This is a genomic window from Microbacterium sp. Nx66 (genome assembly GCF_904066215.1).
GTDB lineage: Bacteria > Actinomycetota > Actinomycetes > Actinomycetales > Microbacteriaceae > Microbacterium > Microbacterium meiriae.
The window spans coordinates 681,545-736,606 of record NZ_LR880474.1 but is presented as its reverse complement, the minus strand read 5'-3'; the positions used below and the strand labels follow the sequence as shown (position 1 = coordinate 736,606).

The window sequence follows — 55,062 nt, the reverse complement described above, 5'->3', positions numbered from 1 at the left end:
TACCATCTGGCGCACGAGGTCGGACATGCCCTGACGGGGCACCGCACGGATGACGCCGGCATGGTCGAGCTGCTCGCTCCCTGGGCCGGTCACCGGCAGCGCGTCATCCGGCTCATCTTCGCGAGCGGCGTCGCCGAGGCGCGGCGCGGACCCCGGCTCGCCCCGGAAGACCACCGCCGACGCTGACCGGCCCGTTCCCGGAGCGGCCGACGTATGCTGAGCGCATGTCCCGTACCGCCCTGCGCATCTTCGTCACGGTCGGCCTGCTGATCGCCGGTGTCGTCCTCGGCCTCATCTTCCAGAACGTGTGGCTGGGCGTGCTGCTCGCCGCGATCGTGTGGTTCGGCTGGTTCCTCGGCTACGAGTCCCGCCGCGGTCACAACGCGGGCGTGAACGACGAGGACCACGGCGTCGAGCTCTGACGCCATGGAGCGGCAGTCCAGCGCCGGCCGTCGCGCCGTGCTCACGGCCGTGGTGTCGGTGATTCCGCGGCCGGAGGATCTCCGCCGCAACGTGTTCGTCGGCATCGACGGCGTGGACGGCTCGGGGAAGACGGTGTTCGCCGACGAGATCGCCGAACTCCTCGCGCCGCGGCACCCCACGGTGGCCCCGGAGGCGGCGAGCGACCGACGCTACGTCGAGGGTCAGCGGATGTACCTGCGAGAGGACGACCCGGAGCGGCACGCCGCGGTGATCGTGGAGAACGACGACCTCCGGGCCCCTCGGATCGCCGGCCCGCGTCAGTAATAGACGGCGAGGGGGCCCGAGGGTCCGTCCACGACCTGCACGGGGGTGTCGAACACGCGGCTCAGCACGTCGTCCGTCATGATCGCCGCCGGCGGGCCGAACTCCACCACCCGACCGTCCTTCATGGCGCAGATGTGGTCGGCGTAGTGTCCGGCGAAGTTGATGTCGTGCAACACGATGACGATCGTCCGCCCGAGCTCCTCCGCCGCGCGCCGCAGGTGCTTCATCATCTGCACGGCGTGCCGCATGTCGAGGTTGTTGAGGGGCTCGTCGAGCAGCACGAACTCCGTGTCCTGCGCGAGCACCATGGCCACGTAAGCCCGCTGCCGCTGCCCGCCGGAGAGCTCGTCGAGGTAGCGCCCCTCGAGCGCCCCCAGATCGAGGAAGTCGATCGCCTGGCTGATGACCTCCTCGTCGGCTCTCGTCAACCGGCCCTGGGAGTGCGGGAAGCGGCCGAAACCCACGAGCTGCCGCACGGTGAGCCTGGTCACGAAGTGGTTCTCCTGGCGGAGGATCGAGACCACCTTGGCCAGGTCCTTCGACTTCGTGGAGGCGACGTCGAGGCCCGCGATCTCGATGGCCCCGGCGTCCATCCCGTTCAGCCGGCCGATCATGGTCAGGAGCGTCGACTTGCCCGCACCGTTCGGCCCGATGAGGGCGGTGATCCCGCCGGTGGGGATGCGGAGGTCGACGGGGCCGATCGCGACCTCGCTGCTGTAGTCACGGCGGACGCCGTCGAGTGCGATCACAGTCTGCCCTTTCGGAGGATGACGATGAGGAACACGGTGCCGCCCACGATCTCGATGAGGATCGAGACCATGCCCTGCGCGTAGAAGACGTTCTTCATGACGAAGTACGCCCCCGCCAGGATCGAGAACGCGGTGAGGACGGCGACCGGGAAGATCAGCCGATGGTCGTGCGTGTCGGCGAACTGGTACGCGAGCGTCGCCACGAGGAAGCCGAGGAAGGTCATCGGACCCACGAGGGCTGTGGAGGTGGCCATCAGCACGGCGACGAGGGTCAGGACGAGGAACTGCTCCCGCCGGTGGTCGAGGCCGAGCGATCGTGCGGCATCGGGGCCGAGCGCGAGCACGTTCAGACGCCGGGACCGCAGCCACAGGAGGGTCGAGGCCGCGATCACGAGCGGGATCGCGAGCGGGAGATACGAGGGATCGGCGTTGGAGACGTTGCCGAACAGCCGGGCGGCGAGCACATCGAACTCGCTGGGGGTGAGCAGCCGCTGCATGAACGTGGCGATCGCCCCGAGGCCGCCCCCGATCACGATGCCCACGAGCAGCATGATCTGGAGGTTGCCGTAGCGCCCGGACAGGAGCCACCCGTAGAGGAGGACGGCGAGCGCGACCATGATGAGCACCTGGAGGGCGAACTGGCCGACGCCCTGGATCGCCACCAGCCCGGCGACGCCGAAGAGGTACACGGTCGTGGTCTGGACGACACGGTACAGCGACTCGAAGCCCATGATCGAGGGAGTGATGATCCGGTTGTTCGTGACCGTCTGGAAGCTGACCGTGGCGACGGCCTGGGCGACGGCGACGAGCGCCATCACGACCACGGCGGTCGCGCGGTGCTGGGCGATGCGCCAGAACCCGGGCGTGCCGACGGGCAGCGGGTTGTCCCAGGCGAGGAGACCGAACGCGGAACCGAGGGCGAGCACGCCGAGCACCACGAGCACGACGATATAGCGGCGACGCGCCCGCACGGTCGTGAACGCCCCGGCCGAGCGCGTCGTCCGCGGGGCCGTCGTCGCCGTCATCGTCGCCTCAGCCACGACGACGCTGCCGCAGGAGGAGGAGCACGAACACGACGGCGCCGACGACACCGAGGATCAGCGACACCGGCACCTCGAACGGCATGATGATCGTCCGGCCGATGATGTCGCAGACGGTGACGATCGCGATGCCGAGCAGGCACACCCACGGCAGGTTGCTGCGCAGGTCGTCGCCACGGACCATCGAGACGATGTTCGGAACGATCAGCCCCAGGAAGGGAAGGTTGCCGACGACGACGGTGACCACACCGGTCGTCACCGCGATCAGCGCGGTGCCGAGCAGGATCATCCGGTTGTAGTTCACCCCGACGTTGGTGGCGATCTCCTCCCCCAGCCCGGCGATGGTCAGTCGGTCGGCCACGAGGAAGACGATGACGCCGATGATGGCGACGATCCACAGCATCTCGTACTGTCCGCGCATGACCGAGGTGAAGCTGCCCGCGAACCAGACACCGATGATCTGCAGGGAGTTCGTGACGAGGGCGAAGTAGGTCGTGATCGCGCCGACCACGGCGCCCAGCATGATGCCGACGATGGGCACGATGAGCGACGACTTCAACGCCACCCGGCGGAGGAACGCGAAGAACACCATCGTGCCGACGAAGGCGGCGAGCACGGCGCCGGCCATACGCAGCGGAAGGGAGGGCTGCGGCACGAGCACCATGACGGTGAGGAGCCCGAGTCCCGCCCACTCGGTGGTCCCGGTGGTGGTCGGCTCGACGAAGCGGTTCTGGGTGAGAAGCTGCATCACGAGACCGGCCATCGCCATCGCCGCGCCGGCGAGCACGAGCGCGATCGTCCGGGGGACGCGGGTGATCTGGAACATCTGCGCGCCGTCGTCCGCGCCGGCGATGTCGTACACGCCCGTGAAGAGCGAGATCGCCAGGAGCACCGCCACGACGAGGACGCCGATGAGCAGCTTCGGATCGAACAGCCGTGCGGACGATCGCGGTGTCGAGGTGAGGAGAGGAGAGGTCATGGGGGGATGCCGGCGGCGGCGCCCCGGTCGGGACGCCGCCGCCCAGCCCTTACTTGTCGGCGCTCTTCTCGAGCGCGTCGGCGAGGTCGTTGAGGAACGTCGTGTACGTCTGGATGCTCTCGTTGAGGTAGGTGTCCGTGGGCATGTAGACGATCTGGTCGTCCTTCACCGCGGTGACGCCGGTGAGCGCCTCGGAGTTCTCGATGATCTCCGCCGCCTGCACGTAGTCCGGCGTCTCCGCCGCGAACACGGCGTCGCGGTCGAGCACGAGGATCCAGTCGGGGTTCGAGGCGGCGATGGCCTCGACCGAGATCTCGTCGCCCTGGTGGTCGTCGCTCGCGTCGTCGACCTGCAGTGCCGGCGTGAGGCCGAGCATGTCGTAGATCGGACCCAGGGAACGGCCGACCGTCGGAGCGAGGTAGCCGATCTGGCCGCCCGAGGTGTTGACGGCCATGACGGTGTCGGCGTCGTCGTAGGCCGCCTTCGCGCGGTCCACCGCGGCGTCGAACTCCTCGACGAGCTTCTGGGCCTCGTCCTGCGTGCCGAAGATCTCGCCCAGGACGGTCGTCTGCCGCTTGAGCTCCTCATCGAAGGGCTCGCCGTCTCGGGGCTCCAGGTCGATGATCGTCGCGTCCGGGACCAGCTCCGCGATGGCCTCGTTGTGCTGCGTGAAGCGCTGACCGCTGATGATGAGGTCGGGGTCGGCGGCGACGATGGCCTCGAGGTCGGGCTCGGTGTGCAGGCCGATGTCGACGATGTCCTCGTCCTTCGCGTACGAGACGGTCTCCGGCATCAGGGAGACCGCACCGGCGGAGAGCTCGACACCCCAGTCGGACAGGGTCTGGAAGGTCCGGTTGTCCAGAGCGACGACCGAGGTCGGCGGCGTGGTGATCTCATGCGTGCCGGTGTTGTCCTCGATGGTCACGGTCCCCGATCCCGCGGTCGTCGCTTCGGGTTCGGCTTCGCCGCCGGACGCGCAGCCGGAGAGGGCGAGCAGGCCGACGAGAGCGACGCTCGTGGCGGTGAGGGTTCTGGGCACGGACATGGAGAGACTCCTGTTCTGCGGGGATGTGTGCACCCTCGTGGGGCGCCGGTCCGACGGGCGGGCGAGCCGACCGCGTCGGTTTTTAGGTTAGCCTTACTTTATGAGCGATACGAAATCCGGTTTCTCGATCGAGCGTCGCGGCCTCGAGCTGCGCTTCCGCAACGTCACGCTGAGCGCCCGCGAATGGCTCGCTCCGGATTTCGTGCGCGTCCGGCTGTCCGGCCCCGACCTCGCCGACTTCGACTCCCCGGGCTCAGACGACCACATGCGGCTCTTCTTCCCGAGCGGCCCCGTGGGCTCGGTGGAGGAGCTGCGCGCCGCCCCGAGCCGCGAGTACACGCCCCTCGCGTGGGGTGACGACTGGCTCGATGTCGAGTTCGCCGTGCACGGCGATCAGGGCGTGGCCGCACCGTGGGCCGCGAACGCCCCGCTGGGGTCGACCATCGGCGTCGGCGGGCCGCGCGGCGCCGCCGTCCTCACCGGAGAGCCGGGATCGTGGCTCCTCGTCGGTGACGAGACGGCCATCCCCGCGATCCGCCGTTTCGCCGCCCTCGTCCCCGAGGGCACGCCGGCACGCATCGTCATCGAGACCACGTCGGCAGCCGGCGAGGTCGCTCTCGAAGCTCCGGTGGCTGTCGAGTGGCTGCACCGCGGCGCCGCTCCCGCCGGCTCTGCGCTGATCTCCTTCCTCGACGCGCTCACCGAGGACGAGGTCGTCGGACCCGACCCGTTCGTCTTCATCGCCGCCGAGCAGTCCATCGTGAAGCCCGGTCGGGCCCTGCTGGCACGCTGGGGCGTGGACAACGCGAACGCCGTCGTGAAGGGCTACTGGAAGCGCGGCGAGGCCGAATACCACGCTCCCCACTGACACCGGGTCGATGCGCTGACAGACTGGGCGCATGACTCTCCTCGATCACCTGGGCATCACCGTCGCCGACCTCGAACGCGGACGGGCGCAGTTCCATCCCGTGCTCACCGCGCTCGGCTACGAACTCGGCGGCGAGGACGATCACTCGATCTCCTGGCACACCGGCGACGAGACCGAGATCATCCTCTACACCTGGGACGACGACTCCACGCCCCACCGGCACGGCCGCGTGGGCTGGCAGCACATGGCTTTCGCGGTGCCGTCGCGCGCCGAGGTCGACAGGCTCCACGATCTCGCGCTCGAATCCGGCTGGACCGCCGTGCGGGACCCGAAGGAATATCCGCGGTACAGCGACCGGTACTACGCCTCCTTCGTCGAGGACGCCGACGGCATCCGGCTCGAGTTCATGTACAACCCGCCGAGGGACGCTTGACGCCCGGGCGTGTCGCCGCCTAGGGTGGCAAGGCTGTGCCGACCGGCGCCGCACACCAGCCGAGGAGACGACGGATGACCGCCCCGCGCAATCTCCACCCGATCACGGCATTGCCGCTTCCGCAGAAGCGCAATGACCGCGACGAGTCGTACCCTCCGGCGCGCGCCGTGTGACAGCATCCGCTCTCGCAACGCCCCGCACCGTCAGGTCCGGGGCGTTTTCCGTCGGAAGACTCCCCTGACCTGTGGGCTGGACATCACCACAAGGAAAGGAATCATGGAGAGGCTCTCCGCGCGGCTGCTGTCGTGGGCGTCCCTGATCGATGAGAAGACCCTCGATCAGGCGCGCACCACCTCACGCATGCCGTTCATCCACCCGCACCTGGCGCTGATGCCGGATGCGCACCTCGGCAAGGGGGCGACCGTCGGGTCGGTCATCCCGACGCTCGGCGCGATCATCCCCGCCGCCGTCGGGGTCGACATCGGCTGCGGCATGATCGCCGTCCGCACGCCGTTCACGAAGGACGACCTCGACGGGCGCGACCTCGCCGCGCTCCGGGAGCAGATCGAGCGCGCGGTCCCGCTGTCTGCCGGGCGCTACAACAACAAGGTCGTGGGGACGGCCGCTCCTCGCGTGGTCGAGCTGGAGGAGCGGGCCACCGCGGCCGAGTTCGACCCCGAGGGCTACGCGAAGAACTGGCGGCTCCAGCTCGGCACCCTCGGGTCGGGAAACCACTTCATCGAGGTGTCGGCGGATGAACTCGACCGGGTCTGGCTGTTCCTGCATTCCGGTTCCCGCGGCGTGGGCAACAGGATCGCCGGGCACCACATCGCCGTCGCACAGCGTCTGGCGAAGCAATGGTGGATCGACCTCCCCGACCCCGACCTGGCCTACCTCGTCGAGGGCACGCCGGAGTTCACCCGCTACATCCGGGAGCTCAGGTGGGCGCAGCACTTCGCGCTGCTGAACCGCGAGGAGATGATGGACCGCGTCATCCGGCAGCTCTCCGAGTTCCTCGGCACCCCGGTCGAGGAGGAGGAGCGGATCAACTGCCACCACAACTTCACGGAGTCGGAGATGCACTTCGGGAAGCGCGTCTGGGTGTCCCGGAAGGGCGCGATCCAGGCGGATGCGGGTCGGCCCGGACTCATCCCCGGGTCGATGGGCACGGCGTCCTACGTGGTGGAAGGGCTCGGCGACCCGCTGTCGCTGAACTCGTCACCGCACGGCGCCGGGCGCGAGTACTCGCGGTCCGCGGCCCGGAAGACGTTCACGCATGCGCAGCTGCGCGAGGCGATGGCCGGCATCGAGTTCCGCGACACCGACGCCTTCATCGACGAGATCCCGCAGGCGTACAAGCCCATCGATCGCGTGATGGCGGATGCGGCGAGCCTGGTGCGGATCCGGCACACGCTGCGGCAGCTCGTCAACGTGAAGGGCGACTGACCGAGGGCCGGGTGAGAGGGATCCTCGCCCGGCCCTTCCTCCCCAATCCGCGCGATTCCCGGTATCTCCACAGAGCGCGGGTCGCCGAGCGTGGCGTCCGCCAGGATGCTGGCAGGCTGAAGGATCCGGTGCCACGATGAGGGGATGGAAACCATGGACGGTGCACAGGTCTGGACCATGATCGGCGCGTTCACGGCGCTGATGATGGGCATGCTCACGGTCGTCTCGACGCTGTTCATCCGCGTCCTGCGCAGCGAGATCGGCGGCCTGCGCAACGAGATGAACGGTCAGCTCGGCGGCCTGCGCAACGAGATGACCGCGCGCTTCGACGCGGTCAACACCCGGTTCGACGCGGTCGGCACCCGCATCGACGGCGTCAACGCCCGTATCGACGGACTCGATCGTGATGTGCAGGCGCTCGTGAAGCGCACCTTCGGACTGGATCGGGAGTGAGGATCGACGCATGAGGATCGTCGTCGCAGGAGGAACCGGCGTCGTCGGCACGCCCACGGTGGCGGCCGTCCGGAGCGCGGGTCATGAGGCCGTCGTGCTCAGTCGTTCGCACGGCGTCGACCTGGTCAGCGGGCGCGGGCTGGAGGCGGCGCTGACCGGGGCCGACGCCGTGATCGACGTCGTGAGCGTCGAGACGCTGAAGGCGAGCACGGCGATCGAGTTCTTCACGGCCGCCACCGGGAACCTCCTCGCCGCCGCCGCGGACGCCGGCGTGGGACACGTCGTCCTGCTCTCCATCGTCGGCATCGACCGGATCCCCTACGACTACTACGCGGGCAAGGTGGCCCAGGAGAAGCTGGTCTCCGCGTCCGCCGTCCCCTCGACGATCCTCCGAGCCACGCAGTTCCACGAGTTCGCCGCGCAGATGTTCGCGCGCGCGAAGGCGGGTCCGCTGCATCTCGCCCCGCGTGCGCGCACGCAGCCGGTGGCGGCCCGAGAGGTCGCGGAACGGCTCGTCGCGCTCGCGACCGGGGACGCGCGGGGCCGAGTGCCCGACCTCGCCGGCCCCCGCGAAGAGCAGCTCGCCGACATGGTGCGGGCGTACGCGCGACGCATCGGGTACCGCGGCTGGATCCCGGCGCTGAACGTGCCAGGTCCGCAGATGGCGGGGATGCGCGCGGGGAAGGCGCTGCCGGGACCAGACGCGATTCGCGGGACGCAGACGTTCGCGGAATGGCTTGCCGAAGCGGTCCCGGCGCGCGCAGACTGAGGAGGGGCGGGGGTCTTTCCAGCAGTCGAGCGACCAGGAGCAGCACGCATGGCGAACCTCAATCCCTACCTGTCCTTCCGCACCGAGGCCCGCGAGGCCATGGAGTTCTACCGGGGAGTCCTCGGCGGAGACCTCGACATCACGGTCTTCGGCGACTTCCCCGACATGGTGCAGGATCCGAGCCAGAAGGATCTCGTGATGCATGCGCAGCTCACGACCCCCGACGGTCTCGTGCTCATGGCCTCGGATACTCCGGAGGGCATGACCTACGAGAGACCGCAGGGCATCTCCGTCTCGCTGAGCGGCAATACACAGGAGGTCACCCGACAGGTGTGGGACCGGCTCTCCGAGGGCGCCACGATCACGATGCCGCTCGACGTGCCGCCGTGGGGTGGGACGTTCGGCATGCTCGTCGACCGCTTCGGGATCGCCTGGATGCTGCACGGCGACCCGGAGTGACCGCCGGGCTCAGCGCGGCAGCACGGCGCGACACGCGAGGTGCAACGCCAGCCGCGCCTCGGGGTCGCTCATGTCGATCCCGAGGAGCTCCTGCACCCGCCGGATCCGCACGGCGACCGTGTTGCGATGCAGCCCGAGAGCGGCCGCCGTGGCCGCGATGCCTGACTCATGGTCGAGGTACGCCGACAGCGTCGTGAGCAACTCGCCGTTCCCCTCCCCCAGGGGTGCCAGCAGCGACTGCGCGGCCGGGACGAAGGTGTCGTTCCCGGTCCAGGCGAGCAGGAGCTGTTCGAGCCCGAGGCTGTCGACGCGGACGAACCATCCGGTCGCCGACCGGGCGGCGGCGATCCGTGCGGCGTCGCCGGCCTCGTCGAGGGTCGCCGCCAGTCCTTCCGGCCCGGTCTGCGCCGAGCCCACCCCGGTCGCCACCGCGAAGTCGCGCAGGGCCGCGAGGTGGAGGTCGCGCAGCGCCGCCACGGCCCGCTCGATGCGGTCGGGACCGGGGGCTTCGGCGAAGGAGAGCCAACCGCTGAGGCCTCGACCGGCGGTGGTCGCGTGCGCCTCGGCGTCGATCGCGCTGAGCCCCGGCCTGATCGCACGAAGGAGCGCGAGCGGCTCCACCCGGCTGCGCGCCACCATGCGGAACCCGAGGTGATGCCCACCGGTGCGCCACCCCCGCTCCGCCATGCGCCGTTCGACATCGGCATCGGCGGCTCCGCGGAGCTCGACGAAGTCCCGCAGCAGCCCGGACGACGCGGCGACGTCGTTGACGGCCGCGATCTCGTCGATGAGGATGCGGGCGGCCACCGCGGGCATTGCGACCTCCGCGGCCACCAGGAGCGACTGCAGCTGCGCCTCTCCGAAGCCGTCGCCGAACAGGACCAGGCGCAGACCGGACCGGCCGGGGCTGTCCACGCGCACCGAGGCGGCCGCGCCCTCCCCCGCCCTGGCGCCATCGCTCCACGAGTCGAAGCGGATCGCCGCGTGCAGGTCGGCACCCAGATGTCCTCCGGCCTGACGCAGCACTCCCGCGGCGTCGACGAGGGCGACGCCGAGACCGAGGTTCGCCGCGAGGTGTCCGAGCAGGTCGCCGAGGTCGTCGGCGGCGTACTCGAAGGACTGCGCGACCTTCCGCACCCGTGTGAGCGTGAGGGCGTCTCTCGCCTCGATGAGCATCCAGCAGGCGCGGGCGAGCTGGACCGGTCTCTCCACGTCGAGCAGGGCGAGACCGATCCGGTCCGCGAGGCGGAGCGCTCCGGGATCGACGCCTGCGGCACCGGGGAGCGCGAGTCCGGTGAACCCGCGGTCGCGCACCCGGCGCAGCATCGCGTCCTGCTGCCAGGTGGCGAGCGGTGCCCCCGCCGTGAGGATGGCGAGCCGGGCGGCCCCTTCGTCCGGCAGGTCGGACTCCGCAGCCTCCACCACGACCGCGTCCCACCCGACGTCGCGCGGGCCGGCGACATGACGGAGGACGCCGTTCTCCTCCTGCGCCAGAAGGGCCCGCAGGGCGAGCGCGTCGTTCACGCGGCGTCCAGATCGACGAGCCCGTAGGCGGAAGGCACGACCCGGGCCCGCCGCTCAGGGCGGGCGTTCCACCACTCCGGCGCGGGAAGGGCGACGGCCGCCACCGTGCGCCCGGGGGCGAGTTCGGTGACCTCGAGGATCTCCCGGGACACGGCATCCAGGAGCACGATGATCTCGGGGGCCGCGGCGACGAGCAGGCCGTCGGTGAGCACCGCCAACGTCTCGGAACGGGTGACGATCCGGTGCACCGCTCCGCCGAGTCCGGCGATCTCGACCGCGTTCACGTGCGGATCGGTGCCGGAGGACGCACCGGCCACGATGCGACCCTCGGCGAGCAGCGTCCCGCCGAGCACGTCGGCCAGGACCGGCAGCGGCGCCGACCGGTGCGCCAGGAAGCTGCGACCGAGGGCGAGCGCGCGGGCGAGGTGGTCGGCGATGGCGTGCTCCCGCAGGTCGCCGACGGTGAAGCCGGCGAGCACGGCGCAGCCGACACCCCCGGCCTGGATGATGGCCGAACGCACGACACGCTCCGCGTCGATGGCCCTCGTCGCCTCCACCAGCGCCACCCCGTCGGCGCCGGTCTCGCACGCGAAGACCAGTCCCGGCACGCGGTCGACGAATAGCGACATCTGATCGAGTCCCGGCACCGCACGCCCCGTGCAGTCGGCGTCCACCACGGTGTGCGATCCGGCCAGGGTGAGCGGCGCGAGGCCGTTCATGCCGCCGCCCTCGAGGGAGCACACGGCCGGGACGGGATGCCCGAGCCACCGCTCCACCGCCCGCAGCAGCGGGGCGAAGGGCGCGGCGCCGGGCATCCGCTCGCCGAGCAGCATCGTCGACCCGACGAAGGCCACGCCGAGACAGGGCGTGCCGGGATCGAGCGCATCCACGGGCGCGACCTCGAGGGGCCATCCTGCGGTGGTGTCGAGGATGAGTTCGAGCATCGTCGTGGAACCGCCGCCGCCGGAGCCGAGCAGGGCATACCCGCGGGCGAGCGCCTCCAGGTCGTCCCGCTCCAGCCTCATGGGATCCAGCCTAGGACGCGGCCATCCCCTCGACGGGAGCGAACTCCTCGGTCAGGCCGAAGGCCGACGGCCCGAAGGCGGCCAGCGCCTCGGGGGTGCGCATCATCGCCGGCGTCGAGATGCCGAGCACCCGGACGCGCTGACCGTACCGGAGGCCCTCCGTGGTGATGGGCTCGGCCGTCTCGTGGTCGACGACGCAGATGAGATCGGGGACGATCGCGACGAGCCGTCCAGCCCGCCGCGCGGTGAGGTTCTCGTTCTGGAACGCGATCTCGAACGTGTCGTCCTCCGCGGCACCGAGCGGAGCGATGACCGCCCGCCCCTTCGCGAAACCCTCGGTGGTCCGTCGTTCGACGTCCATCACCTTCCCGACGCAGAGCTCGCGCATATGCGGGTAGAGCGTCGTCGACAGCGTCGCGGCGATGGCCTCGAACGGCGAGCGGTGCTCCTCCCGGGCGAGGCGGATCGCCCGACCCAGCGCGAGGGCCATCGAGATGGTCCGCGGCACCGCTGTGCGTCGCACGTCGGCGCCGCTCATGGCGTACTCGGCGATGTGACCGACGCCACCCAGCCGGATGGTGATGCCCCGGGCGAGCCACTCCATCTGGCGGTCGTCCTCCCCGGTGTCGATGACGACCCGCTCCCCGCGCTCTCCGGCGAGGGCGAGCGGCGAGCCGTGGACGCCGTACACCGCGAAGGTCTCCATGGACAGCTCGGGGAAGGCGCGTCCCATGCCGTCCGCGTCGACGACCGGCAGTCCGGTCTCCGCGGCGACGATGAGCGGGATCATCGAGTTGATCCCGCCGCATTCGATGGGCATGGTCGCATCGGCCCGACGTCCGAGGTGGTCCTCCAGGGTGCGCAGCGCGAGGGTGGGCTCGGTGCCGGCGGGGATCTTCTCGACCATCACGGTCGGCGCCCCCATCTGCGCGGTCGGGATCACGAAGAGGTCATCGGCGAGGTCGTCCGGATCGAGGATCGTGATGGTCCCGTCGCCGAGCACCCGCTCCACCAGCATCTTGCCGATGTAGGGGTCGCCCCCGCCGCCGGTGCCGAGCAGCGTCGCACCGCGGGCGAGGTCGGGCAGGTCCGCCGCCGTCAGCTCCCAGCTCATGCGGCGGCCCCTGCCGCGGCGTCTCCGGCGGAGACCGTGCCGTCGAAGCGATGCGCCGGGATGTCGTAGCCGAAGTACCCCGGGCCGACCATCGCGAGAGCCGCATCCGAGTGCCAGCGCTCGTCGGCCGGAGCGGCGATCACGCGGACGCGCTGTCCGTAGCGCAGCCCCTCGGTCGTGACAGGCTCCCCCGACTCGCCGTCGAGGACCATGATGAGGTCCGGAGTGGTCGCCAGCACCCGTCCGTCCGCTTCGGCGACGAGGTGCTCGTTCTGGAACTGCAGCGTCAGCGAGGTGCCGCCGTCTCCATCGATCCGTGCCCTGCCGCGCGCGAAGCCGGTGGTCGTGGCCCGGTTCACGTCGGCGACCTTGCCGCCGAACAGCTCGCGACCGCCGAGAAGCTCGACGACAGCGGCGACCGGGTCGGTCTTCGCCTCGCGGGCCTCCGCGATCCGCTGACCGATGTCGATGCACCGGGACAGCGATCCCGCCACCAGCGACTGACGTGCGGCGGCACCAGACATCGAGAAGCCGGAGATCATGACGGAGCAGCCCATCTCGACGCACGCGACACGGGCGATGCGCTCGGTCCAGGAGTTGTCGGCGGTCTGCAGCACGCCCGTGTTCCCCTTCTCGTCGCTGAAGGCGAGCGGCGAGGCCGTCACGCCGTAGAGCGTCGGGAGCACCATCTGCAGTTCGGGGAACGCGCGCCCCATGCCGTCCGCATCGACGAGCGGAAGCCCGAGCGCGGCGGCGGCGGCGATCGGGATCGTCGAGTTCACCCCGCCGACCTCGGCACAGGCGATGTGCGTGACCGGGCGGCCGAGGTGGACGCCGAGCGCCTTGACCGGCTCGATGACCTCCGCGAGGCTCGGCAGCTTCTCGACCATGACGGTGGGCGCGCCCATCATCGCGACGAACAGCACCAGGGCGTCGTCCGGCACCTCGTCGAGCGCCACGACCGTGACGTCTCCGGAGGCGAGGGCCTGGCGGGCGAGGAGGGCGCCGATGTACGGGTCGCCACCCCCGCCGGTGCCGAGCACGGCCGCGCCGCGGGCGAGGCCGTCGATGTCGGCCGCGGTGATCGTGGTGCTCATGTCAGGCCCCCATGTCGAGGTCGCCGACCGCCTTCACGCGGATGCGCGTGGCGTTGCCGGGAAGATACGGGATGGGGACCTCGTCGAAGTCGATGATCGTCACGGTCGCGGGCTTGGCACCGGCCGCGATGGCCTTGTCGACGGCCTCCGCGCGCACCTCGGCGATGGTCTCATCGCGACGGCCGGGCTCGATCGCGTAGACCTTGTCGATCTCGCCACCCACCTGCGCGATCGAGGCGCCGATGGCGTTGGCGACCGCATAGTTCTCCGGCCGATGCACGGTGCCGAACAGGGGCAGCTCGTCGGGCAGCAGGATGGACCCGCCACCGACCGCCACGACCGCGATGGGCTCGGGCGACGTGCGCATGCGGTCCACCGCCTCCGCCACCCGCTCCGCGATCCGGGCGAGCACCCGCTCCACGAAAGCGGGGTCCAGGTGCGCGACCTTGGCGGGGTCCCCCACCAGCGCGCGACCGGCGGCGACCGCGATGTCGGTGGCCGTGAGGGTCGAGCCGCCGAAGACCAGCGCCTCCGTCGTCAGCGTGTAGCCGACCGAGGCCGGGCCGACTTCGGCGGTCTCCTCGTCGACGATGCTGCCGCCACCGATGCCGAGGGAGAGCACGTCCGGCATCCGGAAGTTCGTGCGGATGCCGGCGACCTTCACCTCGTTCGCCGTCTCCCGCGGGAAGCCGTTGATGAGCAGGCCGATGTCGGCGGTGGTGCCGCCCACGTCGATGACGGCGCAGTCGACGAGTCCGCTCGTGGCCGCGGCTCCACGCATCGAGTTCGTCGGTCCGGACGCGAACGTGGCGACCGGGTACCGGCGCACGTAGTCCTCGTCCATCAGCGTGCCGTCGTTCTGGCTGAGGAAGATCGGCGCCTCGATGCCCTGCGCGCGGACCGCCGAGGTGAGCCCGTCGACGATCTCCGACGCGAGCTCCCGGAGGGCGGCGTTGATGATCGTCGCGTTCTCGCGCTCCAGCAGACCGATGCGGCCGATCTCGTGCGACAACGAGATGGCGGCGTCCTCCCCCAGCACCGAGGCGACGATCTCGGCCGCCTGCACTTCGAGGTCGTGGTTGACCGGGCTGAACACCGACGAGATGGCGACGGACCGGATGCCGTGCGCCTTCATGTCCTCGGCGTGCGCGCGGATCTCATCGGGGTCGAGCGGCGAGATCGGACGGCCGTCGAACTCGTAGCCGCCGTGCGCCAGGTAGCTGCGCGCCCGGGTGGCCGCGACGAGAACCTCCGGCCAGTCGATCAGCGGCGGCAGGGCCCGCGTCGCGGGCAGGCCGAGTCGAAGGGCCGCGACCGGAGCGAGTCGGCTCGCCTGCACGAGCGCATTGATGAAGTGCGTCGTGCCGATCATCACCGCGTCGATGTCGGCCCCCTCGAAGGAGTGCCCCGCACGGAGGTCTTCGATGGCCTGGACGATCCCGCTCGTCACGTCCGGGGTCGTGGAGTGCTTCACCCCGGCCAGGGTGCGGGTGCCGTCCATGAGGACGGCGTCGGTGTTGGTGCCGCCGACGTCGATGCCGATGTGCATGGTGCTCGCTTTCGTGGAGGTGGTTCTTTTCCGGCGCGTCTGCTCAGACCGCGGCGGGGGCGCTGTCGACGGGGCTCGCCTGCCGGGTGGTCGCGACGCCGACGCCGCGCACCCAGCCGAGCTTGCCGGCGACGGTGTAGAGCACCATCGACAGGAAGAGGCTGAGCAGCGACGGGATGCCCCAGGTCACGAAGTAGCCGACCAGCGAGGAGACCAGCCAGACGACGATCGTGGCCGGGACGATCCTCGGGGCGGTGGCGGGCAGGGTCCCCGCGGCACGGGTCGCGTCGAGCTCGGGACGCCAGCGGCGCACCACGTAGTACTCGGCGACCATGATCCCGGCGATCGGCGGGAACGCGACGCTGAGCACGACGAGGAACTCGGTGAACTGACCGAGGATGCCGACGGCGGCCAGCACCGAGCCGACCACTCCGAGGACGATCGTGGTGGTGACACGGTGGAGGTTCTTGCCGAAGGCGGTGGAGATGAAGTTCACCAGGCCGAGAGTGGAGGAGTACAGGTTCCAGTCGTTGATCTTCAGCGTGCCGGTGAGGACGATGAACAGACCGATGAAGCCGACGGACGAGGTCACGATCGCGACGATGTCGCCGGTCGCCGCCGCGTGGGCGAGGAGGACGCCCGCGAGTCCGATCACGAATTCGCCGAGGGAGACGCCGAGCACCGTCTGCTTGACGACGTCGGCCCGCGAGCGGTTGAACCGGGTCATGTCGCCGGTGATGATGGCGCCGACGATGAGGCCCCCGGCGACGATGCCGGTTCCCGCCCAGACGCTCATGGTCGGGCCGGGCGCCGGGCCGGTGAGCAGTTCGCCGATGTCGTGGCGGGTGAGCTCGGAGATGACGGACCAGCCCACGAGGATGAGGAACAGCGGCACCGTGATGTTGGCGAGCCACTGCATGCCGACGAAGCCGAAGGCGACGATCGCGGTGACGGCGAGGCCGAAGATGAGGCTCCAGGCCCAGACGGGCAGCGCGCCGGGCATCAGCGCGTCGAGCGACTGCGCGGAGATCGCGGACTGGATGCCGAACCAGCCGATGAGGCTGATGCCGATCGCGAGGCCGACGAGCGAGGCGCCGATCTCGCCGAAGCCGGTCCAGCGGGCGAGGAGCGCCGTGTTCAAACCCTCGCGCTGGCCGATGAAGCCGACGACGCACATGATCACTTCGAGGATGAGCGAGCCGAAGAGGAAGGCGAGGACGGCCTCGCCGAAGGTCATGCTGTAACCGAGGGTCGCGCCGAGGAGGAACTGCGAGAGGGCCGAGACCTGCCCGAATCGCTGAACGGCGATTCCGAACCAGGGTTTGCGGGCCTCGGGAGTCACTCGGGAGAGCGCGAAGTCGTCTGCGTGCGCCGTGCGTGCCATGGGAGTCCTTCGGGAGGAGGGAACGGGTTGTCCGCCACGGTACTCACGCCGCCACCTTCCCGACATGTGCACTCCGCCCTGATCTCCCTTCCTCCTGTGCATACTGCCCACCCCCTCCTCTTTTCGCCGAGACCCCGGCTTCACGTCGAAACCCCCTGTCTCCGGCGTCGGGGACAGGGGGTTTCGGCGCGAAAGCGGGGTCTTGCGGATCAGTGCAGAGCGTTCGCCTCGATGAAGGCGCGGAGAGAGTCCTCGTCGTCGGGCATCTCGGTCACGTGCTGAGCGGCGTCGAGCATGGCGCGGAGCTCGGGGGCGTACGCCAGCTCGACCCCGATGGCCTCGTGGATGGTCTCGGCGAACTTCTCCGGCTTGGCCGTCTCCAGCACGAGCATCGGCACTCCGGGCTCCACATACTCCCGCGCGACCTTCACCCCGTCGGCGGTGTGCGGGTCGATCACCTCGCCGGAGGTCTCGTAGACGTCCCGGATCGTCGCGAGCCGGTCCTCGTGCGTCGAGGTGCCGCTCACGATGCCGAACTCCTCGGTGAAGCGCGCCTGCTCGGCCGAGAAGTCGAAGAAGCCCTGCGCCTCCAGGTCGTCCCAGGCGCCGACGACGCGCGCGGGGTCGCGGTCCACGAGCTCGAAGATGAACCGCTCGAGGTTCGACGCCTTCGAGATGTCCATCGACGGGCTCGAGGTCGCCAGTGTCTGCGCGGCGCTACGCGGGCGGTACACCCCCGTGCGGAAGAACTCGTCGAGCACGTTGTTCTCGTTCGCGGCCAGGACGAGCCGCCGGATCGGCAGTCCCATCTGCTTCGCGAAGAACCCGGAGAGGATGTTGCCGAAGTTCCCCGAGGGGACGGTGAACGACACCTCGGTCCAGCCGCCGGCGTCGGTCGCGCGCAGCCATGCCCAGAAGTAGTAGACGGTCTGCGCGGTGATGCGGGCGAGGTTGATCGAGTTCACGGCCCCCAGGTGCTGGGCGCGCTTGAAGTCGAGGTCGCCGGCGAGCTTCTTCACGAGGTTCTGGCAGTCGTCGAAGACGCCCTCCACCGCGATGTTGTGCACGTTCGCGTCGTCGAGCGAGAACATCTGCGCCCGCTGGAACGCGCTCATCCGGCCCTGCGGCGAGAGCATGAACACCGCGACGCGCTCCTTGCCGCGCAGCGCGTGCTCCGCAGCCGAGCCGGTGTCGCCCGAGGTCGCGCCGAGGATGTTGAGGACTGCGCCCTGGCGCTCGAGCGTGTACTCCAGCACCTGCCCGAGGAACTGCATGGCCATGTCCTTGAACGCCAGCGTCGGGCCTTCGGAGAGGCCGACCAGCGTGAGGTCGTCGTCCACGCGACGAAGCGGGACCACGCCGTCCGGGAAGTCCGCGTACGCCGCCGCCGTCATCCGCGCGAGGTCCTCTCGCGGGATGTCGGTCGCGAAGAGGCCGAGGACCTCGGTCGCGAGCTGCGGATAGGTCAGCGCCCGCCAGCGCTCGAGCGTCTCGCCGTCGACCTCCGGCATGACATCGGGAACGGCCAGACCGCCGTCGGGCGCCAGGCCCTCCAGCAGCGTCTCGCTGAACGACTGCGGCTGCATGCCGCCGCGGGTGGAGATGAACGGCACGTGTGCTCCTCGGCTCGGGACTCGGCGCCTCCATTCTCGCAGGCCGTGGCCACCGAAACGGACGCGTGACGACGGTCAGATCCAGCCGCGCTCCTCGGCGACGAGCACGGCCTGCTGACGGGTGCTCACCGAGAGCTTCCCGAGGATGACGGAGATGTGGTTGCGCACCGTCCCCGGCGCCAGCGCCAGCGCCCGCGCGATCTGTCCCGTGGTCTCCCCTCGGCGCCCGGCGCGGAGCACGTCCAGTTCGCGGTCCGTGAGCGGCGAGCGCTCGTCGCTCAGCGCATCCGCGGCGATCTCCGGATCGACGTACCGGGCGCCGGCCGCGACGCGGCGGATGATCGCGGCGAGCTCGTCCGCGCCCCGCGACTTGGGCACGAAACCCGAGACGCCGGAGGCGAGCGCCCGCCGGAGCACCCCTGGACGCGCGTGCCGGGTGACGACGATGCAGCGGGTGGGGATCGTGCGGTTGAGTCTCTCGGCGACCTGCACGCCGTCGAGCCCCGGCATCTCCAGATCGAGCAGGCACACGTCAGGTTCGAGCCGGGTGGCGGCGGCGACGGCCTCCTCGCCGTCCGCGCACTCCGCGACGACGTCGATGTCATCCTCGAGGCGCAGCAGAGCGGCGAGCGCGGAGCGGATCATCCCCTCGTCGTCGGCGAGCAGCACCCGGATCATCGGACGATCTCCGCCTGCGCTGGCACGGTGACCGTCACGACGAACTCGTCGGCGTCCCTCCGCTGCTCGTACGTGCCGCCCGCCTCGCCGATCCGCCGGCGGACACCGTCGAGCCCGGAGCCGCCCGCCCCGTCCTCGGACGCGGGGTCAGCGTCGTTGGCGACCTCGTACCGCCAGGCATCCCTCGTCCGTTCGAGGATCAGGCGCGCGTGACCACCGCCTCCGTGCCGCAGGACGTTCGTGGTCGTCTCCCGGATCACGGGGCCGAGGTCGGCCGCGGGCGCCGCGTCCGCATCCGGGTGGATCCGCGCATCCACGATGAGCCCAGCGGCCGTGAGCAGGTCCCTGGCGTTCGCCAGCTCATCGCCGAGCGGTACCGAGCGGAACCGCGTGGCGAGGTCTCTGGTGCCCTGCCGCGCGTCGTCCACGCTCGCCCGGGCCGCACGGAGCTGCTCCATCCCCGCCTGCGGATCGGTGGGCAGCAGACGCTCCGCCAGTTCGAGCTGCAGGGCGATCACCTGAAGATGATGCCCCTGGAGGTCGTGCACGTCGGTCGCCACGCGCAGGCGCTCCTGCGTCGCCGCCAGTCGCGCCTCCGAGGCCCGCGCCCGATCGAGGGCCATGAGCACGTCCCACCACCACAGCGAGCTCACGGTCATCCCGGGGAGCATGACTCCGTAGAGCACCGGCACCCACACCGGGACGCCGGAGCCGAAGGTCGTGGTCGAGTCGAGCAGCGCGAGAGCGACGAGCACGACCGTCGCCGCCACGGCCACCCGCACCCGGATCCCGCGGGGCCAGCTCACCAGCACGAAGACCTGCACCACCGGCATCGCGGCGAGCTGCCAACTGCCGACGAGAGCCCCCGCCGCGCCGCCGTAGATCAGGGCGACGAGGGTCGGCACGGCCAGGCGAGCCCAGCCCACCCCGGGGCCGGATTCGACGCGATGGCGGTAGTCGACCAGCAGCAGGACGGTCGACGCCGCCCAGAGCACGCCCCCGGCTCCCACGACGAGCAGCGCGACGCCCGAGCGATCCAGCGCCACGGCGATGCCGAGCCAGGCCGCCACCAGCATGAGCTCGATGAAGATCACCCCACCCACCGTGTACCACCAGGTGGCGGTGATTCCCCGCGCGAGCTGGCGGGCACCGGGGCCGGGATCGGAGAGGGCGGGGGAAGGACTGCTCACGCTCCCCACGATAGAGGCGTGACACATGTCACGGGATCCGGTGCGAACCGCATGGAGAGCGGTGACGCGGCGGCACTGCCGCGCCGGGGCCGCTTCGACTGGACTGGGGTCATCGCGACGGAGAGACCGTCCGCACCGACACCCGGAGCTTCCCCCATGAACCTCATCGAGACCTTCCAGAACCTCGTCGCCCAGGTCCCCGACCTCGTCCAGCCGCTCATCGTCGCCCTCGCCGGGGCGGTCCCCTTCGTCGAGGGCGAGGGCGCCGCGAGCATCGGCATCCTCGGAGGCATCCCGCCCGTGGTCGCCGCCATCGCCGCGATGGTCGGCAACTTCCTCTGCGTCGCGATCCTGGTGCTCGCCAGCGCGGGCGCCCGCCGGGCCATCGTGGACCGCTCGCGGGCGAAGCAGCCGGTGACGGTGGGCGGCACGAGCCTGGAGGCCGACGGCGTCCCGGCGGAGACCGGACGCGGGTCCGCCCGCCGCGAGAAGTTCCAGCGCGCTTTCGAGCGCTACGGCGTCCCCGGGGTGAGCCTGCTGGGACCGCTGCTGCTGCCGACCCACTTCACCGCCACCATGTTGGCCGCGTCCGGCATCGGCAAGGGGCGCATCCTCGTGTGGCAGGCCGTCGCGATCATCGGCTGGACGACCGTCATCGCGGTGATCGTCGGCAGCGCCGTCTACGCCATCCGCTGAGCGTCGAGATGTCGGACGCCCGGTGCAGGATGAGCGCATGATCACACTGCTGTCGGCCCCCAGCAATCTCGGCCTGCGCCCACCGGAGCCCGGCAGCGTGCCCGGCTCCGCGAAGGCGCCGGAAGCGTTCCGCGAAGCGGGGCTGTTCCGGCGCTTCACCGACCGGGGAGCGACTGACGGCGGCATCGTGCTGGCCGGGCGCTACGTGGACGACGACGCGACCCGGCCCGCCGACCGGGTGCGCAACGAGGCCGCTTTCGTCGACCACTCCCTCCGCCTGGCGTCACGTATCGGCGAGGCCCTCGATGAGGGCCGCGCCCCGCTCGTGATCGGCGGCGACTGCGGCATCCTCGTCGCCGCCGGGATCGCGGTGAAGCGCCGCGGCGGGGCCGGCCTGGTGCACATCGACGGACACACCGACTTCCGCCACCCGGGCAACAGCGACGAGTGCGCGAGCGTGGCGGGCGAAGCGCTGGCGGCCGCCGTCGGCGCGCACTGGCCGGCCATCGCCGACATCGAGGGGCTCGCGCCGTACTTCTCCCCCGCTGGCACGGCCCACATCGGGCACCGTGATGATGACGAGGAGCAGGCGGAGGTCCGCAGTCTCCTCGCACGTGTCACACCTGCGGCCGATGTGCTGGCGCGAGGAGCGGATGCGGTCGCCGCCGAGACCGCGGCGTCCGCGGGCGGCCGCTACTGGCTGCAACTCGACGTCGATGTGCTGGACCCGTCGGTGATGCCTGCTGTCGACAGCCCTGACCCCGGCGGTCTCGACGCGGCGGAGCTCACCGCTCTCCTGCGCGCCCTCGCCCCGCGGGCGATCGGAGCCAGCATCACCGTGTTCGATCCCGACCTCGATCCGGATGGCCGCTACGCGCGGCTCCTCACCGAGGTCCTCCACGACGGACTGCGCGAGCTGGGCAGCGGGGCGCGCGACTGACGCACTCCGCCACCCGGTCGCGCATCAGTCCTCGGCGCCTCGTCCCGCTGCCGGATCGGTCTGCATCGAGACCCGCACCCGCGCGATGCGGCGGCGATCGATCTCGACCACCTGGATCGTCGCACCCGGGACCTCGACGGTGTCGCCGACCACGGCAAGCCGTCCGAGCTGCTCCGTGACGAATCCGGCGATGGTGTCGGAGGAGCCACGGGGCATCGCGAGCCCCGTCGCCTCCTCGAAGTCCTGCAGGTTGAGGCGCCCGTCCAGCCCGTCGTCGGCGGAGAGGAACACCTCGGCGTCGTACTCGTCGAAGATCTCACCGACGACCTCCTCCACGAGGTCCTCCAGCGTGACCAGACCGTCGGTGCCACCGTACTCGTCCACGACGACCGCGATGTGGTGTCCCTCCGCCCGCATGCGGGTCAGAGTCGGCAGCACGCCCGCCGTGGACGGGATGTAGGGGATGTCGCGGACGAGCCCCTGCAGCGGGCGCTCCGGGTCGTCCGCCGCAGCCTCGAAGAGGTCACGTACGTGCACGAAGCCGGTGATGTCGTCGATCGACGTCTGCGACACCGGGTACCGGGAGTAGGGCAGCTCGCGCACCTGCTCCACCGCCGCCCCGACCGTGGCAGCCTCGTCCAGCGCCACGACCTCCGGTCGCGGGCGCATGACCTCGCTCACCTGGCGCCCACGCAGCGAGAGCACGTCGTCGAGGATGCGGCGCTCGTCGTCGGGGAGGCCCTGGTGGGTCGCCACGATATCGCGCACCTCCTCATCGGTGAGCTCGTCGCTCGTCTTGTGCGGGTCGCCGCCGAGCACGCGGACGAGGGCGTTCGTCGAGACCGACAGCAGCCAGATCACCGGACGCATGACGGTCGCGAAGCCGTTCAGCGCCGGCGCCACCGCATACGCGAACTGCGCGTTGCGCTGGATCGCGAGCCGCTTCGGCACGAGCTCGCCGAGCACGAGCGACAGGTAGGCGATGATCAGCGTGAGCACGATCGTGGCGAGGGTCATCGCGAGCGGAGGTGCGACGCCCCAGCTCTCCAGCAGCGGCGCGACGGACGGCGCGATCGAGGTCGCCCCATAGGCGGCGGACGCGAAGCCCGCCACGGTCACGCCGATCTGCACCGCCGAGAGGAAGGTGTTGGGGTTGCGGGCCAAAGCGGCGACCTTCGCCCCGCGACGGCCACGAGCGGCGATCGCGTTGAGCTGGCTCTCACGGAGCGTGACCAGCGCCATCTCCGTCGCAGCGAAGACACCACCGATCAGCACGAAGAGCAGGACGAGGGCGATGTTCCAGAGCAGATCGCCCATCAGCGGGCGACCTCCTCGGTGGCGGGGTGAGCACCCGGGATGAACCGGGTGCTCGTACTGTCAGAGTCCGAAGAGTCAGAACAGCGCTGCGCGCTCAAGAGTGCTCCTTGTCGATGGTGGGGGTGGAATCGGTCGGGGAAGAGAGGGTGTTGTGGTGCCGGCGCGTCTTCATCAGGCTCGCGACGGTGGCGACCGCGATCGTGGCGGCGATGAACAGCAGCGAGAACCAGATCGGGATCTCGGGCGCCCACAGCATCGGCTCGCCGCCGTTGATGAACGGCACCTCGTTGACGTGCAGGGCATGCAGCACGAGCTTCACACCGATGAACGCGAGGATGACGGCGAGGCCCTGAGCCAGGTAGACCAGGCGCTCGAGCAGGCCGCCGATGAGGAAGTACAGCTGACGCAGACCCATCAGAGCGAACGCATTCGCGGTGAACACGATGTACGCCTCGTCCGTGAGGCCGTAGATGGCGGGGATCGAGTCGACGGCGAAGACGAGGTCGATGAAACCGATCGCGATGATCGTCAGCAGCATCGGCGTGACGTAGCGCTTGCCCTTCTGGACGACCGTGAGCTTGTCGCCGTTGTACTCCTCGCTGACGGGGAGGTGGCGGCGGACGAAGGTCATGAAGCGACCGTTCGCAGGGTTGCTCTCGTGGCTGCTGAAGGCCTGGCGGTACGCGAGGAAGAGCAGCAGCGCGCCGAAGACGTAGAAGATCCAGGAGAAGTTCTCGATGAGGGTCGCGCCGACCGCGATGAAGATGCCGCGGAGGATCAGCGCGATCACGATGCCGATCATCAGCACCTTCTGCTGATAGATCTTCGGCACCGCGAAGCCCGTCATCACGATGAGGAACACGAAGAGGTTGTCGATCGACAGCGCCTTCTCGGTGAGGTAGCCGGCGAAGTACTCGCCGCCGTACGTCCAGCCGGACACCATGCCGATGCCCACGCCGAAGAGCAGCGCGAGGCTGATGTAGAAGATCGACCAGCGTGCGGACTCGCCGATGCTCGGCTCGTGCGGCTTGCGGACGTGCGCGAAGAACTCGTACACGAAGAACGCGATGGTGACCGCGATCGTGATGACCCAGATCAAGGGGGTGATTTCCAACGGGTACTCCAGACTCGGGCGTGACGGAACAGCGCCAAAGTCTTCCCCATCCCGCCGAGCGGGACCGGTGGGCCGGGATGCAGACGCATCCGTAATGACGACCCGACCGTGTCGGAGTACTCCCCTTGGATAATCCAGGGTACGAGACGGTGCCCGCGGGATTCTGTGGATCTGCCGAGAGCGCCCCTAGACTGGACGCGGCGACCGCCGGAGCGTGACGACCTCCGGCCTCCGGGCAGGCGGTCCCCGCGCGTCCGGCGTACCGACGAGAGGCCGGCTTCTCACCGGCGAAGGTGTGGTGGCACCGCGATCTGGCCCCCGCCCACACCTCCAGGGCTCCCACAACCTGGAGGAGAAATGAGATCACCCGACCCCGCCCGCACGCTCGCCGCGGAGCTCGCCGAGGCCGCCCCCGACCACCGCGTCACGCTGCTCGGCCATGTCCACCGCCGGAGGGAGCTCGCCACCGTCGCGTTCCTGATCATCCGCGACCGTTCCGGACTCGCACAGGTCGTCGTCCGCCCCGCGCAGGCTCCGGCCGGCGGGCTCCCTCCGGAGGAGACGGTCGTCCGCGTGACGGGGACCGTCGCCGCGAACCCGCAGGCCCCGGGCGGCGTCGAGATCGTCGACCCGCAGATCGAGAGCCTGTCGGAGCCGGCCGCACCGCCGGTCGTGGAACTGTGGCGTCCGACACTCGAAACGAGTCTGCCGACGCTGCTCGACCACGCCGCGGTGACCTGGCGCCATCCGGCACGCCGCGCGACCTGGCAGATCGCCGCGGCGAGCGTGCGCGCGTTCCGCCGGGTGCTCGACGCCGCGGACTTCACCGAGGTGCAGACCCCGAAGATCGTCGACACCGTGACGGAGTCGGGAGCGAACGTGTTCCCGGTCGACTACTTCGGCAGGACCGGATATCTCGCGCAGAGTCCGCAGTTCTACAAGCAGCAGCTGGTGGGGGTGTTCGAGCGCGTCTATGAGGTGGGTCCCGTCTTCCGCGCCGAGCCGCACGACACCGTGCGGCACCTCTCGGAGTACGTGTCGCTGGACGTCGAGTTCGGGTTCATCCGCGACCACCGCGACGTCCTGCGCCTCCTCGGCCACGTGCTGCGTGGCATGCTCGACGGCATCCGTACCGACGCCGCGGAGGAACTCGCGCTGCTCGACGTGACGCTCCCCGTCATCCCCGAGGACATCCCCGTCGTGCACTTCCGGGATGCGCTGCGCCGGGTCGGTGCTCCGGCCGACGAGCCCGACCTCTCCCCCGCACACGAGCGGACGCTCGGGGCGTGGGCGAAGGAGGAGTTCGGCAGCGACGTGCTGGCCGTCGAGGGATACCCGATGCGCAAGCGCCCGTTCTACACGCATCCGCAGCCCGACGACACGGAGGGGAGCAACAGCTTCGACCTCCTGTTCCGCGGTCTGGAACTCGTGACCGGCGGACAGCGGCTGCATCGGCACAGCGAGGTCATCGCGGCGATCGAAGCTCGGGGCGAGTCGCCCTCGGCGTACGCCGGCTACCTCGAGGCGTTCGCGCACGGGATGCCTCCGCACGGCGGCTTCGCGATCGGACTGGAGCGCTGGGTCGGCCGACTGGTCGAGGCTACCAACGTGCGTGAGGTGACGCTGTTCCCGCGCGACGTCCATCGCCTCACGCCGTAGGCCCGGGACGCGACGAGGGCGACCGCGGTGTGCGGTCGCCCTCGTTCGTCAGCGGCGGATCACTCCGTGATCTCGGCCAGCCCCGACTGCTCGGCCCGATCGATGATCGCGGGGAGCGTCTCGTCGAAGAAGCTCACCAGGACGGCCCGGGTCTTGACTGCGTCCCGTTCGGACGTCGCCTCGCGGATCGCGCCGACGAACTCCTCGACGGCGGACCAGTCCACGGCGTCCTTCGCATGCTGGGTGAAACGACGGATCTGCGGCCCGAGGCGCTCGATGGAGTTGGCGCGCGTGGCGTTGCCCTCGATCCGGGCGAAGCCCGTCGCCGCGCTGCGGAGCGCCGCCCCGAACGCGATGATGTCCCGCTCCTGCACCGACGCCGCCATGTCGTCGGCCAGCTCGACGAGGTAGGCCACATCGTCGTCCTGGATGACCGGCATGACGTGACGGACCGAGCCGATCCAGATGTCGCCGAACAGGTCGACCGCGTTCCGCACGCGCTCCAGATCGATCGGGGCCACGCGGGTGTACCGGTTCCGCTGCATCTCGACGAGGCCGTTGTCGGCCAGGCGGTCGAGGGCATGACGGATCGGCGTCTTCGAGGTGCCGAGGCGTTCGGCGAGTTCGTAATCGCGCAGGCGCTCGCCGGGCTGGAGTTCGCCGCTGATGATGGCATCCTGCAGGCGCACGAAAGCCTCGTCGCTCATCGACCGGCGTTCGAGGGGGCCGCCAGAGAGTGTCACACTGCCTCCAGTGGGGGTCATGGAGAGTGAAGTTCTACGTCTCAAGCAATATATCTCAAATGCGCGGGCGGCCCGCTTCGGACGTCAGGCGGAGGGTGCGACCCGCACGAGCATCTTCCCCGTGTTGGCTCCGCGCATCATGTCGAGGAACGCGTCGACCGTGTTCTCGATGCCGTCGACGATGGTCTCGTCGTAGGCGATGCGGCCCTCCGCGAACCAGCGGGTCATCTTCTCGCTGAACTCCGGCGAGAGGTGCAGGTAGTTCGCGAGGGTGAATCCCTGGAGGCGGAGGCCGCGCGTGATGATGTTCGCCATGTTGTCGGGGCCGGGCACGGGCTCGGTGGTGTTGTAGCTCGTGATGGCGCCGCACAGCGCGATCCGACCGCCGTCGTTCATCACGTCGAGCGCGGCTTCGAGGTGGTCGCCGCCGACGTTGTCGAAGAACACGTCCACGCCCTCGGGCGCGAGCCCGGCGAGCTGCTTGCGCACCGGGCCGTCCTTGTAGTTGAACGCCGCGTCGTAGCCGTACTTCTCGGTCAGCAGGGCGACCTTCTCGGCCGATCCCGCCGAACCGATGACACGGCCGGCGCCGAGGAGCTTCGCGATCTGACCGACAGCCGTGCCGACGGCACCGGCGGCGCCGGAGACGAAGACGGTGTCGCCCGGGGCGAGTCCGGCGATCGCGGTGAGCCCGACGTACGCGGTGAGGCCGGTCATGCCGAGGATGTGCAGGCGCAGCGACAGCGGCATGCCGGGCACCTCGGGCACGGCCCGGAAGGTCGACGCGTCCGCCTGCACGACATCGCTCCAGCCGTGCTGGTGCAGCACAACGGTGCCGACGGGGAGGTCGTCCGCCGCAGAGGCGACGACCCGGCCGATGGCGCCACCGGCGATGACTTCGTCGAGGGCGTAGGGGGCGACGTAGCTGCGGACGTCGTTCATCCGCCCGCGCATATAGGGGTCGACGGAGACGAACTCGTTCGCCACGCGCACCTCCCCCGGCGCCGGATCGCTCAGCTCCACCTCGACGGTGCGGAAGTCGTCGTGGGTCGGCCACCCCTCGGGGCGGCGGGCGAGCTGGATCTGCGTGCTGATGGCGTGGGACATTTCTCTCCTTCGTGAGGATCTAGGGGTGCTGCGGCCGGACTCAGACGAGGAGGCCGATGGCGAGCGCGATGACGCCGAGCGCCGGGATGACGCCCTGCTTCAGGGCGGCGGACGCCTTGTCGGGGCTCGACAGCAGCAGCACGAGGCTCGCGGCGACCATCGATCCGGCGCCGGTGAAGACGAGAGTCGCGCCGACGGCCGTCGCTCCCGTGGCGAAGAGGACGATGCCGAGGAGGACGGCGACCGCGAGGAACAGGTTGTAGAAGCCCTGGTTGAACGCGAGCTCCTTCTGTCGCGCGGCCTCCTCCGCCGTGCCCGTGCCGAACGTGCGGCGAGCGCGCGCGCTCGTCCAGGCGAACGACTCGAGCCAGAAGATGTAGACGTGCACGAGTGCTGCGATGCCTGCGAGCACGAGTCCGGCGATGACCATGACAGTCCCCCTTCGACGCGGCGAGGCCGCGCATTCTGTATCGGTCGTTCCAATATATACTGGATCGAGCGATTCACAAAAGGGGCAGGAGCACGGCGAATGGGGCGCACACAGACCTTCGACACCGCGGAAGCGGTCCGCGCGGCACGCGGCGTGTTCTGGGAGCGCGGCTTCGAGAGCGCTCCCTTGCCGGAGCTCGAGCGCGCGACCGGCCTCAGTCGTTCCAGCATCTATCACGCCTTCGGTTCCAAGCGCGGACTCTTCGACGCCGCCGTCGAGAGCTATCTGGACGAGGTGATCCGCCCGCGCCTCGCCCCGTTGACGGGTGAGAGCGTGGCGCCGGAGGCTCTGGAGACCTACCTCGGCGGACTGCGTACGGCACTGCTGACAGCCGGCAGCCTCCCGGCGACGAGCGGCTGCCTGCTGGTCAACACCGCCGCCGCCCCCATCGGCACCGACGACGCGGTCGCCCGGGTCGTCGCCTCCTATCGCGCGGAGCTCCGTGCGGCGTTCGCCCGCGGCGTCCGGGCCGCCCTCCCCGAGCTCGCGGGAACGGAAGTCGCGACCCTGGCGGACGCCTCTACGGGTCTGGTGGTCTCCGCATTCGCCCTCGTCCGCGTGACCCCCGACGCCGCGGCGAGTGCGATCGACGCGGCGCTCGCCCTCCTCGCCGACCGGCGACGCCGCGCCTGAGGCCGCACGGAAACGGAGAACGCCTGGGAGGGCGATCCCTCCCAGGCGTTCGAGGCCGGCGTCAGGGGACGATGACGGCGCGTCCGCGGATACTGTTCGACGCGAGGTCCTCGTACGCCTTCGGGCCGTCGTCGAGCGTGTAGCTCTCGGTCTGGACGTGGATCTTCCCGGCGCGGGCGAGGTCCAGCACCTCGATCAGTTCGGCGCGTGAGCCCCAGTAGGGAATGCGCACGGCGGCGTCGTAGGCGATCGAGCCGAACCCGAGCGTCATGCTGCCCCCGCCGATGCCCACGATGGTGATGTCGGCTTCGAGCGCGGCCACGCTCTGGGCCAGGGCGATCGTCGGGTTCGCGCCCACGAAGTCGAACACCGCGTTCGCGCCGAGACCGCCGGTGAGCTCGCGGATCTTCTCGGCAGCCGATGCATCGCTGATCAGCACGTGATCGGCGCCCACCTCGGTGGCGAGCTTCAGCTTCTCGTCGTTCACGTCGAGGGCGATGACCGTGGCCCCCGAGATGGCCTTGAGGATCTGGATGCCGACGTGGCCGAGACCGCCGGTGCCGATCACGACGGCGAACGTGCCGGCGCCGAGCTTCGGAAGCGAGTTCTTGATCGCGTGGTACGGGGTGAGACCCGCGTCGGTCAGCGAGACGTTCTGCACGGGGTCGAGGTCACCGAGCAGCACGAGGTGGCGCGCGTCGTCGACGATCATGTACTCGGCCATCGAGCCCTGGCTGCCCAGCCCCGGAGGACGGATGCCCTCGGCGGCGGCGTTCGTGCAGTAGTTCTCCTTGCCCATCGAGCAGTTGTGGCAGCGACCACAGCCCCACGGACCGTAGACGGCCACGGCATCCCCGACCTTGAGCGTCGAGTCGACGCCCTCGCCGATCTCGTGCACGATGCCGGCGCCTTCGTGCCCGAGCGTCAGCGGCAGCGGGTAACCCTGCTCGTGGTAGTCCTTCTCGGGGAGGCCCATGACGTAGTCGTCGGAGTGGCAGACACCACCCGCGGTGATCTTGAGCAGGACCTGGCCGGGGCCGGGCTTCGGAATCGGGATGTCGACCACCACCGGGGGCTTGCCGATCTCGACGTAGCGGAGAGCTTTCATGAGCATCTTCTTCCTGGCGTTCGAGAGGTCTGCCGCGCGGTGCGGAGGCGGGGGCTCTCGATACCGTCCCTTCCAGTATCCGCCCGATCGGGACCTTCCTCGTCTTCCGCCGGGCGGGAAGACACCGGCGGACCCGGCAGCTTCTCAGCTCCTGGATTTTTCTCAGCCTGGTGAGCCGGCGTCGACGTCGCCATACTGTGCGGATGGATGCTGTTAACGAGTGACTGCTGACCTGGGGCGACAACCTGTGGACATGGATCGTCCTTCCGATCGTCGTCCTCCTCGGGCTCTACTTCACGATTCGCTCGGGCGTCGTGCAGTTCCGTTTGATTCCGGAGATGTTCCGCACTCTGAAGGATCGAACGCCCCGCACGGAGAGCGGCGAGCCTCAATCGGTCTCCTCCTTTCAGGCATTCACCATCTCCGCCGCTTCACGAGTGGGCGTCGGCAACATCGCGGGAGTGGGAACCGCGATCGCGATCGGCGGTCCCGGCGCGGTCTTCTGGATGTGGCTGATGGCATTCATCGGTGGAGCGTCCGCGTTCATCGAGTCCTCGCTGGCACAGCTGTACAAGAGGCGCGATAGGGACGGGTTCATCGGCGGCCCCGCCTACTACATGCAACGCGGACTCGGAGCGCGATGGATGGGCGTGCTTTTCGCCGTCATCCTCATCATCTGCTTCCCCATCGCTTTCAGCTCGTTGCAGGCGAACACCATCCAGGCGACGATCGCGGGCAGCCTCGGCGGAGAGTCTGCTGCCTGGCTGCCGTGGGTCACCGGCGGCGCACTCGCACTGCTCATGGGGCTCGTCATCTTCGGGGGCGTGCGCCGCATCGCCTCCGTCACCCAGACGCTGGTCCCGATCATGGCACTGCTGTATCTGCTTCTCGGCGTGGTGATCGTCGCGATGCACATCGAGCGCCTTCCCGGAGTCTTCGCCACGATCTTCCTCGAAGCCTTCGGCCCGAACGAGGTCGTCGGCGCAGCGCTCGGCTACATCATCCTCACCGGCGTCAAGAGGGGGATGTTCTCCAACGAAGCCGGACTGGGGTCGGCCCCCAACGCAGGAGCGAGCGCGGCGGTGACGCACCCGGTCAAACAAGGTCTCGTGCAGACGCTGGGCGTGTACTTCGACACCTTCCTCGTCTGCTCGATCACCGCGTTCATCATCCTGGTCTCGGTTCCAGACCTGGCCGGCGCCGAACGCGGCATCGGGCTGACGCAGGGCGCGGTCGTCAGCGCGCTGGGCACCTGGTCGAACATCCTCCTGATCGTCATCATCTTCCTGCTCGCGTTCAGCTCGATCCTCGGCAACTACTACTACGGGCAGACCAACGTGGAGTTCATCACCTCCCGCACCGGAGTCCTGCTCGGCTATCGTCTTTTCGCGATCGCCGCAGTGTTCGCTGGGGCCCTCGTCTCCGCCGATGTCGTGTGGAACTTCGCCGACGGCGCGATGGGATTCATGGCCCTCGTCAACCTCGTCGCGATCGCGCTGCTGTCCGGAATCGCCTTCAAGCTGTTGAAGGACTACACCCAGCAACGACGAGAAGGGCTGGACCCGGTCTTCACGAGGGCACGTCTTCCCGAGGTCAGCGGGATCGAGGTCTGGGAGGACGAGTTGTCGGTCACGGGGCCGATCGATCTCCCCGCGTCGCGTCGGCGATGACCACATCCATCGCCGCCTCAGACGCTCGGTCTGCGAGACCGACGGAACGGAGATGACCTGACTCTTGCCCCGGACTGAACGCTCGTTTAGCATGCTGACTATGCGTTCAGGAGCCGACGACCTCACCACCAGGGCGCGCATTCGCGACGCCGCGATCGTCCGGTTCAGCGAGCGCGGATTCGACGGCACGAGTCTGCGGCAGATCGCGCAGGATGCGGGCGTGAGCCCGGCGCTGATCCTGCACCACTTCGGAAGCAAGGAAGGACTGCGCGACGTGTGCGACGCGCACGTCGTGAGCACTTTCCTCGCCGAGCGAGACGGCATGACGGGTGCCGACGCCGCGCGCCTGATGCGGGAGGCGTTGGACTCGTTAGAGGGTCGCAATGTCGCACTGGACTACCTCGCCCGGATGCTCCTCGACGACTCCGCCGCGTCCGACCACCTCTTCGACATGTTCCTCGCCAGCACCAGAGAGATGCTGCGCGAACAGATCGCCGCGGGCACGATGCGCGAGCAGTCCGACCTGGAAGCCACTGCCGTGTACATGACTCTCTATGGTCTCGGTCCCGTCATCCTGCGGCGGCACCTCGCGCGCGCCTTCGGAGAGAGCACGCTGACGACATCGCTGCTGGAACGCTCGACCATTCCCGTGCTGGAGCTCTACACGCACGGGCTCTACGCCGACGACCATCTGCTCGTCGCCGCGAAGGAAGCGCTCGCCAGAAGCAGCGGGCCCTCCTCGGACAAGGGGGAGAACGACCCGAATCAGGACCCGGATCCTCCCCGCTGACGAGATCTCCGAACCTGGTCCCCCTCACCCTCCGAAAGGAGCAGGGCCATGACCCCTGCCATCGAACTCACTCACCTTCGCAAACAGTACGGTCGGCACACAGCGGTCGACTCCATCGATCTCCGCGTCGATCCCGGCACCGTGTTCGGGCTCATCGGCCCTAACGGCGCAGGAAAGACCACCACGCTGCGCATGATCCTCGACATCATCCGCCCCACGTCGGGCGCTATCCGGGTCCTGGGCGAAGACCCGCGTCGCGGCGGCCCGGCCCTCCGACGACGCATCGGCTTCATCCCCGGCGAGCTCCGACTCGACGACCGCACGACGGGACGCCGCATGCTCGACTTCTACACCGAGGTGTCCGGCCCGGTGAACCCCGGCACGATCGACCGCCTCGCGGACCGACTCGACCTCGATCTGAGTCGACCGGTGCGCGCGCTCTCGAAGGGCAACAAGCAGAAGCTCGGGATCGTCCAAGCCTTCATGCACGAACCGCCGCTGCTCGTGCTGGACGAGCCGACCAGCGGGCTCGACCCGCTCGTCCAGAGAGAGTTCCTCCACCTCGTCACCGAAGCCAGAGATCGCGGCCAGACCGTGCTGCTGAGCTCCCATGTGCTGAGTGAGATCCAGCAGACGGCCGACATCGTCGCCGTCCTCAGTCGAGGAAGGGTCGTGGCGGAGGGTGATGTGGCCTCACTCAGACTCGGCGCGATCCGGCGCGTACGCGTCGGTCTCGATACGACGGCAGCGACCCTGATCCGGGAGCAACTCGGTGCACTGCCGCAGATCTCCGAGCTCGACGTCCGCGGCGAGACGGACATCGTGCAGGTGAATGCCACCGTCGAAGGTGCCATCGACCCGCTGGTGAAGGTGCTGGCGCAGCACCACGTCCTCGACCTCGCGATCGAGGAACCAGACCTGGAGGAATCGGTCCTGCGGCTCTACGGTGACTCCTCGCGTCTCGAGGCAGGTCAGGGCGATGCGTGACGCGCTTCCCATCTTCCGGCGCGCTCTCCGCGAAAGCTGGCGCGGAACGGTGGGCTGGACCATCGGCGTCGCGGCGGTGCTGTTCCTGTACCTGCCGCTGTTCCCGAGCATCGGCGGCAACGGGCAGATGCAGCAGATCATCGACAGCCTGCCCCCGGAGCTCGTGGGAGCACTCGGCTACGACCAGATCGGCACCGGGGCGGGCTACGCCCAGGGCACCTTCTACGGCCTCATCGGCTTCCTCCTCCTGACCATCGCAGGCACGTCCTGGGGAGCGGGCGCCATCGCCGGCGCGGAGGCGTCAGGGCGCCTCGAACTCGACCTGGCTCACGGTGTGGGACGGGTCGGATACGCGATCGCGTCCGCCTTCGCCATCCTCGCCCGGCTCGCGTGGCTGGGCGTGTTCGCGGGCGCTGTCGTCGCCCTGCTCAACGACTCGGCACAGCTCGACATCGATCCGATCCGCATCATCGACACCACCGTCGTCTTCGTCGGCCTCACGATGCTCTCGGGGAGCGCCGCGCTCCTGCTGGGCGCTCTCTTCGGTCGCACTTCCTGGGCTGTCGCAGGGGGCGCGGGAATCGCCGTCGCCGGGTACGCCTTCAACGCGATCGCGAACCAGGTGGAGAACGCCGAGTGGCTCCGGGCGATCTCACCGTACTCCTGGGCGTTCCACCAGGCTCCGCTCGCGGAGGGGTTCGATCCCCGCGGCACCGTGGCGCTCTGGGCGGTGAACGTCGCATTCGTCGCCGGAAGCGCCTGGGTGCTGCGACGCCGCGATGTGATCGGCTGAGGCGATGCGCGGACCATCGTCGCGGGGGGCCTGCCATTTGTGATCAAACCGTTGCATTCGTTACCTCGCCGTTATACAGTGATCGCACGGTGAATGTTTGCTGTGGCATCCACCGCATGTGATTGCAGGACACTCTTGGTGCAAGGGACAAGGGCCGGTCGGGAGCCTCTCCGACCGGCCCTTTACTGCGCCCGGTACTCTGTGAGGATGACCGATCGGAAGCTCGCGCTGGAGGCCTGGGAAAGCCTGTTCCGCGCGCAGCACGAACTGTTCACCGAGATGGCAGCCGACTTCGACACCGGCGACATCACGCAGGCCGAGTACGACGTGCTGCTCACCGTCACGCGCTCGCCGGAGATGACCGCCCGCCTGCGCGACATCACCGCCAACATGCTCATCAGCCAGCCGAGCGTCTCCCGCCTCGTCGACCGGATGGTGACGCGGGGACTGGTCGCGAAGTGCGCCGACCCGGACGACGGCCGCGGCGCCCTGATCCGCGCGACGGACGAGGGCGCCCGGGCCTTCCGTGCGCTCGCGACCGTGCACGGCCGGTCGATCGCCGACCGGATGTCACGCCTCGACGACGACGAGCTGCGCCTGCTGCGCGACCTCGCGGAGAAACTCCGCACCCGCTGACCGCTCCCCTCCTCCACAGGCAGGGCGGCGGGAGGAACGCCCACCGATACCGGCATGATGGCGCCCGACGCGGTGGCGGGCGTCTCTTTTCTGGCAGGGTGGGTTGCGCACGCCCACATCGACCGTGGGCATATCGGACCGCCCCCTCGGGGGGAACCAGGGAGGTCATCCATGGAGATCGCCGGAATCGTCGGCATCCTCATCGTCATCGGGATCGCGGTCGTCGCCGCGATCGTCGTCCTGCTGATCCTGCTGCTGTTCGCCCGCAGCTGGATCAAGGTGGCTCGCGCCGACGAAGCGCTCGTCATCTCCGGACGCAAGCAGAAGGTGCAGCGTGCCGTGATCGGCGCCGACGGCACGAGCAGCTCGGAGATGTCGGAATCGCCCGTCACGGTCATCGTGAACGGGAAGTCGCTCGTCAACCCGATCACCCAGCGCCACGAGATCATCTCCCTCCGCTCACGGCAGGTGTCGCTCAACGCCGAGGCTCAGTCGCTCGACAACGTGACGCTCAACGTCGACGGCGTCGCCATCGTCAAGATCGGCTCCGACCCGCTGCTGGTGCGCCGGGCCGCCGAGCGCTTCGCCTCCCAGGACAAGGCCATCGAGCAGTTCACCACCGAGCAGCTGGAGGGCGCCCTGCGCGGCATCGTCGCGACGCTCTCCGTCGTGGAGCTCATGCGGGAGCGCAAGAAGTTTTCGGACCAGATCGCCGCCGACGTCTCCCAGGAGCTCGCCGAACAGGGCCTCATCCTCGACTCCTTCCAGATCAAGGGCATCACCGACAAGGTCGGCTACATCCAGTCCCTCGGTGCGCCGGAGATCCAGGCGAAGCGTCAGGCCGCGGAGATCTCGCAGACCAACGCCGACCGCGCGATCAACCAGAAGAACATCGCCAACCAGGAGGCGAACCTCGTCGAGCAGACCGCTCTCGACACCAACACCGCCAACGCCAACGCCGGCATCGGCCGGGCCCGCGCCGAGGCGGAGCAGGCCGAGCAGCTCGCCCGCGCCCAGGCCGAGCAGGCCGTGCTGCAGCAACAGGCCGAGAACAAGCAGGCGCAGCTCGACGCCGACGTCAAGCGCGTCGCGGACGCCCAGCGGTACGAGGCGGAGACCCGCGCGCAGGCCGAGCTCTACACGCGTGAGCGGGCAGCCGAGGCGGCGGCGATCGAGCAGGTCAAGCAGGCCGAGGCGCGCACCCGCATCGCCGAGCAGCAGGCGCAGGCCGACAAGGCGCGCGCCGACGGTGAGGCTGCCGCCGCGATCGCGAAGGCGACCGGTGACGCGGATGCTCTGCGCGCCCAGGCGGAGGCCGAAGCCGAGGCCCGTCGCCTCCGCGCCAACGCCGAGGCCGAGGCGATCCGCGCCGAGGGTGAGGCCCGTGCAGCCGCTGTCGAGGCCGAGGCCAAGGCCATCGCCTCCAACCAGGATGCCTTCCTCTCGCAGCGCGTGCTGGAAGTGCTGCCGTCGATCATGTCGGAGTTCGCGAAGGGCTACGCCGCCATCGGCAGCGTCTCGATCGTCGGCGGATCCGCCGAGGACGGCGCGTCGAACGTCGTCGGCGCCGACAGCGCGAAGGCCATGCGCTCGGTGTTCGACAGCGTGCACTCCGCGACAGGCCTCGACCTGGCCGGAATCATCCAGGGGCAGGCCGTCGGTCGCGGCTTCGGAGCCGGAGTCGCCGAAGCGTCCGCACCGACCCCGGCGCCGCGCACGCCCGCACCGACCACCCCGCCGCCACCCGCTCCCCCGGCTCCCGACGCGGAGTAAGCAGCACAGGACAGCGGATGCCGCGACCGACTCGGTCGCGGCATCCGCTGTCTGTCGTCGGGCACCGCCTCTGCCGGTTCACAACTCAGGAGATCGGCAGGCGCGGACGCGGCGATCCCTCCCTGTGCGCCGAATCCCCCCGGATCTCCTGAGTTGTGAACGGCTCCGGGCGCCGATCGACCGGGCAGACTGGACGGGTGACCCGCGCTGCCTTCGACCTCGCCGCCATCGGTGCCGGCCTGTCATTCGCCGGCGCCCTCGATGAGCTCTCCGCAGCCCTCGACGCGAGCGGATCCGTGGTGGTGACCGCGCCGCCGGGCACGGGCAAGACCACCCTCGTACCGCCGCTCCTCGCCTCACGAACCACCGACCGCGTGATCGTCACCCAACCCCGCCGGGTCGCCGCGCGTGCCGCCGCCCGCCGACTCGCACACCTCGATGGCTCCCCGCTCGGATCCCGGGTGGGCTTCACCGTCCGCGGCGAGCGCACAGCCGGGCCGGATACGAGGGTCGAGTTCGTCACCGCCGGCGTGCTCCTGCGACGGATGCTGGACGATCCCGGACTCGACGGCGTGAGTGCGGTCATCATCGATGAGGTGCACGAGCGGGCCCTCGAGACCGACCTCCTCGTCGGCCTGCTCTCGGAGGTGCGGGAGCTGCGGGATGACCTCGTCGTCGTCGCGATGTCCGCCACCCTCGACGCTGCCCGGCTCGCCGCCGTCATCGGCACCGCCGAGTCCCCCGCGCCGATCGTCGACCATGACGTCCCGGCCTTCCCCCTCACCGAGCGCTGGGCTCCGAGTCCCACGCCCCGCCTCGACGAACGGGGAGTCACCCGCGGCTTCCTCGACCACATCGCGAGTGTCTCCGCCTCCGCCGCCACCGAGCTGGTCCGCGAAGACCCCGAAGCCGACGTGCTCGTGTTCGCCCCGGGCGCTCGCGAGGTGTCGGAGATCGCCCGACGCGTCCGCACTCGGAACGGCGCCTTCGACGTGCGGGAGCTGCACGGCCAGATCCCGCCGGCGGAACAGGATGCCGTGATCCGCGGTCGTGCACCGGGGGGTGTGCCCCGCATCATCGTCGCCACCTCGCTCGCCGAGTCGTCGATCACGGTGCCGGGTGTGCGGATGGTCGTGGACAGCTGTCTGTCCCGGCAGCCGCAGCGCGACGCCGCCCGCGGCATGACGGGTCTGGTCACCACCGCCGCCTCCCGTTCCTCGTGCGTGCAGCGTGCCGGACGCGCGACGCGTCAGGGCCCCGGCATCGTCGTCCGGTGTGTGGACGAGCGCGCCTACGCGGCGGCTCCCGCGCGTCCGTCCCCGGAGATCGCGACGGCCGACCTCACCGGCGCCGCCCTCCTCCTGGCGTGCTGGGGTGCCCCGGGCGGAGCAGGCCTGCGGTTGATCGAACCGCTGCGAGCCGACAGTCTCGCCGACGCCGTCGCGGTGCTTCGCGGTCTCGGAGCGATCGACGACGACGGGCGCGCCACGGCCGAGGGCCGCGTGCTGGCCCGCATCCCGACCGACCCCCGGCTGGCCAGGGCGCTACGGGACGGCAGCCCCGTGGTGGGGAGCCGGCTCGCCGCCGAGGTCGTCGCGCTTCTGGGCGGTGATCAGCGCGTCCCGGATGCCGACGTCGCCCACGCTCTTGTCGCGTTGCGGGGCGGCGGGACTGCGGAGGCCCGTCGCTGGCGCGAGGACGCGCGTCGTCTGGAACGCCTCGCCGATCCGACACCGGACACCCGCGCGGGTCTCGACGGCGTCGGTCTCGTGATCGCGCTGGCCTTCCCCGAGCGTATCGCCCACCGTGTCGAGCAATCGGGATCGGGAGCGACGTTCCTGCTGGCCTCCGGCACGCGGGCCGGAGTGAGCGGTTCCCTCGCGTCCTCGGAATGGCTCGCCGTGGCCGATGTCGCCCGCGCCTCGTCCCGGGCGGCCGCCGGTTCCGGTGCGGTCATCCGCACGGCGGCGACCCTCACCGAGGAGCAGGCGGAGCGCGCGGCGGGCCCCCTGATGAGCGACCGCGTGGAAGCCGAGTTCGTCGGAGGTCGTGTGCAGGCCCGCCGCGAGCGCCGGATCGGTGCGATCCTGCGTTCCTCGGTGCCGGTGCGAGCGGCGGCATCGACAGGGCGGGATGCCGTGGCCCGGGCGGTCCGACGCGATGGCCTCGGCATGTTCACCTGGTCCGACGGGGCGGAGGCCCTCCGCCGCAGACTCGCGCTGCTCCGACGTGAGCTCGGTGAGCCATGGCCCGATGTGTCGGACGCGGGGTTGATCGACGCCCTCGATGCCTGGATGGCACCGGAGCTCGAGGCTCTCGCATCCGGCACCCCCGCGAGTCGGCTGGATCTGTCCTCGGCGCTGCGCCGTCTGCTGCCCTGGCCCGAGGCCGTGCACCTCGAGGCCCTCGTCCCGGAGCGGCTCGAGGTCCCCAGCGGCTCCCGCGTCCGCATCACCTACCCGGAACCCGACGGGGATCCGACCGCACGCCCCGTCGTCGCGGTGAAGCTGCAGGAGTGCTTCGGGTGGGCGGAGACTCCCCGGCTGGTGGATGGCCGCGTTCCCGTCCTCTTCCACCTGCTGTCCCCGGCTGGGCGGCCGCTCGCCGTGACCGACGACCTCGCCTCGTTCTGGTCCGGCCCCTATTCCCAGGTGCGCGCCGAGATGCGCGGCCGCTACCCCCGGCACCCCTGGCCCGAGGACCCCTGGGCCGCCGTGCCGACGAAGCACACCAAGAACCGCGCCGCGCGCTGACCCAGGCCAGGACTCCGGCTCAGCGGGTGCGCCGCCGCAGGGTGAGGGCGGCGAGCACCAGCGCGCCGACGGCGAAGGCCACGACGATGAGCAGCGGACCGAACACGTCCCTCCCCTCGTCCCCCGCCGTGACGGCGTTGATCGTGTCGATCGCGTAGCTGAGCGGCAGCCAGTCGGAGATGGCGTACAGCACGTCGGGCATCTGGTCGCGCGGCATGAACAACCCGCCGAGGATGATCTGCGGGAACACCAGCAACGGCATGAACTGCACGGCCTGGAACTCGGTCTGGGCGAACGCGCTCGCCAGCAGGCCGAGGGCTGTGCCGAGCAGTGCGTCGACCACCGCGACGAGGCCCAGCTGCCACAGCGGTCCGTCGACGTCGAGCCCGCACACCCCGACCGCGAACGACACCGTGATCACCGCCTGCAGCACGGCCATCAGCCCGAACGCGAGCGCATACCCGAGGATGAAGTCGGCCTTCTCGAGCGGCGTGGTCATCAGCCGTTCGAGCGTGCCGGAACGGCGTTCGCGCAAGGTGGTGATCGACGTGATGAGGAACATCACGATGAACGGGAACAGCGCCAGGATGGCACCCCCGAACTGATCGAACACACCGTCCTGCTCGCTGAACAGCCAGGCGAAGAGACCGACGAGCAGGCTCGGGGCGATGAGCATCAAGGCGATGGACCGCGGGTCGTGTCGGAGCTGCGTGAGCACACGGCCGGCGGTCGCGAACAGCCGGCGGCCGTTCATGTCGCGTCCTCCTCCTGGCGCTCGTGCGCTTCTCGCCGCGCCCGCCGGGTGGTCGCGGCGCCGGCGGCCCTGTCACGTTCGATCAGCGCCAGGAACGCGGCCTCGGCGTCGGTCGTGCCGGTGTCGGTGAGCAGGGACGACGGCGTGGTGTCGGCGATGATCCTCCCCTCCCGCATCAGCAGCAGCCGGTCGCAGCGCACCGCCTCGTCCATCACGTGACTGGACACGATGAGCGTGACGCCCCGGTCGGCCAGCCGGCGGAACAGGGTCCAGAGCTCCGCCCGCAACACGGGGTCGAGTCCGACGGTCGGCTCGTCCAGCACGATCAGTTCCGGCAAGCCGATCAGAGCCACCGCGAGCGACACCCGCGTCGCCTGGCCGCCGCTCAGCGCATCGACGAGCTGCGTGGCCTGTGCGCCGAGGCCGACCTCCTGGATGACCCGGTCGACATCGCCCTTCGGCGCCTTCAGGAGCGACGCGAAGTACGAGAGGTTCTGCCGCACGCTGAGGTCGCCGTAGACCGAGGCGCCCTGCGTACCGTAGGCCACGCGGTGCCGGAGCCGACGCGAACCGCCCGGCTCACCCAGAACGGTCACGTCGCCGGAGGCGATCCGCTGCACACCGACGATCGACCGCATGAGCGTGGTCTTGCCGCACCCCGAGGGGCCGAGGAGACCCGTGATCTGCCCGCGGGGGACGGCGAGGTCGATGCCGTCGAACACGGATACGGCCCCACGCCGCACGCGGAGCTGCGTGATCTCGACCGCCGCGTTATTCATCATGCGATGAATTATGCGCCTCGCCTCGTCGGGCGTCAACGGCTCCGTGGGCACAGCTGCGGAGCGCCGGATCGACACGCCGTCGCCGGCCCGTGCCGACCGGCGCGGCGGTCGAGATCTCCGCAGCCGTGCCCGGGGACGCGGGCGTCAGTCGAAGAGGTAGCGCTGGACGGTGGGGCCGACGCGGCGGACGAGCTCCTCGACGGAGGCTCCGGCGAGCGCGGGGAGCTGCAGCACGTAGCGACCGATGAGCATGCCGGCGATCTGCGAGGCGACGAGGGCGGCGCGGAGGTCGGCGTCCTCCACGTCGAGGCGTCGTGCCACGCGGGAGAGCAGTTCGCGGGAGAGGAAGCCGGCGAGCAGGGGGGTCGTCAGCCTGCTCCCGATCGCCGTGCGCAGGAGCAGCACCCCGCGGCGGCGCACGTCGGGCTTCTCGAACGCGTCGAGCACGTAGCGGACGAGCCGGGCCCCCGCTTCGTCCTTCGGCCCCGCGAGGATCTCCGGGACGTCGAGGTCGGGGCGCAACGGGATCCCGGCGGCCTCTGCGAACAGGTCGGCCTTGGTGCCGAAGTAGTGGTGGACGAGTGCGGAGTCGACCCCGGCGCGGGCGGCGATCGATCGCACCGTGGCGCCGTCGTACCCCTGCGCGCCGAACTCGTCGACGGCCGCGGACACGATGCGCTCGCGGGAGTCGGTGCCGCCGCGCGGGCGCCCGCGTCGTCTCGGCGCCCTCTGCTCGGTCATGCCCGTCAGCCTACGGCTCCGCGGAGCCTCGCTCGTCGAGCAGATGCCGGAGATACCGCTGCGGCTGCCCGAGGAACGAGCGCCAGTGGTTCACGATCTCGAGGTCCTCCCAGGCGGCAGGGCGGAGCCCCCACTCCCCGACCTCCAGGATGGTGGCGCCCGGGAGCGCCGCGAGCACCGGGGAGTGCGTGGCGCACAGCACCTGGCCGCCCTCGTCGGCGATGCGCTGCAGCACGGCGATCAGCGTGAGAGTCGAATGGAACGACAGGGCGGCCTCCGGCTCGTCCAGGCAGTAGAACCCCGGATCATCGAAGCGGCTGTCGAGCAGGGCGAGGAACGACTCCCCGTGGCTCATCTCGTGGAAGGGCACGTCGCCGCGCAGGGAGGGGTTCTCCTCGAGGTACGTGTAGAACGAGTGCATCGTCTCGGCCCGCAGGAAGAATCCCCAGCGGTGCGCGCCGACGCCCCGTTGGAGGCGCAGCCAGTCCGACAGCGGCGACTCGGTCGGACGCGTCCGGTGCTGCGCCTGCCGGGATCCGCCTTCCGGGGAAAGACCGTACGCGATCGCGATGCCCTCGACGAGGGTGGACTTCCCGCTGCCGTTCTCGCCGACGAGGAAGGTCACTCCCGGTCCCAGATCCAGTCCCTCGCGCAGCACCTGCGCCACCGCGGGGATGTTCGTCGGCCACGTCCCGTCCGGGGTCGGCGCCTCGTCGTTCGCCCGCACCGCGACGACCGGCTGCTGCCGCATATGCCTCTCCCTTCCCTCCTCCGTCGACCCACCCCTCTGTGTGCCTGCCACCCCTCTTCATGCGCACGCAACGGGCCGGAACGCACGAGAGGGGGTGGGTCGGCGAGGTCAGCACTCGATGACGTTCACCGCCAGACCGCCCTCGCTGGTCTCCTTGTACTTGGTCGACATGTCGAGACCGGTCTGGCGCATCGTCTCGACGACGGCATCCAGCGAGACATAGTGGCTCCCGTCGCCGCGGAGCGCGAGACGTGCGGCGGTGACCGCGGTGGAGGCGGCGATCGCGTTGCGCTCGATGCACGGGATCTGCACGAGTCCGCCGATCGGGTCGCATGTGAGGCCGAGGTGATGCTCCATCGCGATCTCCGCGGCGTTCTCGATCTGCCGGTTCGTGCCGCCCATCACCGCGGTGAGCCCACCCGCGGCCATCGCGCACGCGGAGCCGACCTCGGCCTGACACCCGCCTTCGGCGCCGGAGATCGAGGCGTTGGCCTTGAACAGCGACCCGAGGGCGGTAGCCGTCAGCAGGAACCGGCGGATGCCCCGGCGGCGATTGGCCTCCGCGATCTCCGCGTCCTCCCCGTCGAGTGCGGGAGCGGGCGGCGGGGCCCCGTCGAACCCGAGCAGCGCGCTGCCGACGAGCTCCCCGTACGGCGTCACCGCGTTCCCGGCGCCGAGCCCCGAGTCGGCGAGGAAGCGCCACCAGTACATCGCCACCGCGGGGAGAATGCCCGCCGCGCCGTTGGTCGGAGCGGTCACGACGCGCCCACCCGCCGCGTTCTCCTCGTTCACGGCCAGCGCGAACGCGCCGAGCCACTCGCCGGGCAGCTCTCGGTGCCCCTCGGCTTCGACCGCCTCGAGCTGTGCGCGGATCGTGCCGGCGCGGCGCTTCACCTGCAGCATGCCCGGAAGCACCCCGTCGGCGTGGAGCCCCGCGTCCACGCAGCCCGACATCGCATCCCAGATCGCGTCGAGGCCGGCGGCGACCTCCTCCTCGCTCCGCAGCGCCGTCTCGTTGCGGCGGGCGACCTCCGCGATGGACAGTCCGAGCTCGTCGCACAGGGCGAGCAGCGAGGCGGCATCGGCATACGGCTGCGGGAAGGCGCCGGTGGAGAGCTGCGCTTCCTCCCCCTCGCGCCGGATGAACCCGCCGCCGATCGAGTAGTACGTCTGCTCGAACAGGATGGTTCCGTCCCGGTCACGGGCGATGAGCGTCATGGCGTTCGGATGACCGGGGAGGCGGGTCCGCGGCGCGAACACGATGTCGTCTTTCCGGAACGGCACCGCGTGGGCGCCGTCGATCCGCAGCGGCTCCCCCTCGGGGTAGGCGGACCAGGCCGCGCGCACCGCCGCCGGGTCACAGGTCTCGGGTGCGAGACCGCGCAGCCCCGCGACCACCGCGTCCGGGGTGCCATGGCCGATGCCGGTGGCGCCGAGCGAGCCGTACAGCGTGCATTCGACCCGGGCGATGCGGTCGAGCTCGCCGGAGCCGGAGAGCCGGCGCGCGAAGTCGAGTGCCGCCCGCATCGGTCCGACGGTGTGCGAGCTGGACGGGCCGACGCCGATGGAGAAGAGGTCGAAGGCCGAGACGTACGCAGTCACCCCTCCAGGCTACGCCGACTTCGCGGATCCGGTTCACCGCGATTAACCGCGTCGCCGACGGGTCCGCGTCAAGGCCCTTCATCTCGCGTCGAGGCGGAGGCAGGCTGAGAGCACGACATCGCAGAAAGGGACGATCATGACCGACAACACTCCCGAACCGACCGCGAACGACGAGCTCTCGCCCGAGGCGCAGACCCCCACGCCGACCCCCGCGTCCGACACCTCGGAGGGCGAGGCGACGACGCCGGAGCAGGCGGACTCCCCGGAGGACGCGGACCCGGCCGAGGTCCCGAGCACCGAGGAGCTGGAGGAGCCCAGCACCGAGAAGTCCCCCGGCGAGGAGCCGAAGGCCCCGAAGCGCGACGACCCGGAACCGGATCACGAGGCCGTCGGCCTCGGCGTCGACTGACCCGGCCCGAAACCCCGGACTACCGCCGAGACCCCGCCCTGCAGACGTCTGCAGGGCGGGGTCTCGACGCGAGAGCGGGGTCTCGGGGGTCTACTCGACGAGCTTGCCGGTCGTATCGACGTCGCGCATGAGCTCGGCGATCTCCTCGGGGATCGCGGGGATCTCCTCGCGGGTCACGCCGGCGGACGGGGACCACACGAGGTTCACCTGCAGCGTGGGATCGGTGTCCGGGAAGTCGCTGCGGTTGTGGCATCCGCGAGTCTCCCGACGCTCCCGCGCCGCCTCCAGCGTGGCCCGGGCGGCGAGCGCGGAGGCCTTGAGGTCGAACGCGTGCGCGAGGTCCTGGAATCCGGCGATGTCCGGGTGGATGCCGATGTCCTCCATGCGCCCCTCGATCATGTCGAGGTCGGCGAGGCCCGCCTTCAGCCCGTCCTCCGACCGCACCACGCCGGCGTACTCAGTCATGAGGTTGCGGATCGCGCGCTGCAGAGCCCGCACGTTCTCGCGCCCCTCCGCGGCGAGGAGGTCGTCGATCTCGGCACGAGCGGCGGCGACCGCATCGGCCGACCGGCGCTGGGCGTCGAGCCCCGCGGCGTGGGCCATGGCGGCCTGACCGACGATCCGGCCGTAGACGAGCAACTCGATGAGCGAGTTCCCACCGAGACGGTTCGCGCCGTGGAGTCCGCTCGACGCCTCCCCGATCGCGTACAGCCCGTCGACGTCGGTCTGGTGGTCGTCCGGCCGCACCCACACGCCGCCCATCGAGTAGTGCGCGGTCGGCGCGATCTCGATCGGGTCCGCGGTGATGTCGAGCATCTGCAGCTCCATCATCGTCTGATAGACGCGCGGAAGCCGGGTCATGATGGTCTCGCGGGGCAGGTGCGACACGTCGAGCCAGACGCCGCCGTTCTCCGTACCGCGGCCCTCCTGGATCTCCGTGTAGGCGGCGAGCGCGACACGGTCGCGCGTCGACAGCTCCATCCGCTCGGGGTCGTACTTCTCCATGAACCGCTCGCCCCGGGCATTGCGGAGGATGCCGCCCTCCCCGCGCGCGGCCTCGGAGATGAGGGTGCCGGCGGCGTTCTCGGGCTCGATGATGCCGGACGGATGGAACTGCACCAGCTCGGGGTCGCGGAGTCGCGCCCCCGCCTCGACCGCGAGCCGGAAGGAGTCTCCGGTGTTCTCGTCACGCCTCGACGACGTCCGGCGCCAGATGCGGTTGTGCCCGCCCGCGGCGAGGATCACCGCGTCCGCATGGATGAGGTAGCGCGTGCCGTCCGCCTGATCGAAGCCGTACGCGCCGAAGATGACGTTGTCGCGCACGAGCAGACGGGTGATGTAGACGTTGTCGAGGATGGGGACGTCGAGCTGCTCGGCGCGGGCGACCAGCGTCCGCTGGATCTCGAGGCCGGTGTAATCGCCGGCGAAGGCGGTGCGGCGGTAGGTGTGCGCACCGAAGAAGCGCTGCGAGATGCGGCCGTCGCCCTCGCGGGCGAAGTCCATGCCCCAGCGCTCGAGGTCGCGGATGCCGCGCTCGGCGCCCTGGGTGACGATCTGGACGGTATGGGGGTTGGCGAGGAGGTAGCTTTCCTTGATCGTGTCCGCCGCGTGCTGCTGCCAGCTGTCTTCGGCGTCCATCGTGCCGAGAGCGGCGTTGATGCCGCCGGCCGCGAGCGACGTGTGGGCGTCCTGCCGCGGGCGTTTGCCGACGGCGAGCACGTCGACGCCGTGCTCGGCGACCTCGATCGCGGCGCGGAGCCCGGAGCCTCCGGTGCCGATCACGAGGACCGTGGTGGAGATCTGACGTTCGGGTGCATTCATGCTCTCGACGCTAGTTAGGCGATCCTAATAACTCCAATGCATAGTTTGTCTGGAAACCATGCGGGTACGCTATGGATATGAACCTCGAGCAGCTCCGCGGGTTCGTCGAAGTCGCCCGCCTCGGCCACTTCACCCGCGCCTCCGAGCACCTCCACCTCGCCCAGCCGTCGCTGAGCCGTCAGATCTCGACCCTCGAACGCGAGCTCGGCGCCGAGCTGTTCCATCGCGCGCGCGGCCACATCGCCCTGACGGCGGCCGGGGAGACGGTCCTCCCTCGCGCGCAGCGCATGCTCGCCGAAGCCGACGCCATCCGCGACGAGGTGGCCGAGCTCGCCGGGCTCCGCCGTGGACGGGTGCGACTCGGCGCCCCGCCCACCCTGTGCATCAGCCTCGTGGCGGAAGCTCTCAGCTCGTTCCATGCCACCCACCCCGGCATCGATCTGCACCTCACGGAGGGCGGCTCTCGCCTGCTCGTCGAGCAGCTCGCGGTCGGCGCGGTCGACATCGCCCTCGTGACCCAGTCCGAGGGTCCGGTGCCGGCAGGGGTCAGCCTCACGCACGTCCCGCTGCTCGCCGAGGAGCTCGTGGTGATCTCGTCGGCGGCGGCCCCTCCGGTGACCCACGGCTCGTCCGTGAGCCTGGCGCACCTCGCCACGCTCCCGCTCATCCAGTTCGACGAGAGCTACGAACTGCGCGCCGCGATGGACGCCGTCTTCCGGGCCGCCGATCTCACCCCGACCCTCGCGCTGGAGGGCGCGGAGATGGATGCGGTGCTGCGCTTCGTCGAGCGCGGCGTCGGCGTCGCGGTGGTCCCGGCGATGGTGCTGTACGAACGCCCCGCACTGCGATCCGCGCGTCTCGCCCACCCCGCGATGTCCCGGACGATCAGCCTCGCCCACCGCTCCGACGTGACGCCCGCCGTCGCGGTCGCCGCGATGCGGTCGGCGATCATGGCGACGGCGGCCGACCTCGCGGAACGCGATCCCGCTATCACCAGCCTGCTCTGACCGCGGCACCTGCCCCCGGACAGCGAAAACCCCCGCCGCTTCCGCGACGGGGGTTTCCGTACTGTCTCAACACAGTGTGCGCCTCGAGGGACTCGAACCCCCAACCTTCTGATCCGTAGTCAGATGCTCTATCCATTGAGCTAGAGGCGCAGGACCCGCGGTGCTTTACCGCTCAGCGGGCCGACGACCAGCCTACAACAGACGAGACCGGAAAGCGAAACGAGGGCTCACTCCCCCTTCGCGGCCACCTTCTCCTGCTTCTTCCGCCGCTTCTCCCTGGCCCGCTGCTGCGAGGAGAGCGCCTGCAGGTCGACGAGCCGCAGTGCCTGCATCCGCGCCTCACGCATACGTGCGTAGTCGGGATCCTGATCGGGTCGCATGCCCTCGACGCGCAGTCGACGGTCGAGGTTGTGCCGCACGTCGGCCCAGGCCGCCGCGCGCGCCTCCTCGACGATGCTCTCCAGCTGGGCACGGTCATCCATCATCTCGCGCAGACGCTGCGCGACGCCGAGCGACTGCTTCGCCCGCCTCCGGAGATTGCGCACATCGCGGTCGCGGTAGTCGTGGGTGCCGACCGGGTCGGAATGCCGACCGCGGGCGCGCTTGCGCAGGGCCGTGACCGTGGCCGCGGCCTCCTCCGACTCCTCGGCCATCGCGCCGAGAGCAGCCCTGGCATCCTCGACGTACTTGTCGAGGTCGAAGACGCCGTCCTCGGCGATGGTGCCGATGAGGATGTGATTCTTCACGGCGAGGCGCGCAGCGGCCGTCGCGATCGCGACGCCTTCGGCGATGGCATCCGCAGTCCGTCCCACCGGCACCTCCTTCTCTCGAGCGTACCGGTACCGATGCCGCGCAGTCTCGGCCGGATTGGCTCTGGATCAGCATGCCGCACACCTCCGACATCGAAGCCCGTGTCGGGCCGGGGCTAGCGGACGACCCCGACCCAGATACCGGAGGCCCAGGTCTGCTGCTCGCCGGAGCACCCGACCGAACCCGGGAAGCTGCGGACGACGGCCATGCAGTTGGCCAGGAACTCCGGATCGCCGCCGAACATCGTCGCGTAGGCGCCGGACGAGGTGAGGGCACCCCAGACCCGGAACTGATGGATGTGGGCGAGCTCGTGCGCCATCGCCCAGTTCAGGCGTCCGTCGCTCCACCCGGTGATGTCGGCACGGTACTTGATGTAGCCGTTGCTGTTGGCGCAGGCCGGCGATGTGCCGCCCGCACACGACGACGACTCGTACAGCCCGACGCCCCCGCCGCCCACCCGGTCGAGGGCCGCGCGCACCCGCGCATAGCCGTCCGGCCCGCTCGACGTCCACACGGGCCCGCCGGGACCGGCGCTCTGCGATGCCTGCCACCCTGCGACCTCGGTGCCGACCTTCTGCGTGAGCGCCTCGACCGTCGCGGTCGCCGCGACCACGGTGTCGGGATCGTGGCGCTCGGCGCGCACCGTCTCCTGAGCCGACCGGGCGGACGCGAGATGCGCCGCGGTGTCGACCTTGCCGTCCGCACCACGGAGGACGGCCGCGAGCGTCGAGAGCTCTTCGAGGAACGCGGGACGCACGGCCAGCACGGCGGCCCGATCCGCGGTGTCCTGCTCGGCCTGCGCGACGGCGCCGGACAGGTGGTCGGTGCGCTGCGCGGCGTCGTGCGATCGGTCGGCCAGAACGGAGAGCTGCGCCAACGCCTCCGCCCGCTCGTGGTCCAGCGCGTCGGCCCGGGCGACGACGGCCGCCGCGAGGAGCACGGCCACCGACACCGTCACCGCCAGTTTCCGGCGCATCACGGCAGGAAGCCCGTCGTGTCCGAGAGATCGGCGTCCTGCTCAGCGATACGGGACCGGAGTTCGGTGAGACGCTCCGCGAGGGCGAGGTTCTCCGTCTGCGACTCGTCGAGCACGTCCTCGATCCGAGCGATCTCGGCCTTCACAGCGGCGACGTCCGCGGCACGCTCCTGGTCGGCCATGACGAGGAGCGCAGCACCGCCGAGCAGGAGGATTCCCCCGACGACGACAGCAAGATTTCGCATCTCGCTCCCCAGGACAGCGCGAACAGACCGGACCGACTCCGACCGGACAAGGATACAACCGGCCTTCCGCGCGGTGGGGTGTCTTCGCAGACGGACGCGCTCAGCCGGTCACGGTCTGCGCCAGCCGTCGTTCGGCTGCCGAATGTCCGCTGGCCAGGTGAGCGGGGACCATCCGGCGCACCGCCTCGACGTCCCGCGCGGCGACGGCCTCGAGGATGACGCGGTGCTCGTCCGCCATCGCCGCCAGATCGTCGTGTTGTCCGAACAGCCACCGCAGGCGGGTCAGGAACACCGCGATGAGCTCGCCCAGCATCTCGTTGCCCGCCAGATCGACGGCGATCTCGTGGAACTCCGCCGCCGCTGTGCGCGCGGTCTCGGCGTCTCCTGCCCGCGCCGCCGCAGCCTCGCGCTCATAGGCATCCCGCAGGCGTGCGAGCCCGGCGGCGTCATGCCGCTCGGCCGCGAAGACGAAGATGAGGGTCTCGATCGCCTCCCGCACCTCGGCGAAGTTGCGGATGTCGTCATGGGTGAACTCCCGCACGACCGCCCACGTCCGCGGTCGTGCGACCACCACGCCCTCCGCGACCAGGGTCCTGATCGCCTCCCGCACCGGGAGACGCGACACCTGCAGCTCGGCGGCGATGTCCCGTTCCACGAGACGCGATCCCGGAGGGCGTCGCCCGAGCACGATGTCGTCTCGGAGGATCCTCGTGACCCTGACCGACTCGAGTTCCCCGCCTACCCCCACAGCCCCCGCCATCCGGGCATTCTCGCACCCCGGCCCGGGATTGGCCAAGTTTGGTATCCCAGACCGGAGGCGCGAGCCGACTCAGGGCAGACGGTTCGCCCGCGCGACGTTCGCGGTCAGCTCTTCCGCGTTCTGCCGGACGACGTACGCCGGACGGTCGCGCTCGACCCGCCACGACTCGCTGAGCGGGCCGACGTTGACCGTGTCGAAGCCGGCCTCGTCGTAGAAGCGGGTCACGAAGGCCACAGCCTCGGCGTCATCACCCGCGGTGGCCAGCGCCCGACGGTTCGGCGTACCGGCCGGAGTCCCGTCGGTCGTGATGTCCGCGGCGTAGATGTGGTTGAACGCCTTGGCGATCCTCGACTCCGGAAGCTGCGCCTGCACGAGCTCGGACGTGGTGGTCTCGCCCTTGTCGAGGGCCTCGATGTGCCCGTCGCGCTCGAAGTAGTAGTTGTTCGTGTCGAGCACGATCTTCCCGGCGAGCTGTGCGGCGGGAAGCTGATCGATCGCGTGCAGCGGCACCGTCACCACGGCCGCGTCCGCCGCGGCGGCCGCTTCCTCCGCCGTCGCCGCCTTCGCGTGCGGCCCGAGCTCTGCGACGAGGTCGGCCAAGGTCTCCGGCCCTCGCGAGTTCGCGATCACGACGTCATAGCCGTTGGCCACCGCCACTCGGGCGACCTGGCTGCCGATGTTGCCTGCTCCGATGATTCCGAGAGTTGTCATGCTCGGGCCAACGTCTGCCGCCCGATGCTATTCCCGGTCCGAGACAGGAGCGGACGAGGTCAGAGGCGCGTGAGCGCGTCCTCGGCCGCCACCCAGGCGAGCATGGCGCACTTCACGCGAGCCACATACCGGGAGACCCCGCCGAGGGCCGCGGCGTCGCCGAGCAGCTCCTCGTCCGGCTCGATCGTGCCCCGGGAGCGCATCGCCTCGCGGAAGGCCGCGATGCGCACCTCGAGCTCGTCCACGGTGAGGCCTTCGGCGAGCTCGGCGAGCAGGGAGGCGGACGCCTGGGAGATGGCGCACCCGTGCCCCTCCCACGCGATCGCCTCCACGTCGCCGTCGGCGCCGCGATGCACCTGCAGGGTGATCTCGTCGCCGCAGGTCGGGTTGAGCTGATGCGACTGCGCCGCGATCTCCTCGCGAAGCCCGAAGCCGTGCGGCGTGCGCGAGTGGTCGAGGATCAGCTCCTGGTACAGGCTCTGCAGGTCGCTCATGCGCCCCTCCCGAAGAACGCGATCGCCCCGGCGACCGCCTCGATGACGGCATCCACCTCGGACGCTGTCGTGTACAGATAGGTGCTCGCCCTCGTCGACGAGGTCACACCGAGCCGGCGGTGCAGCGGCTGCGCGCAGTGGTGCCCGACGCGCACGGCGATGCCCTGGTCGTCGAGGAACTGCCCGACGTCGTGCGAGTGGATCCCGGCGACGTCGAAGCTTGCGAGCCCCACGCGCGGCAGCTCGATGCCCGCGCCCAGGACCCGCACGCCGTCGATCGCCCCGAGCCCGTCGACGAGTCGCTGCCCGAACGCGGCCTCGTGCGCGGCGATGCGATCCATCCCCACCGCGGAGAGGTAGTCGACCGCGGCGGCGAGCGCGATCGCCTGGGACACCCGCTGCGTGCCCGCTTCGAAGCGCTGCGGCGGTGGCAGGTATTCGGCCTCGGTCGTGGTGACGGTCGTGATCATGGAACCGCCGGTGAGGAACGGGGGCATCGCGGTGAGGACCTCGCGACGGCCGTAGAGCGCCCCGATGCCGGTGGGGCCGAGCATCTTGTGGCCGGAGAGGACGGCGAGATCGACCCCGAGCGCGTGGAGGTCCAGCGGCAGGTGCGGAGCCGACTGGCAGGCATCGAGCAGCGTGAGGGCGCCGACCTCCCTGGCCAGCGCGACGAGGGTCTCGACGGGGTTGATCACGCCCAACACGTTCGATACGTGGGTGAAGGCCACGAGCTTCGTGCGCTCCGAGATGAGCTCCGCGGCCGCATCCAGACGGAGGGCCCCGTCGTCGTCGAGCGGGATGACCCGGAGCGTGGCCCCGGTGCGCGCAGCGAGCTCCTGCCAGGGGATGAGGTTGGCGTGGTGCTCCATCTCGGTGGTGACGATCTCGTCCCCCTCGCGGAGCCGGAGGCCTGCAGCGGCGGCACCGCCCCGGCCGAGCGAGGCATTGGAGAGGGAGTAGGCGACGAGATTGACGGCCTCGGTGGCGTTCGAGGTCCAGACGATCTCGTCGTCGTCGTCGGCGCCCACGAAACGAGCGAGCGTGCTGCGGGCATCCTCGAACAGCTCGGTCGCCTCTGCCGCGAGCGTGTGGGCGCCGCGGTGGACGGCCGCGTTCATGGTGGTGGCGAAGCGTCGTTCGGCGTCGAGCACGGACTCCGGACGCTGCGACGTCGCGCCCGAGTCGAGGTACGCCAGGGGGTGGCCGTGCACGCGGGTGTGCAGGATCGGGAAGTCCTCGCGGATCCGCTGCACCTCGGTCTCGGTCAGCGGGGTGATCACGTCGACTCCGGGAGAAGCGCTCATCGTTCCAGTCTCCCATCTTCCGCGTGGCCCGGGTCCGGCTCCGGGCGGGCACAGCTTCGGAGACGGGACGAGACGCCCCGGGCCGTGCGACTACCGAGCGGCGCGTCGGCGGCGATCTCCGAAGTCGTGCCCGGGCGGAAGGACTACGACATGCGGGCGAGACGGGCCCGCACGATGCAGAAGGCGCCGTACAGCGCGAAGCCGACGCCGACCGCCCCGAGGATGAGGCGGCCGAACGGCAGGGTGAGGAGACTGTGCAGGGCGGCGTCGAGCCCCGCGGCGCGCTCCGGATCCTGCGTCACAGCGGCCACCACGAACAGCACGCCGGTGACTCCCACCGCGATGCCCTTGCCGACGTAGCCCACGATGCCGAGGGCCATCACTCCGGCTCGGGCGGCTCCGGTCGGCACGTCGATGAGCTTGCGGAACGAGCGCATGACCCCGCCGACGATGAAGCCGATGCCGACACCGATGACGCTGAGACCGATCACCACGAGCAGCGCCACCCCGCCGGGCGCGGACAGGACCACCTGGCTCAGGGTCTTCGAGGCGTCGGAGGACTCCGCCCGGCCGCCCACGGCGTAGATGAGCGCCAGTCCGGCGATCACGAGGTACGTGCCGGAGATGCCGAAGAGCTTGAGACGCTTGCCCCACTTCTTCGTCTCGGCGGGGTCGGCGGCGAGGAACCCGCTCGCCACCTGCCACACGGCGAGCGCGAGGAGGCCCACGGCGATCGCGAGCAGCAGCAGTCCCCCGACCGGGTTGTTGCGCACCTGCTCCATCGCGCCGTCCTGGTCGGCGTCACCCGACCCACCCGCGGCGATCGTGATGGCGATCGCGCCGATGATGATGTGGATGACGCCGAGGACGACGAAACCCGCGCGGGCGGTCCGCCGGAACGCGGTGGAGTCCTTCGCCACGCGCGCCGCATGCTTGACGGTGCTCATGCTCGAAGAGTATCCGCCGCGGGCGGTCGGAATCAGGGGGTTGCTTTCCGGACGCGCGGTGCGGAAGCGCTCAGGTGATCCGCTCCACCGGCTGCCGCAGGATGGTACGCAGCTTCTCCGGGGCCGTCCGGCGACGGTCACTGAGATAGATCTCGTGGTGCCGACCGCGCATCCGCAACCCGTTCTCCGGGACGAACCGCTCGTGCAGCTCCTCCAGCACGGGGCCCTCATCGTCGAACGGTCCGACGTGCAGCGTCTGCACGCACAGCCCCTCGGCTAGCACCCCCCGCCGGACCGCGGCCAGCGCCGGGAGCTCCTCCCCCTTCTTCGCGCTCTTCGCCGCGACCGTCTCGACGGCACGGTCGAAGAGGACGGGAGTGACGTGGTCGCCGACCATGATCATCAGCGTCCAGAGCCAGGTCGACTTGTCGCGTCGGGTGGTGAAGGACGCCATGTCCGGCGCGTGCCACAGGCCTTCCAGGGGCATCACGACCTGATCGACGCCGAGCTCGGCACGGCTGGCGAACTTGAGCGTGTACGCCAGCGGGTAGAGGGCCGCGACCGCGTCGAAGAACGCCGGCGCGGTGTTCGGATCGCCGGCGCCGTCGACCATCAGATAGGTCAGTGGCGGCACCTCGAGGATCCGGAAGGTCCCCCGTTTCGCCTGGTACGCATCGAGCGTCTTCTTCGGATCGGTCGCCGTCATGGCCTGCCCCCGCTTCGTCGTCGTGCGGTCAGTGTGCCCCAGGGCACCGACATCGGGTCGAGCCCCACGGGCCCGACCCGATCCACGGTCAGCTCTGCTCGACGGGGAGCCAGAGCTCACAGGAGGCCGTGTCGCCGGTGAACTCCCGGTAGCGGACGATCGAGGGCCCGGGTCGCAGCCGCCACGGGTTCGACGGGAACCACTCGGTCGCCGTCGCCGCCCACAGATTCTGCAGAGTCTCCGGAAACGGGCCGCTCGCGCCGAACACGACCCACGTGCCCTCCGCCACGCGCAGGGTGTCGAGCTCGTCCGGAACCGCGGTGTCGTCGCGCACGGCCACCCCGTGCAGGTAGGTCAGCGGCGTCCCCTCCGGGGCATCCGGATCGATGTCGGCGGTCACGGCGAGGATGCCCGCGGGCTCCTCGTTGCCGAGCGCCTTGAGGCGGGCGTGCTCCTCCGGCGGGATGGCGGCGATGTGCGCCTGGATGTGCGGATTGACGCCGACGTGGATGAGCGGGACCTCCGCGGCATGACCGACGAGGGCGAACGCGGGGCGGTGGGTGATGGTGACATCCATCGGGGTGCTCCCTTCGACGCTCAGGCGGAACCGGAGCGTAGCTTGTGTGCGGAGAGGACCCCCGTGCCGACGCGCGTCCGCCGGCCCGATGCCGTGCACGGCGCGGAACGCCCGGGCGAACGCCTCGGTCGAGCCGTAGCCGTGCCGAACGGCGACATCGAGCAGACTCGGTGCACCGGCGGCGAGCTCCGCACCCGCGAGCGTCATCCGACGACGCCGCACGTATTCGGTCAACGGCACCCCGGCGAGCGCCGAGAACATCCGGCGCAGGTGGTACTCGGTGGTGCCGTG

General features: G+C 70.3%; 57 protein-coding genes and 1 tRNA gene (2 of these 58 only partly in view). 22 read left to right on the top strand and 36 right to left on the bottom strand.

Annotated features, from left to right (window positions below; translation table 11 throughout):
* The 3 genes in view from MICNX66_RS03440 to MICNX66_RS03430 are tightly spaced (at most 38 nt apart) and all read left to right on the top strand, a layout consistent with a single transcriptional unit that may run on beyond the window.
* On the top strand, positions 1-186 hold the final stretch of the coding sequence (locus MICNX66_RS03440; RefSeq protein ID WP_187663297.1) for a DNA-3-methyladenine glycosylase family protein. 774 nt of this gene lie to the left of the window's left edge; the window shows 186 of its 960 coding nt (coding positions 775-960); the start codon falls outside the window, past its left edge; the stop codon is at positions 184-186.
* A 38-nt stretch (positions 187-224) separates the two neighbouring features.
* Positions 225-422, top strand: a complete 198-nt coding sequence (locus MICNX66_RS03435) for a hypothetical protein (RefSeq protein ID WP_025104487.1) — start codon at positions 225-227, stop codon at positions 420-422.
* A 4-nt stretch (positions 423-426) separates the two neighbouring features.
* Complete coding sequence (locus MICNX66_RS03430; RefSeq protein WP_187663296.1) at positions 427-747, top strand: hypothetical protein; 321 nt, start codon at positions 427-429, stop codon at positions 745-747.
* Here the strand turns inward: MICNX66_RS03430 and MICNX66_RS03425 are convergent.
* From MICNX66_RS03425 to MICNX66_RS03410, 4 genes are read right to left on the bottom strand one after another with little or no spacing between them, the layout of a single operon-like run.
* The gene (locus MICNX66_RS03425) at positions 741-1,496 is read right to left on the bottom strand and encodes an iron ABC transporter ATP-binding protein (protein WP_187663295.1); all 756 of its coding nucleotides are present in this window, start codon (positions 1,494-1,496) and stop codon (positions 741-743) included. The genes MICNX66_RS03430 and MICNX66_RS03425 overlap by 7 nt on opposite strands.
* Positions 1,493-2,521: an iron chelate uptake ABC transporter family permease subunit gene (locus tag MICNX66_RS03420; RefSeq protein WP_187664095.1), complete on the bottom strand. Its 1,029-nt coding sequence runs from the start codon at positions 2,519-2,521 to the stop codon at positions 1,493-1,495. The genes MICNX66_RS03425 and MICNX66_RS03420 overlap by 4 nt, the downstream gene beginning before the upstream one ends.
* A gap of 7 nt (positions 2,522-2,528) precedes the next feature.
* Positions 2,529-3,515, bottom strand: a complete 987-nt coding sequence (locus tag MICNX66_RS03415) for an ABC transporter permease (RefSeq protein ID WP_187663294.1) — start codon at positions 3,513-3,515, stop codon at positions 2,529-2,531.
* Between the two features lie 49 nt (positions 3,516-3,564).
* On the bottom strand, positions 3,565-4,560 hold the full coding sequence (locus tag MICNX66_RS03410; protein WP_187663293.1) for a siderophore ABC transporter substrate-binding protein: 996 nt from the start codon (positions 4,558-4,560) through the stop codon (positions 3,565-3,567).
* A 100-nt stretch (positions 4,561-4,660) separates the two neighbouring features.
* On the opposite strand from MICNX66_RS03410, the gene MICNX66_RS03405 reads away from it, so the two are divergent.
* The 6 genes from MICNX66_RS03405 to MICNX66_RS03380 all read left to right on the top strand — a co-directional run bounded on the left by MICNX66_RS03405 (position 4,661) and on the right by MICNX66_RS03380 (position 8,988).
* On the top strand, positions 4,661-5,428 hold the full coding sequence (locus MICNX66_RS03405) for a siderophore-interacting protein (protein ID WP_187663292.1): 768 nt from the start codon (positions 4,661-4,663) through the stop codon (positions 5,426-5,428).
* A gap of 31 nt (positions 5,429-5,459) precedes the next feature.
* Positions 5,460-5,861 (top strand): VOC family protein, encoded by a 402-nt coding sequence (locus tag MICNX66_RS03400; protein ID WP_187663291.1) that lies wholly within the window; start codon positions 5,460-5,462, stop codon positions 5,859-5,861.
* A gap of 276 nt (positions 5,862-6,137) precedes the next feature.
* The gene (locus tag MICNX66_RS03395) at positions 6,138-7,307 is read left to right on the top strand and encodes an RtcB family protein (protein WP_187663290.1); all 1,170 of its coding nucleotides are present in this window, start codon (positions 6,138-6,140) and stop codon (positions 7,305-7,307) included.
* 144 nt (positions 7,308-7,451) lie between these two features.
* A complete protein-coding gene (locus MICNX66_RS03390) occupies positions 7,452-7,760 on the top strand; it encodes a hypothetical protein (RefSeq protein ID WP_187663289.1) in 309 nt (102 codons plus the stop codon).
* A gap of 10 nt (positions 7,761-7,770) precedes the next feature.
* Entirely contained in the window at positions 7,771-8,529 is a 759-nt protein-coding gene (locus MICNX66_RS03385) for an SDR family oxidoreductase (RefSeq protein ID WP_187663288.1), read from the top strand.
* 48 nt (positions 8,530-8,577) lie between these two features.
* Positions 8,578-8,988 carry a VOC family protein gene (locus MICNX66_RS03380; RefSeq protein WP_187663287.1) on the top strand — a complete coding sequence of 137 codons (411 nt, stop codon included), beginning with the start codon at positions 8,578-8,580 and terminating at the stop codon, positions 8,986-8,988.
* A gap of 9 nt (positions 8,989-8,997) precedes the next feature.
* Here MICNX66_RS03380 and MICNX66_RS03375 read toward each other — a convergent pair whose 3' ends face one another.
* The 9 genes from MICNX66_RS03375 to MICNX66_RS03335 all read right to left on the bottom strand — a co-directional run bounded on the left by MICNX66_RS03375 (position 8,998) and on the right by MICNX66_RS03335 (position 20,162).
* Positions 8,998-10,512: a helix-turn-helix domain-containing protein gene (locus tag MICNX66_RS03375; protein WP_187663286.1), complete on the bottom strand. Its 1,515-nt coding sequence runs from the start codon at positions 10,510-10,512 to the stop codon at positions 8,998-9,000.
* A complete protein-coding gene (locus tag MICNX66_RS03370; RefSeq protein WP_187663285.1) occupies positions 10,509-11,537 on the bottom strand; it encodes an S-methyl thiohydantoin desulfurase domain-containing protein in 1,029 nt (342 codons plus the stop codon). Before MICNX66_RS03370 ends, MICNX66_RS03375 begins: the two co-directional genes overlap by 4 nt.
* A 10-nt stretch (positions 11,538-11,547) precedes the next feature.
* Entirely contained in the window at positions 11,548-12,651 is a 1,104-nt protein-coding gene (locus MICNX66_RS03365; RefSeq protein WP_187663284.1) for a DUF917 domain-containing protein, read from the bottom strand.
* Positions 12,648-13,748, bottom strand: a complete 1,101-nt coding sequence (locus tag MICNX66_RS03360) for a DUF917 domain-containing protein (protein WP_187663283.1) — start codon at positions 13,746-13,748, stop codon at positions 12,648-12,650. Before MICNX66_RS03360 ends, MICNX66_RS03365 begins: the two co-directional genes overlap by 4 nt.
* A gap of 1 nt (position 13,749) precedes the next feature.
* Positions 13,750-15,297: a hydantoinase/oxoprolinase N-terminal domain-containing protein gene (locus tag MICNX66_RS03355; protein ID WP_187663282.1), complete on the bottom strand. Its 1,548-nt coding sequence runs from the start codon at positions 15,295-15,297 to the stop codon at positions 13,750-13,752.
* 43 nt (positions 15,298-15,340) lie between these two features.
* On the bottom strand, positions 15,341-16,681 hold the full coding sequence (locus MICNX66_RS03350; protein ID WP_187663281.1) for a purine-cytosine permease family protein: 1,341 nt from the start codon (positions 16,679-16,681) through the stop codon (positions 15,341-15,343).
* 209 nt (positions 16,682-16,890) lie between these two features.
* Entirely contained in the window at positions 16,891-18,294 is a 1,404-nt protein-coding gene (gene thrC / locus MICNX66_RS03345; RefSeq protein ID WP_187663280.1) for a threonine synthase, read from the bottom strand.
* Between the two features lie 75 nt (positions 18,295-18,369).
* Entirely contained in the window at positions 18,370-18,972 is a 603-nt protein-coding gene (locus tag MICNX66_RS03340) for a response regulator transcription factor (RefSeq protein ID WP_187663279.1), read from the bottom strand.
* Positions 18,969-20,162, bottom strand: a complete 1,194-nt coding sequence (locus MICNX66_RS03335) for a sensor histidine kinase (RefSeq protein ID WP_232089179.1) — start codon at positions 20,160-20,162, stop codon at positions 18,969-18,971. Before MICNX66_RS03335 ends, MICNX66_RS03340 begins: the two co-directional genes overlap by 4 nt.
* 156 nt (positions 20,163-20,318) lie before the next feature.
* Here MICNX66_RS03335 and MICNX66_RS03330 point away from each other — a divergent pair, with 156 nt between their 5' ends.
* Entirely contained in the window at positions 20,319-20,858 is a 540-nt protein-coding gene (locus MICNX66_RS03330) for a small multidrug efflux protein (RefSeq protein ID WP_187663277.1), read from the top strand.
* A gap of 37 nt (positions 20,859-20,895) precedes the next feature.
* Positions 20,896-21,798 carry an arginase family protein gene (locus tag MICNX66_RS03325; RefSeq protein ID WP_187663276.1) on the top strand — a complete coding sequence of 301 codons (903 nt, stop codon included), beginning with the start codon at positions 20,896-20,898 and terminating at the stop codon, positions 21,796-21,798.
* Positions 21,799-21,822: 24 nt separating this feature from the next.
* Here MICNX66_RS03325 and MICNX66_RS03320 read toward each other — a convergent pair whose 3' ends face one another.
* Together MICNX66_RS03320 and MICNX66_RS03315 are read right to left on the bottom strand one after the other, a co-directional pair.
* Positions 21,823-23,115, bottom strand: a complete 1,293-nt coding sequence (locus MICNX66_RS03320; RefSeq protein WP_187663275.1) for a hemolysin family protein — start codon at positions 23,113-23,115, stop codon at positions 21,823-21,825.
* Positions 23,116-23,209: 94 nt separating this feature from the next.
* Positions 23,210-24,229, bottom strand: coding sequence for a TerC family protein (locus MICNX66_RS03315; RefSeq protein WP_187663274.1), 1,020 nt, complete (start codon positions 24,227-24,229; stop codon positions 23,210-23,212).
* Positions 24,230-24,586: 357 nt separating this feature from the next.
* Between MICNX66_RS03315 and aspS the strand changes: the two genes are divergently transcribed.
* Positions 24,587-25,888 (top strand): aspartate--tRNA(Asn) ligase, encoded by a 1,302-nt coding sequence (aspS, locus tag MICNX66_RS03310; protein WP_187663273.1) that lies wholly within the window; start codon positions 24,587-24,589, stop codon positions 25,886-25,888.
* 59 nt (positions 25,889-25,947) lie between these two features.
* Here the strand turns inward: aspS and MICNX66_RS03305 are convergent, their stop codons facing one another.
* The 3 genes from MICNX66_RS03305 to MICNX66_RS03295 form a co-directional block, all read right to left on the bottom strand.
* Positions 25,948-26,595, bottom strand: a complete 648-nt coding sequence (locus tag MICNX66_RS03305; RefSeq protein WP_187663272.1) for a GntR family transcriptional regulator — start codon at positions 26,593-26,595, stop codon at positions 25,948-25,950.
* A gap of 120 nt (positions 26,596-26,715) precedes the next feature.
* Positions 26,716-27,738, bottom strand: coding sequence for an NADP-dependent oxidoreductase (locus MICNX66_RS03300; protein WP_187663271.1), 1,023 nt, complete (start codon positions 27,736-27,738; stop codon positions 26,716-26,718).
* Positions 27,739-27,778: 40 nt separating this feature from the next.
* Complete coding sequence (locus MICNX66_RS03295; protein ID WP_187663270.1) at positions 27,779-28,168, bottom strand: DUF1304 domain-containing protein; 390 nt, start codon at positions 28,166-28,168, stop codon at positions 27,779-27,781.
* Positions 28,169-28,267: 99 nt separating this feature from the next.
* Between MICNX66_RS03295 and MICNX66_RS03290 the strand changes: the two genes are divergently transcribed.
* On the top strand, positions 28,268-28,861 hold the full coding sequence (locus tag MICNX66_RS03290) for a TetR/AcrR family transcriptional regulator (RefSeq protein WP_187663269.1): 594 nt from the start codon (positions 28,268-28,270) through the stop codon (positions 28,859-28,861).
* Between the two features lie 61 nt (positions 28,862-28,922).
* Here MICNX66_RS03290 and MICNX66_RS03285 read toward each other — a convergent pair whose 3' ends face one another.
* A complete protein-coding gene (locus MICNX66_RS03285; protein WP_187663268.1) occupies positions 28,923-29,969 on the bottom strand; it encodes an NAD(P)-dependent alcohol dehydrogenase in 1,047 nt (348 codons plus the stop codon).
* Between the two features lie 224 nt (positions 29,970-30,193).
* Between MICNX66_RS03285 and MICNX66_RS03280 the strand changes: the two genes are divergently transcribed.
* From MICNX66_RS03280 to hrpB, 7 genes are all read left to right on the top strand, one after another.
* Positions 30,194-31,639 (top strand): alanine/glycine:cation symporter family protein, encoded by a 1,446-nt coding sequence (locus tag MICNX66_RS03280; RefSeq protein ID WP_232089264.1) that lies wholly within the window; start codon positions 30,194-30,196, stop codon positions 31,637-31,639.
* A gap of 100 nt (positions 31,640-31,739) precedes the next feature.
* The gene (locus tag MICNX66_RS03275; protein WP_232089178.1) at positions 31,740-32,429 is read left to right on the top strand and encodes a TetR family transcriptional regulator; all 690 of its coding nucleotides are present in this window, start codon (positions 31,740-31,742) and stop codon (positions 32,427-32,429) included.
* Between the two features lie 48 nt (positions 32,430-32,477).
* Positions 32,478-33,416 carry an ABC transporter ATP-binding protein gene (locus tag MICNX66_RS03270; protein WP_187663266.1) on the top strand — a complete coding sequence of 313 codons (939 nt, stop codon included), beginning with the start codon at positions 32,478-32,480 and terminating at the stop codon, positions 33,414-33,416.
* Positions 33,409-34,209: an ABC transporter permease subunit gene (locus tag MICNX66_RS03265; RefSeq protein WP_187663265.1), complete on the top strand. Its 801-nt coding sequence runs from the start codon at positions 33,409-33,411 to the stop codon at positions 34,207-34,209. The genes MICNX66_RS03270 and MICNX66_RS03265 overlap by 8 nt, the downstream gene beginning before the upstream one ends.
* A gap of 207 nt (positions 34,210-34,416) precedes the next feature.
* Positions 34,417-34,845, top strand: coding sequence for a MarR family winged helix-turn-helix transcriptional regulator (locus tag MICNX66_RS03260; protein ID WP_187663264.1), 429 nt, complete (start codon positions 34,417-34,419; stop codon positions 34,843-34,845).
* A gap of 171 nt (positions 34,846-35,016) precedes the next feature.
* Positions 35,017-36,618 carry an SPFH domain-containing protein gene (locus tag MICNX66_RS03255; protein WP_187663263.1) on the top strand — a complete coding sequence of 534 codons (1,602 nt, stop codon included), beginning with the start codon at positions 35,017-35,019 and terminating at the stop codon, positions 36,616-36,618.
* A gap of 197 nt (positions 36,619-36,815) precedes the next feature.
* Positions 36,816-39,371 (top strand): ATP-dependent helicase HrpB, encoded by a 2,556-nt coding sequence (gene hrpB, locus MICNX66_RS03250; protein WP_187663262.1) that lies wholly within the window; start codon positions 36,816-36,818, stop codon positions 39,369-39,371.
* Positions 39,372-39,390: 19 nt separating this feature from the next.
* On the opposite strand, the gene MICNX66_RS03245 is transcribed toward hrpB, so the two are convergent.
* The 5 genes from MICNX66_RS03245 to MICNX66_RS03225 all read right to left on the bottom strand — a co-directional run bounded on the left by MICNX66_RS03245 (position 39,391) and on the right by MICNX66_RS03225 (position 44,001).
* Complete coding sequence (locus MICNX66_RS03245) at positions 39,391-40,125, bottom strand: ABC transporter permease (RefSeq protein WP_187663261.1); 735 nt, start codon at positions 40,123-40,125, stop codon at positions 39,391-39,393.
* The gene (locus MICNX66_RS03240) at positions 40,122-40,904 is read right to left on the bottom strand and encodes an ABC transporter ATP-binding protein (protein ID WP_187664094.1); all 783 of its coding nucleotides are present in this window, start codon (positions 40,902-40,904) and stop codon (positions 40,122-40,124) included. Before MICNX66_RS03240 ends, MICNX66_RS03245 begins: the two co-directional genes overlap by 4 nt.
* 147 nt (positions 40,905-41,051) lie before the next feature.
* Positions 41,052-41,648 (bottom strand): TetR/AcrR family transcriptional regulator, encoded by a 597-nt coding sequence (locus tag MICNX66_RS03235; protein WP_187663260.1) that lies wholly within the window; start codon positions 41,646-41,648, stop codon positions 41,052-41,054.
* A 10-nt stretch (positions 41,649-41,658) separates the two neighbouring features.
* Positions 41,659-42,399, bottom strand: a complete 741-nt coding sequence (locus MICNX66_RS03230; protein ID WP_187663259.1) for an AAA family ATPase — start codon at positions 42,397-42,399, stop codon at positions 41,659-41,661.
* A gap of 108 nt (positions 42,400-42,507) precedes the next feature.
* Positions 42,508-44,001, bottom strand: a complete 1,494-nt coding sequence (locus MICNX66_RS03225; RefSeq protein WP_187663258.1) for an L-serine ammonia-lyase, iron-sulfur-dependent, subunit alpha — start codon at positions 43,999-44,001, stop codon at positions 42,508-42,510.
* A 136-nt stretch (positions 44,002-44,137) separates the two neighbouring features.
* Between MICNX66_RS03225 and MICNX66_RS03220 the strand changes: the two genes are divergently transcribed.
* Positions 44,138-44,410, top strand: a complete 273-nt coding sequence (locus MICNX66_RS03220; protein WP_187663257.1) for a hypothetical protein — start codon at positions 44,138-44,140, stop codon at positions 44,408-44,410.
* Positions 44,411-44,500: 90 nt separating this feature from the next.
* On the opposite strand, the gene MICNX66_RS03215 is transcribed toward MICNX66_RS03220, so the two are convergent.
* Positions 44,501-46,231, bottom strand: a complete 1,731-nt coding sequence (locus tag MICNX66_RS03215) for an L-aspartate oxidase (RefSeq protein ID WP_187663256.1) — start codon at positions 46,229-46,231, stop codon at positions 44,501-44,503.
* 71 nt (positions 46,232-46,302) lie between these two features.
* Between MICNX66_RS03215 and MICNX66_RS03210 the strand changes: the two genes are divergently transcribed.
* Positions 46,303-47,238 carry a LysR family transcriptional regulator gene (locus MICNX66_RS03210; protein WP_370428368.1) on the top strand — a complete coding sequence of 312 codons (936 nt, stop codon included), beginning with the start codon at positions 46,303-46,305 and terminating at the stop codon, positions 47,236-47,238.
* A gap of 77 nt (positions 47,239-47,315) precedes the next feature.
* Here MICNX66_RS03210 and MICNX66_RS03205 read toward each other — a convergent pair.
* The 11 genes from MICNX66_RS03205 to MICNX66_RS03155 all read right to left on the bottom strand — a co-directional run.
* A tRNA-Arg gene (locus MICNX66_RS03205) sits at positions 47,316-47,388 on the bottom strand.
* A 77-nt stretch (positions 47,389-47,465) separates the two neighbouring features.
* Positions 47,466-48,050 (bottom strand): asparagine synthase, encoded by a 585-nt coding sequence (locus tag MICNX66_RS03200; protein WP_187663254.1) that lies wholly within the window; start codon positions 48,048-48,050, stop codon positions 47,466-47,468.
* Positions 48,051-48,163: 113 nt separating this feature from the next.
* Complete coding sequence (locus tag MICNX66_RS03195) at positions 48,164-49,024, bottom strand: hypothetical protein (protein WP_187663253.1); 861 nt, start codon at positions 49,022-49,024, stop codon at positions 48,164-48,166.
* A complete protein-coding gene (locus MICNX66_RS03190; protein WP_187663252.1) occupies positions 49,024-49,269 on the bottom strand; it encodes a hypothetical protein in 246 nt (81 codons plus the stop codon). Before MICNX66_RS03190 ends, MICNX66_RS03195 begins: the two co-directional genes overlap by 1 nt.
* Positions 49,270-49,369: 100 nt before the next feature.
* A complete protein-coding gene (locus MICNX66_RS03185; RefSeq protein ID WP_187663251.1) occupies positions 49,370-50,029 on the bottom strand; it encodes a GntR family transcriptional regulator in 660 nt (219 codons plus the stop codon).
* 69 nt (positions 50,030-50,098) lie between these two features.
* A complete protein-coding gene (locus tag MICNX66_RS03180; protein WP_187663250.1) occupies positions 50,099-50,740 on the bottom strand; it encodes an NADPH-dependent F420 reductase in 642 nt (213 codons plus the stop codon).
* Positions 50,741-50,799: 59 nt separating this feature from the next.
* The gene (sufU, locus tag MICNX66_RS03175) at positions 50,800-51,234 is read right to left on the bottom strand and encodes a Fe-S cluster assembly sulfur transfer protein SufU (RefSeq protein WP_187663249.1); all 435 of its coding nucleotides are present in this window, start codon (positions 51,232-51,234) and stop codon (positions 50,800-50,802) included.
* Positions 51,231-52,541, bottom strand: coding sequence for an aminotransferase class V-fold PLP-dependent enzyme (locus MICNX66_RS03170; RefSeq protein WP_187663248.1), 1,311 nt, complete (start codon positions 52,539-52,541; stop codon positions 51,231-51,233). Before MICNX66_RS03170 ends, sufU begins: the two co-directional genes overlap by 4 nt.
* Before the next feature lie 143 nt (positions 52,542-52,684).
* Positions 52,685-53,488 carry a DUF1206 domain-containing protein gene (locus tag MICNX66_RS03165; protein WP_187663247.1) on the bottom strand — a complete coding sequence of 268 codons (804 nt, stop codon included), beginning with the start codon at positions 53,486-53,488 and terminating at the stop codon, positions 52,685-52,687.
* A 70-nt stretch (positions 53,489-53,558) separates the two neighbouring features.
* Positions 53,559-54,194, bottom strand: coding sequence for a GyrI-like domain-containing protein (locus tag MICNX66_RS03160; RefSeq protein ID WP_187663246.1), 636 nt, complete (start codon positions 54,192-54,194; stop codon positions 53,559-53,561).
* An 88-nt stretch (positions 54,195-54,282) separates the two neighbouring features.
* Positions 54,283-55,062, bottom strand: partial view of an AraC family transcriptional regulator gene (locus MICNX66_RS03155; RefSeq protein WP_187663245.1) — the 3' portion only. Its footprint extends 84 nt past the window's final position; the window shows 780 of its 864 coding nt (coding positions 85-864); its start codon lies beyond the right edge, outside the window; its stop codon occupies positions 54,283-54,285.

Excerpts from the sequence above, each read along its gene's own strand:
- MICNX66_RS03325 (WP_187663276.1), top strand. The coding sequence starts at position 20,896 with ATGATCACACTGCTGTCGGCCCCCAGCAATCTCGGCCTGCGCCCACCG.
- MICNX66_RS03380 (WP_187663287.1), top strand. The coding sequence starts at position 8,578 with ATGGCGAACCTCAATCCCTACCTGTCCTTCCGCACCGAGGCCCGCGAG.
- MICNX66_RS03180 (WP_187663250.1), bottom strand. The coding sequence starts at position 50,740 with ATGACAACTCTCGGAATCATCGGAGCAGGCAACATCGGCAGCCAGGTC.
- MICNX66_RS03165 (WP_187663247.1), bottom strand. The coding sequence starts at position 53,488 with ATGAGCACCGTCAAGCATGCGGCGCGCGTGGCGAAGGACTCCACCGCG.
- MICNX66_RS03270 (WP_187663266.1), top strand. The coding sequence starts at position 32,478 with ATGACCCCTGCCATCGAACTCACTCACCTTCGCAAACAGTACGGTCGG.
- MICNX66_RS03285 (WP_187663268.1), bottom strand. The coding sequence starts at position 29,969 with ATGAAAGCTCTCCGCTACGTCGAGATCGGCAAGCCCCCGGTGGTGGTC.
- MICNX66_RS03275 (WP_232089178.1), top strand. The coding sequence starts at position 31,740 with ATGCGTTCAGGAGCCGACGACCTCACCACCAGGGCGCGCATTCGCGAC.
- MICNX66_RS03190 (WP_187663252.1), bottom strand. The coding sequence starts at position 49,269 with ATGCGAAATCTTGCTGTCGTCGTCGGGGGAATCCTCCTGCTCGGCGGT.
- MICNX66_RS03215 (WP_187663256.1), bottom strand. The coding sequence starts at position 46,231 with ATGAATGCACCCGAACGTCAGATCTCCACCACGGTCCTCGTGATCGGC.
- MICNX66_RS03305 (WP_187663272.1), bottom strand. The coding sequence starts at position 26,595 with ATGAGCGACGAGGCTTTCGTGCGCCTGCAGGATGCCATCATCAGCGGC.
- MICNX66_RS03355 (WP_187663282.1), bottom strand. The coding sequence starts at position 15,297 with ATGCACATCGGCATCGACGTCGGCGGCACCAACACCGACGCCGTCCTC.
- MICNX66_RS03195 (WP_187663253.1), bottom strand. The coding sequence starts at position 49,024 with ATGCGCCGGAAACTGGCGGTGACGGTGTCGGTGGCCGTGCTCCTCGCG.
- MICNX66_RS03260 (WP_187663264.1), top strand. The coding sequence starts at position 34,417 with ATGACCGATCGGAAGCTCGCGCTGGAGGCCTGGGAAAGCCTGTTCCGC.
- aspS (WP_187663273.1), top strand. The coding sequence starts at position 24,587 with ATGAGATCACCCGACCCCGCCCGCACGCTCGCCGCGGAGCTCGCCGAG.
- MICNX66_RS03290 (WP_187663269.1), top strand. The coding sequence starts at position 28,268 with ATGGGGCGCACACAGACCTTCGACACCGCGGAAGCGGTCCGCGCGGCA.
- MICNX66_RS03185 (WP_187663251.1), bottom strand. The coding sequence starts at position 50,029 with ATGGCGGGGGCTGTGGGGGTAGGCGGGGAACTCGAGTCGGTCAGGGTC.
- MICNX66_RS03435 (WP_025104487.1), top strand. The coding sequence starts at position 225 with ATGTCCCGTACCGCCCTGCGCATCTTCGTCACGGTCGGCCTGCTGATC.
- MICNX66_RS03340 (WP_187663279.1), bottom strand. The coding sequence starts at position 18,972 with ATGATCCGGGTGCTGCTCGCCGACGACGAGGGGATGATCCGCTCCGCG.
- MICNX66_RS03395 (WP_187663290.1), top strand. The coding sequence starts at position 6,138 with ATGGAGAGGCTCTCCGCGCGGCTGCTGTCGTGGGCGTCCCTGATCGAT.
- MICNX66_RS03365 (WP_187663284.1), bottom strand. The coding sequence starts at position 12,651 with ATGAGCTGGGAGCTGACGGCGGCGGACCTGCCCGACCTCGCCCGCGGT.
- MICNX66_RS03385 (WP_187663288.1), top strand. The coding sequence starts at position 7,771 with ATGAGGATCGTCGTCGCAGGAGGAACCGGCGTCGTCGGCACGCCCACG.
- MICNX66_RS03295 (WP_187663270.1), bottom strand. The coding sequence starts at position 28,168 with ATGGTCATCGCCGGACTCGTGCTCGCAGGCATCGCAGCACTCGTGCAC.
- MICNX66_RS03160 (WP_187663246.1), bottom strand. The coding sequence starts at position 54,194 with ATGACGGCGACCGATCCGAAGAAGACGCTCGATGCGTACCAGGCGAAA.
- MICNX66_RS03420 (WP_187664095.1), bottom strand. The coding sequence starts at position 2,521 with ATGACGGCGACGACGGCCCCGCGGACGACGCGCTCGGCCGGGGCGTTC.
- MICNX66_RS03240 (WP_187664094.1), bottom strand. The coding sequence starts at position 40,904 with ATGAATAACGCGGCGGTCGAGATCACGCAGCTCCGCGTGCGGCGTGGG.
- MICNX66_RS03235 (WP_187663260.1), bottom strand. The coding sequence starts at position 41,648 with ATGACCGAGCAGAGGGCGCCGAGACGACGCGGGCGCCCGCGCGGCGGC.
- MICNX66_RS03330 (WP_187663277.1), top strand. The coding sequence starts at position 20,319 with ATGAACCTCATCGAGACCTTCCAGAACCTCGTCGCCCAGGTCCCCGAC.
- MICNX66_RS03320 (WP_187663275.1), bottom strand. The coding sequence starts at position 23,115 with ATGGGCGATCTGCTCTGGAACATCGCCCTCGTCCTGCTCTTCGTGCTG.
- MICNX66_RS03230 (WP_187663259.1), bottom strand. The coding sequence starts at position 42,399 with ATGCGGCAGCAGCCGGTCGTCGCGGTGCGGGCGAACGACGAGGCGCCG.
- MICNX66_RS03390 (WP_187663289.1), top strand. The coding sequence starts at position 7,452 with ATGGAAACCATGGACGGTGCACAGGTCTGGACCATGATCGGCGCGTTC.
- sufU (WP_187663249.1), bottom strand. The coding sequence starts at position 51,234 with ATGAGCGACCTGCAGAGCCTGTACCAGGAGCTGATCCTCGACCACTCG.
- MICNX66_RS03430 (WP_187663296.1), top strand. The coding sequence starts at position 427 with ATGGAGCGGCAGTCCAGCGCCGGCCGTCGCGCCGTGCTCACGGCCGTG.
- MICNX66_RS03245 (WP_187663261.1), bottom strand. The coding sequence starts at position 40,125 with ATGAACGGCCGCCGGCTGTTCGCGACCGCCGGCCGTGTGCTCACGCAG.
- MICNX66_RS03170 (WP_187663248.1), bottom strand. The coding sequence starts at position 52,541 with ATGAGCGCTTCTCCCGGAGTCGACGTGATCACCCCGCTGACCGAGACC.
- MICNX66_RS03265 (WP_187663265.1), top strand. The coding sequence starts at position 33,409 with ATGCGTGACGCGCTTCCCATCTTCCGGCGCGCTCTCCGCGAAAGCTGG.
- MICNX66_RS03210 (WP_370428368.1), top strand. The coding sequence starts at position 46,303 with ATGGATATGAACCTCGAGCAGCTCCGCGGGTTCGTCGAAGTCGCCCGC.
- MICNX66_RS03255 (WP_187663263.1), top strand. The coding sequence starts at position 35,017 with ATGGAGATCGCCGGAATCGTCGGCATCCTCATCGTCATCGGGATCGCG.
- MICNX66_RS03300 (WP_187663271.1), bottom strand. The coding sequence starts at position 27,738 with ATGTCCCACGCCATCAGCACGCAGATCCAGCTCGCCCGCCGCCCCGAG.
- MICNX66_RS03370 (WP_187663285.1), bottom strand. The coding sequence starts at position 11,537 with ATGAGGCTGGAGCGGGACGACCTGGAGGCGCTCGCCCGCGGGTATGCC.
- MICNX66_RS03415 (WP_187663294.1), bottom strand. The coding sequence starts at position 3,515 with ATGACCTCTCCTCTCCTCACCTCGACACCGCGATCGTCCGCACGGCTG.
- MICNX66_RS03360 (WP_187663283.1), bottom strand. The coding sequence starts at position 13,748 with ATGAGCACCACGATCACCGCGGCCGACATCGACGGCCTCGCCCGCGGC.
- MICNX66_RS03220 (WP_187663257.1), top strand. The coding sequence starts at position 44,138 with ATGACCGACAACACTCCCGAACCGACCGCGAACGACGAGCTCTCGCCC.
- MICNX66_RS03350 (WP_187663281.1), bottom strand. The coding sequence starts at position 16,681 with ATGGCACGCACGGCGCACGCAGACGACTTCGCGCTCTCCCGAGTGACT.
- MICNX66_RS03400 (WP_187663291.1), top strand. The coding sequence starts at position 5,460 with ATGACTCTCCTCGATCACCTGGGCATCACCGTCGCCGACCTCGAACGC.
- MICNX66_RS03410 (WP_187663293.1), bottom strand. The coding sequence starts at position 4,560 with ATGTCCGTGCCCAGAACCCTCACCGCCACGAGCGTCGCTCTCGTCGGC.
- MICNX66_RS03405 (WP_187663292.1), top strand. The coding sequence starts at position 4,661 with ATGAGCGATACGAAATCCGGTTTCTCGATCGAGCGTCGCGGCCTCGAG.